General features: G+C 52.6%; 51 protein-coding genes and 1 pseudogene (2 of these 52 only partly in view). 20 read left to right on the top strand and 32 right to left on the bottom strand.

Translation table 11 applies throughout. The features are described from left to right. The 7 genes from ACKU4E_RS12770 to ACKU4E_RS12740 all read left to right on the top strand — a co-directional run. Positions 1-562, top strand: the end of a protein-coding gene (locus tag ACKU4E_RS12770; protein WP_320171460.1) for a CheR family methyltransferase. It extends 707 nt beyond the left edge of the window; 562 of the gene's 1,269 nt are visible here — the last part of the coding sequence; its start codon lies off the left edge, out of view; it ends in the stop codon at positions 560-562. 12 nt (positions 563-574) lie between these two features. Continuing rightward, the gene (locus ACKU4E_RS12765; protein WP_320171459.1) at positions 575-1,231 is read left to right on the top strand and encodes a chemotaxis protein CheW; all 657 of its coding nucleotides are present in this window, start codon (positions 575-577) and stop codon (positions 1,229-1,231) included. Between the two features lie 35 nt (positions 1,232-1,266). After that, positions 1,267-4,110, top strand: a complete 2,844-nt coding sequence (locus ACKU4E_RS12760) for a hybrid sensor histidine kinase/response regulator (protein ID WP_320171458.1) — start codon at positions 1,267-1,269, stop codon at positions 4,108-4,110. Then, on the top strand, positions 4,107-5,135 hold the full coding sequence (locus ACKU4E_RS12755) for a chemotaxis response regulator protein-glutamate methylesterase (protein WP_320171457.1): 1,029 nt from the start codon (positions 4,107-4,109) through the stop codon (positions 5,133-5,135). Before ACKU4E_RS12760 ends, ACKU4E_RS12755 begins: the two co-directional genes overlap by 4 nt. Next, complete coding sequence (locus tag ACKU4E_RS12750) at positions 5,132-6,325, top strand: SpoIIE family protein phosphatase (protein WP_320171456.1); 1,194 nt, start codon at positions 5,132-5,134, stop codon at positions 6,323-6,325. The genes ACKU4E_RS12755 and ACKU4E_RS12750 overlap by 4 nt, the downstream gene beginning before the upstream one ends. Before the next feature lie 13 nt (positions 6,326-6,338). Then, a complete protein-coding gene (locus ACKU4E_RS12745; RefSeq protein ID WP_320171455.1) occupies positions 6,339-8,180 on the top strand; it encodes a methyl-accepting chemotaxis protein in 1,842 nt (613 codons plus the stop codon). 70 nt (positions 8,181-8,250) lie between these two features. Continuing rightward, positions 8,251-8,940 carry a response regulator gene (locus tag ACKU4E_RS12740; protein ID WP_320171454.1) on the top strand — a complete coding sequence of 230 codons (690 nt, stop codon included), beginning with the start codon at positions 8,251-8,253 and terminating at the stop codon, positions 8,938-8,940. A 122-nt stretch (positions 8,941-9,062) separates the two neighbouring features. Here the strand turns inward: ACKU4E_RS12740 and ACKU4E_RS12735 are convergent, their stop codons facing one another. Both ACKU4E_RS12735 and ACKU4E_RS12730 read right to left on the bottom strand, forming a co-directional pair. Then, entirely contained in the window at positions 9,063-9,545 is a 483-nt protein-coding gene (locus tag ACKU4E_RS12735; RefSeq protein WP_320171453.1) for a YchJ family protein, read from the bottom strand. A 14-nt stretch (positions 9,546-9,559) separates the two neighbouring features. Continuing rightward, positions 9,560-9,919 (bottom strand): NifB/NifX family molybdenum-iron cluster-binding protein, encoded by a 360-nt coding sequence (locus ACKU4E_RS12730; protein ID WP_320171452.1) that lies wholly within the window; start codon positions 9,917-9,919, stop codon positions 9,560-9,562. A gap of 113 nt (positions 9,920-10,032) precedes the next feature. On the opposite strand from ACKU4E_RS12730, the gene arfB reads away from it, so the two are divergent. Beyond that, positions 10,033-10,458, top strand: coding sequence for an alternative ribosome rescue aminoacyl-tRNA hydrolase ArfB (gene arfB, locus ACKU4E_RS12725; protein ID WP_320171451.1), 426 nt, complete (start codon positions 10,033-10,035; stop codon positions 10,456-10,458). Here the strand turns inward: arfB and ACKU4E_RS12720 are convergent. The 5 genes from ACKU4E_RS12720 to ACKU4E_RS12700 all read right to left on the bottom strand — a co-directional run bounded on the left by ACKU4E_RS12720 (position 10,455) and on the right by ACKU4E_RS12700 (position 14,521). Continuing rightward, positions 10,455-11,126, bottom strand: a complete 672-nt coding sequence (locus tag ACKU4E_RS12720; RefSeq protein WP_320171450.1) for a hypothetical protein — start codon at positions 11,124-11,126, stop codon at positions 10,455-10,457. The genes arfB and ACKU4E_RS12720 overlap by 4 nt on opposite strands. Before the next feature lie 6 nt (positions 11,127-11,132). Beyond that, entirely contained in the window at positions 11,133-11,447 is a 315-nt protein-coding gene (locus ACKU4E_RS12715; RefSeq protein ID WP_320171449.1) for a hypothetical protein, read from the bottom strand. Beyond that, positions 11,434-12,387, bottom strand: coding sequence for a metallophosphoesterase (locus ACKU4E_RS12710; RefSeq protein WP_320171448.1), 954 nt, complete (start codon positions 12,385-12,387; stop codon positions 11,434-11,436). The genes ACKU4E_RS12715 and ACKU4E_RS12710 overlap by 14 nt, the downstream gene beginning before the upstream one ends. Next, a complete protein-coding gene (locus ACKU4E_RS12705; RefSeq protein WP_320171447.1) occupies positions 12,377-13,717 on the bottom strand; it encodes an AAA family ATPase in 1,341 nt (446 codons plus the stop codon). The genes ACKU4E_RS12710 and ACKU4E_RS12705 overlap by 11 nt, the downstream gene beginning before the upstream one ends. A gap of 66 nt (positions 13,718-13,783) precedes the next feature. Continuing rightward, the gene (locus tag ACKU4E_RS12700; RefSeq protein WP_320171446.1) at positions 13,784-14,521 is read right to left on the bottom strand and encodes a methyltransferase; all 738 of its coding nucleotides are present in this window, start codon (positions 14,519-14,521) and stop codon (positions 13,784-13,786) included. A gap of 251 nt (positions 14,522-14,772) precedes the next feature. On the opposite strand from ACKU4E_RS12700, the gene ACKU4E_RS12695 reads away from it, so the two are divergent. Both ACKU4E_RS12695 and asnB read left to right on the top strand, forming a co-directional pair. Beyond that, entirely contained in the window at positions 14,773-15,936 is a 1,164-nt protein-coding gene (locus ACKU4E_RS12695; protein ID WP_320171445.1) for a glycosyltransferase, read from the top strand. Beyond that, complete coding sequence (asnB, locus tag ACKU4E_RS12690; RefSeq protein ID WP_320171444.1) at positions 15,924-17,777, top strand: asparagine synthase (glutamine-hydrolyzing); 1,854 nt, start codon at positions 15,924-15,926, stop codon at positions 17,775-17,777. The genes ACKU4E_RS12695 and asnB overlap by 13 nt, the downstream gene beginning before the upstream one ends. 103 nt (positions 17,778-17,880) lie before the next feature. On the opposite strand, the gene ACKU4E_RS12685 is transcribed toward asnB, so the two are convergent. Both ACKU4E_RS12685 and ACKU4E_RS12680 read right to left on the bottom strand, forming a co-directional pair. After that, entirely contained in the window at positions 17,881-18,657 is a 777-nt protein-coding gene (locus tag ACKU4E_RS12685) for an arginine deiminase family protein (protein ID WP_320171443.1), read from the bottom strand. 19 nt (positions 18,658-18,676) lie between these two features. Beyond that, complete coding sequence (locus ACKU4E_RS12680) at positions 18,677-19,135, bottom strand: hypothetical protein (protein WP_320171442.1); 459 nt, start codon at positions 19,133-19,135, stop codon at positions 18,677-18,679. A 192-nt stretch (positions 19,136-19,327) separates the two neighbouring features. Between ACKU4E_RS12680 and ACKU4E_RS12675 the strand changes: the two genes are divergently transcribed. Further along, positions 19,328-20,158, top strand: coding sequence for a glycosyltransferase family 2 protein (locus ACKU4E_RS12675; RefSeq protein ID WP_320171441.1), 831 nt, complete (start codon positions 19,328-19,330; stop codon positions 20,156-20,158). Positions 20,159-20,355: 197 nt separating this feature from the next. Here the strand turns inward: ACKU4E_RS12675 and ACKU4E_RS12670 are convergent, their stop codons facing one another. Beyond that, on the bottom strand, positions 20,356-20,649 hold the full coding sequence (locus tag ACKU4E_RS12670) for an integration host factor subunit alpha (protein ID WP_320171440.1): 294 nt from the start codon (positions 20,647-20,649) through the stop codon (positions 20,356-20,358). Between the two features lie 134 nt (positions 20,650-20,783). Beyond that, positions 20,784-21,206 carry an HIT family protein gene (locus ACKU4E_RS12665; RefSeq protein WP_320171439.1) on the bottom strand — a complete coding sequence of 141 codons (423 nt, stop codon included), beginning with the start codon at positions 21,204-21,206 and terminating at the stop codon, positions 20,784-20,786. A gap of 179 nt (positions 21,207-21,385) precedes the next feature. Between ACKU4E_RS12665 and ACKU4E_RS12660 the strand changes: the two genes are divergently transcribed. Further along, positions 21,386-22,417: a radical SAM protein gene (locus tag ACKU4E_RS12660; protein ID WP_320171438.1), complete on the top strand. Its 1,032-nt coding sequence runs from the start codon at positions 21,386-21,388 to the stop codon at positions 22,415-22,417. 221 nt (positions 22,418-22,638) lie between these two features. Further along, complete coding sequence (locus ACKU4E_RS12655) at positions 22,639-24,306, top strand: FAD-dependent oxidoreductase (RefSeq protein ID WP_320171437.1); 1,668 nt, start codon at positions 22,639-22,641, stop codon at positions 24,304-24,306. A gap of 121 nt (positions 24,307-24,427) precedes the next feature. On the opposite strand, the gene ACKU4E_RS12650 is transcribed toward ACKU4E_RS12655, so the two are convergent. Next, a complete protein-coding gene (locus tag ACKU4E_RS12650; protein ID WP_320171436.1) occupies positions 24,428-27,313 on the bottom strand; it encodes an insulinase family protein in 2,886 nt (961 codons plus the stop codon). Between the two features lie 243 nt (positions 27,314-27,556). Between ACKU4E_RS12650 and ACKU4E_RS12645 the strand changes: the two genes are divergently transcribed. Together ACKU4E_RS12645 and ACKU4E_RS12640 are read left to right on the top strand one after the other, a co-directional pair. Next, on the top strand, positions 27,557-28,186 hold the full coding sequence (locus tag ACKU4E_RS12645; protein WP_320171435.1) for a redoxin domain-containing protein: 630 nt from the start codon (positions 27,557-27,559) through the stop codon (positions 28,184-28,186). A 213-nt stretch (positions 28,187-28,399) separates the two neighbouring features. Continuing rightward, a complete protein-coding gene (locus ACKU4E_RS12640; RefSeq protein WP_320171434.1) occupies positions 28,400-29,227 on the top strand; it encodes a methyltransferase domain-containing protein in 828 nt (275 codons plus the stop codon). Between the two features lie 115 nt (positions 29,228-29,342). Here the strand turns inward: ACKU4E_RS12640 and ACKU4E_RS12635 are convergent, their stop codons facing one another. From ACKU4E_RS12635 to ACKU4E_RS12595, 9 genes and pseudogenes are all read right to left on the bottom strand, one after another. Continuing rightward, the gene (locus ACKU4E_RS12635) at positions 29,343-29,726 is read right to left on the bottom strand and encodes a hypothetical protein (protein ID WP_320171433.1); all 384 of its coding nucleotides are present in this window, start codon (positions 29,724-29,726) and stop codon (positions 29,343-29,345) included. A gap of 21 nt (positions 29,727-29,747) precedes the next feature. Further along, positions 29,748-30,008, bottom strand: coding sequence for a helix-turn-helix domain-containing protein (locus ACKU4E_RS12630; protein WP_320171432.1), 261 nt, complete (start codon positions 30,006-30,008; stop codon positions 29,748-29,750). Positions 30,009-30,283: 275 nt separating this feature from the next. Continuing rightward, positions 30,284-31,876 carry a glycosyltransferase family 39 protein gene (locus tag ACKU4E_RS12625; RefSeq protein ID WP_320171431.1) on the bottom strand — a complete coding sequence of 531 codons (1,593 nt, stop codon included), beginning with the start codon at positions 31,874-31,876 and terminating at the stop codon, positions 30,284-30,286. Positions 31,877-32,210: 334 nt separating this feature from the next. After that, a pseudogene (gene fliN / locus ACKU4E_RS12620) lies at positions 32,211-32,456 on the bottom strand (flagellar motor switch protein FliN); the annotation flags it as partial. A 132-nt stretch (positions 32,457-32,588) separates the two neighbouring features. Beyond that, positions 32,589-33,554: a hypothetical protein gene (locus ACKU4E_RS12615; protein WP_320171430.1), complete on the bottom strand. Its 966-nt coding sequence runs from the start codon at positions 33,552-33,554 to the stop codon at positions 32,589-32,591. Beyond that, on the bottom strand, positions 33,555-33,830 hold the full coding sequence (locus ACKU4E_RS12610) for a hypothetical protein (RefSeq protein WP_320171429.1): 276 nt from the start codon (positions 33,828-33,830) through the stop codon (positions 33,555-33,557). It lies immediately after the preceding gene. 159 nt (positions 33,831-33,989) lie between these two features. Further along, positions 33,990-35,147, bottom strand: coding sequence for a hypothetical protein (locus ACKU4E_RS12605; protein ID WP_320171428.1), 1,158 nt, complete (start codon positions 35,145-35,147; stop codon positions 33,990-33,992). Positions 35,148-35,203: 56 nt separating this feature from the next. Beyond that, positions 35,204-35,800: a 3'-5' exonuclease gene (locus tag ACKU4E_RS12600; protein ID WP_320171427.1), complete on the bottom strand. Its 597-nt coding sequence runs from the start codon at positions 35,798-35,800 to the stop codon at positions 35,204-35,206. Between the two features lie 398 nt (positions 35,801-36,198). Beyond that, a complete protein-coding gene (locus ACKU4E_RS12595) occupies positions 36,199-37,785 on the bottom strand; it encodes a peptide chain release factor 3 (protein WP_320172638.1) in 1,587 nt (528 codons plus the stop codon). A gap of 420 nt (positions 37,786-38,205) precedes the next feature. On the opposite strand from ACKU4E_RS12595, the gene ACKU4E_RS12590 reads away from it, so the two are divergent. Continuing rightward, positions 38,206-39,180: a hypothetical protein gene (locus tag ACKU4E_RS12590; RefSeq protein WP_320171426.1), complete on the top strand. Its 975-nt coding sequence runs from the start codon at positions 38,206-38,208 to the stop codon at positions 39,178-39,180. 7 nt (positions 39,181-39,187) lie between these two features. On the opposite strand, the gene ACKU4E_RS12585 is transcribed toward ACKU4E_RS12590, so the two are convergent. The 8 genes from ACKU4E_RS12585 to ACKU4E_RS12550 all read right to left on the bottom strand — a co-directional run bounded on the left by ACKU4E_RS12585 (position 39,188) and on the right by ACKU4E_RS12550 (position 50,430). Beyond that, on the bottom strand, positions 39,188-45,604 hold the full coding sequence (locus tag ACKU4E_RS12585; protein ID WP_320171425.1) for an AAA family ATPase: 6,417 nt from the start codon (positions 45,602-45,604) through the stop codon (positions 39,188-39,190). Between the two features lie 207 nt (positions 45,605-45,811). Beyond that, a complete protein-coding gene (locus ACKU4E_RS12580; protein ID WP_320171424.1) occupies positions 45,812-46,723 on the bottom strand; it encodes a nickel ABC transporter permease in 912 nt (303 codons plus the stop codon). Beyond that, positions 46,723-47,433 (bottom strand): DUF1007 family protein, encoded by a 711-nt coding sequence (locus tag ACKU4E_RS12575; RefSeq protein ID WP_320171423.1) that lies wholly within the window; start codon positions 47,431-47,433, stop codon positions 46,723-46,725. Before ACKU4E_RS12575 ends, ACKU4E_RS12580 begins: the two co-directional genes overlap by 1 nt. 19 nt (positions 47,434-47,452) lie before the next feature. Then, on the bottom strand, positions 47,453-48,037 hold the full coding sequence (locus ACKU4E_RS12570; RefSeq protein WP_320171422.1) for a TetR/AcrR family transcriptional regulator: 585 nt from the start codon (positions 48,035-48,037) through the stop codon (positions 47,453-47,455). Positions 48,038-48,196: 159 nt separating this feature from the next. Beyond that, a complete protein-coding gene (locus ACKU4E_RS12565) occupies positions 48,197-48,781 on the bottom strand; it encodes a peptidylprolyl isomerase (RefSeq protein WP_407944113.1) in 585 nt (194 codons plus the stop codon). Between the two features lie 166 nt (positions 48,782-48,947). Continuing rightward, positions 48,948-49,298, bottom strand: a complete 351-nt coding sequence (locus ACKU4E_RS12560) for an Hsp20/alpha crystallin family protein (RefSeq protein WP_320171421.1) — start codon at positions 49,296-49,298, stop codon at positions 48,948-48,950. A gap of 12 nt (positions 49,299-49,310) precedes the next feature. Next, the gene (locus tag ACKU4E_RS12555; protein WP_320171420.1) at positions 49,311-49,724 is read right to left on the bottom strand and encodes an Hsp20/alpha crystallin family protein; all 414 of its coding nucleotides are present in this window, start codon (positions 49,722-49,724) and stop codon (positions 49,311-49,313) included. Between the two features lie 229 nt (positions 49,725-49,953). Then, positions 49,954-50,430, bottom strand: a complete 477-nt coding sequence (locus tag ACKU4E_RS12550; protein WP_320171419.1) for a hypothetical protein — start codon at positions 50,428-50,430, stop codon at positions 49,954-49,956. A gap of 286 nt (positions 50,431-50,716) precedes the next feature. Here ACKU4E_RS12550 and ACKU4E_RS12545 point away from each other — a divergent pair, with 286 nt between their 5' ends. The 4 genes from ACKU4E_RS12545 (at position 50,717) to ACKU4E_RS12530 (ending at position 55,119) form a co-directional block, all read left to right on the top strand. Continuing rightward, positions 50,717-51,157: a universal stress protein gene (locus tag ACKU4E_RS12545; protein WP_320171418.1), complete on the top strand. Its 441-nt coding sequence runs from the start codon at positions 50,717-50,719 to the stop codon at positions 51,155-51,157. 430 nt (positions 51,158-51,587) lie between these two features. Beyond that, a complete protein-coding gene (hisC, locus tag ACKU4E_RS12540; RefSeq protein ID WP_320171417.1) occupies positions 51,588-52,682 on the top strand; it encodes a histidinol-phosphate transaminase in 1,095 nt (364 codons plus the stop codon). Then, a complete protein-coding gene (gene cmk / locus ACKU4E_RS12535; protein ID WP_320171416.1) occupies positions 52,682-53,353 on the top strand; it encodes a (d)CMP kinase in 672 nt (223 codons plus the stop codon). The genes hisC and cmk overlap by 1 nt, the downstream gene beginning before the upstream one ends. A gap of 290 nt (positions 53,354-53,643) precedes the next feature. Then, the gene (locus ACKU4E_RS12530; protein WP_320171415.1) at positions 53,644-55,119 is read left to right on the top strand and encodes an HAD-IIB family hydrolase; all 1,476 of its coding nucleotides are present in this window, start codon (positions 53,644-53,646) and stop codon (positions 55,117-55,119) included. Between the two features lie 86 nt (positions 55,120-55,205). On the opposite strand, the gene ACKU4E_RS12525 is transcribed toward ACKU4E_RS12530, so the two are convergent. The 3 genes in view from ACKU4E_RS12525 to ACKU4E_RS12515 are tightly spaced (at most 46 nt apart) and all read right to left on the bottom strand, a layout consistent with a single transcriptional unit that may run on beyond the window. Continuing rightward, positions 55,206-55,883, bottom strand: coding sequence for a DUF47 family protein (locus ACKU4E_RS12525; RefSeq protein WP_320171414.1), 678 nt, complete (start codon positions 55,881-55,883; stop codon positions 55,206-55,208). 19 nt (positions 55,884-55,902) lie between these two features. Next, entirely contained in the window at positions 55,903-57,138 is a 1,236-nt protein-coding gene (locus ACKU4E_RS12520) for an anion permease (RefSeq protein WP_320171413.1), read from the bottom strand. A 46-nt stretch (positions 57,139-57,184) separates the two neighbouring features. Then, positions 57,185-57,671: the final stretch of an ATP-binding protein gene (locus ACKU4E_RS12515; protein WP_320171412.1), read on the bottom strand. Its footprint extends 1,289 nt past the window's final position; the window shows 487 of its 1,776 coding nt (coding positions 1,290-1,776); its start codon lies beyond the right edge, outside the window; its stop codon occupies positions 57,185-57,187.

Below are 57,671 nucleotides of genomic sequence, written 5' to 3'. Positions count from 1 at the left end.
ATTCAATGACTGGTTTACTCCTCTGGGAAAGAACGGAACTTTTGCATTGAAAAAAGGGAAGCGTAAGGTTGCCGGATTGTTGAAGGAAAGAAAGCCTACCTGGGCATGCAGACCTCAACTGGCCATGGAAAGAAAGGCTAGATCCTGTGAAGTCTGCTCCTCCGTAGCGGATGGCAACGAGTTGGATCGTAAGGAGATTCAAAGCCCTGCTTCGGACAGCGCAGCCGTTGCACCGGATATGAAAACCGGGCAATCCGGTCCGGGCGGAGTCGACAGGGTCAGGGAGCTCGCTGACCGGGGATTGACCGGCAGTGCGCTTTCCATGTGCGAGGAACTGCTGCACGGCAGCGGTCCGGAACCGGAGTTGTATTATCTGTGCGGACTGCTGCACGAGGCAAACGGCAATGAAACCATGGCCGAAGATTATTACGGCAGGGCTCTGTATCTGGACCCGCACCATGTTGAATCCCTTGTGCATCTATCTTTGCTGCTTGAAAACAGGGGGGAGGTCCGCAAGGCGGAGCTTCTCAGAAACAGGGTCCGGCGGGCCGAAAAACTTTGATGAGGCCGGAGAATGACTGCATCATGCTGGAATACCATAGGCTACGCCGGTGACAGAACCTGTACCGAACTTGTGAAATGGAATCACTGCTACAGCTGTCCGCAGTTCACCAGTGCCGGACTTTCCCTGCTGGACCGCGAACCTCCGGTCGGATATCTGGAGGAGAATACCGTTGCGGTCTCCATGCGCAAGGAGGAAGAGAGTGTTGAAACTGAAGGGGCGGTTGTTTTCCGCATAGCCATGGAGTGGCTGGCTTTGTCCTCGCATGTTTTCGTAGCCGTGCTGGAGCGCAGGAGCGTGCGTCCGGTTCCGCACCGCAACAGCCATATTTTTCGAGGTCTGACCAGCATACAGGGCCAGATTGTTCCCGTGGTTTCGGTGCGTGATCTTTTGGGGCTTGATCCGGAACACCTGACCGATGAGGAAAAGGGATTCAGGGTTTACGACCGTTTTATCTGTGTGGACAGCGGTCATGGCCGCTGGGTTTTCGGTGCCGACGAGGTGCAGGGGGTCCAGCGCTATTTCGCGGACGGGCTGCTTGAAGCTCCCGCAACGGTGTCCAAGGCTCCGGCCGCTTATACCAGGGGACTTTTCGATATAGGCGACAGGCGTATTTCACTGCTGGATGACGAGCTTCTGTTCGCGGCGTTCAACCGAATAATAAAGTAGGTCCGGGATCATGAGCAAGACAGGGAGAAATCAACGTGGCGCGTGACATGGCCGACCTTTCCATGCTGGAACTCTTCAAGATGGAAGCGGAGAGCAATTCCCGGTCCCTTTGCGGCGGTCTGCCGGAACTTGAGCAGAATCAGTCTCCGGACAAATTGGAGCCGCTCATGCGGGCAGCCCATTCCTTGAGGGGGGCGGCGCGTATCGTGGGGATAGACGAGGTTGTCGATCTTGCCCATGCCATGGAAGATGTGCTGGAGAGCTGTCGCAGGGGAGAAAGAAAACTTGTCCGGGCCGACATAGACCGGTTGCTGGCGGCGAATGTTTTTTTCACTGACATGGGCGGGCTGGACATGACGGACCTGTCCGAATGGCTGGACGGGAATGTTTCGGCCATTGAGGAAGCTGCGGCTGATCTTTCCGCCGATCATACAGATTCCCCGGACGAACAGGACTCCCCGGCACAGCAGGACTCCCCGGCACAACAGGATTCTCCGGAGCAGCCAGATTCGCCTGCCGAACAATCCGTTTCCGAGGTTCAAGGCACGGCAGAAGTACCCCGAAAGCCAGAACCGCAACTTGCCGATCTTTCCATGCTCGACCTGTTCCGCATGGAGGCGGAGAGCCATTCCCAGTCCTTGAACAGCGGATTGCTGGAGCTTGAAAAGGATCAGTCCCCTGACCGGGTGGAACCGCTCATGCGTGCGGCCCACTCCATGAAAGGGGCGGCCAGGATAGTGGGGCTTACAGATGCCGTGGCACTGGCGCATGCCATGGAGGACCTGCTTGTTTCCTGTCAGAAAGGGGAAACGGTACTGAAATCCTCCCAGATTGATCTTCTGCTCAGCGCCACAGATATTTACAGGGATATTTCGCTGCTCGAAACCGGGGAGATACAGGATTTTCTTACCGGAAAGAAGCCGCTGATGGACAGGATGGAAAAAGGATTGCGCGGAGATGAGTCCGCAATGCGCGAAGTCCTTGATTCCGTCTGCCCCGGAGGTCTGTCCGATTCGGTTGTGGAAGTGCGCGATGTCCCGGAAGAAACAGCTGTCCATCCGGAAAAGGCCGGTCCAGCCTTAACCGGCAGCCCCAAGCTTGAAGCCGAACCTGTAGGTCCTGCTACAGCTTCCGTAACTCCGCAGAAGGATTCCGTTGTCAGAGTTTCCGCAGGAAATCTCAACCGGCTTATGGCCCTTGCCGGGGAAAGTCTGGTCGAGTCGGGGAGGCTTTCGGGATTTGCTTCTTCCCTGCTGCGTTTGAAGTCCGGACAGCGTGAACTTATGAAGGCCCTTGAAGAAGGGTGTGAAAGGGTGATGAGCGGAGACTCTCCTGCGGGTGTGCTCAATGAACTGAAGGCGGCTGTTGCCGGTTGCCAGGAACAACTCGGCAGACACATCTCCGAATTTGATGTCTACAGACGGCGTTCGGACAATGTTTCCGGCCGGTTGTATCATGAGGTCATTGCCAGCCGCATGCGTCCTTTTTCTGACGGCGGGCGTGGTTTTCCCCGACTGGTGCGCGATCTGGCCCGTTCCCTCGGCAAGCAGGTCGATCTGGTCGTGGAAGGAGAAAGCACTTCGGTTGACCGTGATATTCTTGAGAAGCTCGAAGCTCCGCTTAACCATCTGATCAGAAATGCGGTTGATCACGGCATTGAAATGCCGGATGAACGCGTTGAGGCCGGTAAGGAACCGTGCGGGACGGTCCGACTTATTGCCGGGCATCGGGCGGGGATGCTTTTTATCGAACTGCGCGATGACGGCCGGGGCATAGACCCGGAACGTATCCGGGCCAAGGTCGTGGAAAAGAATCTGGCTCCGGCAAGGATGGCTGCGGAAATGAGCCGGGCCGAGCTTATGGAATTTCTGTTTCTGCCGGGATTTTCAACAGCCGGGAAGGTCACTGAAATTTCAGGTCGCGGAGTGGGGCTGGACGTGGTCCATGCCATGGTGCAGGAGGTGGGCGGAACCGTTAGGGCCGAGTCCGTTCCGGGCCGGGGAATGAATTTTTCCATGCAGCTGCCGCTGACCCTTTCCGTTATCCGCACTCTGCTGGTGGAAATTTCCGGTCAGCCTTATGCCGTGCCGCTCAGCCGTATCAGCAGGATCGCATCGGTTCTCCCGGAGGACCTGAAGCTGGCGGAAGACCGGCAGTACGTCTCGCTGGACGGGGCCAACGTCGGGCTTGTGCGGGCGGCGCAGATTCTGGGAACTCCTTTTGATCCGGCTGATTCCGGGCCGCTTAAGATTGTGGTCATCAGTGACCGCATGAACAGGTACGGGCTGGTGGTGGACGATTTTCAGGGAGAGCAGGACCTTGTTGTCCGGCCTCTGGACCACCGTCTTGGCAAGGTTCCGGATGTAAACTCAGTAGCCCTCATGCCGGACGGTTCTCCGGTGCTGATTCTAGATGCCGAGGACATGGTGCGTTCCATAGACAACCTGTTGTCCGGCGGAAGGCTGGGCAAGGTCGGTGTGGAATCAAAGGAAGTCGTTCAGGTTCGTAAAATTCTGGTTGTGGATGACTCCCTCACTGTCCGCGAGGTAGAGCGTAAGCTGCTGGCCAATCACGGTTATGAAGTGGACACTGCAGTCGACGGGCAGGACGGCCTGAACGCCGTGCTGGCGGGAAATTATGATCTGGTGATCACGGACGTGGACATGCCGCGTATGAACGGTCTGGAACTGACCCGCAGAATCAAGTCGGACGCTGACCTGAAATCTGTCCCGGTAATGATGGTTTCATATAAGGATCGCAAGGAAGATCGTTTAAGCGGTCTGGAAGCCGGAGCCGATTACTATCTGACCAAGAGCAGTTTTCATGACGAAACACTTCTTTCCGCTGTGGAAGATCTCATAGGTGGTGCCGCCGGATGAGGATAGGAATTGTTAATGACATGGGCGCGGCCGTTGAGGTCCTGAAAAAGGTCGTCCTTTCCGCCGGATACGAAGTGGCCTGGGTGGCTCGCAACGGCGAAAGGGGGCTTGAGAAGTGTCTTAAGGATATCCCGGACATCGTGCTCATGGATCTGGTCATGCCGGTCATGGACGGGGTTGAGGCCACCCGCAGGATAATGAATGAATGTCCCTGCCCGATACTGATTGTAACCTCCAGTATTGCGGAGAATGCCTCCAGGGTTTTCGAGGCCATGGGAGCCGGAGCCCTGGACGTGGTGACTACTCCATCTCTCGGCCCGACCGGGAGTCTTGAAGGCGATGACGGGCTTATTTCCAAGATTTCGGTCATCAGCAAGCTGCAGGGTAACGGCAGGTCTGCTTCTTCAAGAGTACGTCCGGCTCCTGCAAAAAGAACCATCCCGCCGGTTCTGGCTATAGGAAGTTCCACCGGCGGACCCACGGCGCTTGCTTCCATACTCGGAGCTTTGCCGGACGATTTTCCGGCCGCAGTGGCTATTGTGCAGCACGTGGACGGAAGTTTTTCCAGCAATCTGGCCCAGTGGCTGGACAGCCAGACCGGATTGAAGGTGTCCATTGCGGCCAGCGGAGACATGCTCAGGGCGGGAGAAGTGAAACTTGCACCGGGTGACAGGCACATGTTGATGGGACCGGGTGGAACTGTCCAGATCACTTCCGATCATGGCGGGGCCATTTACGTTCCTTCGGTCGACATGTTTTTTGACAGCCTTGTCCATGCCGGTTTTCCTTCGGGATCGGCAGCCGTGCTTCTGACCGGCATGGGGGCGGACGGAGCCAGGGGAATGCTGGCACTCAGAAATTCCGGCTGGCTGACCATAGCACAGGATGAACAGTCCAGTGTGGTCTGGGGCATGCCGGGTGCTGCGGTGAAGATGGGCGCAGCCCGTGAAATATGCTCGCTCGGGGACATCCCGAGGGTACTCGTAAGGCATTTCAGGAAAAAAATTCAGGAGAACGGATTATGAGCGATACGGCTTCCAGACCGGACCTGCTTACTCAGCACAAGATCAATGTACTGCTTATCGATGATCAGCCCATGGTGGGCGAGGCCGTACGGCGCATGCTTGCAGGCGAGGAGGATATTGATTTCCATTTTGTGAGCGATCCCACCAAGGCCATTCCGGAGGCCGAAAAGCTGCAGCCGACCGTGATTCTTCAGGATCTGGTGATGCCGGAGATTGACGGCATGACCATGGTCAAATTCATGCGGGTCAACTCCAAGCTGAAAGATATCCCGCTGATTGTCCTTTCCACCAAGGAAGAACCGGCCACCAAGGCAGAAGCTTTCGCCCTCGGTGCCAATGATTATCTGGTCAAACTGCCTGACCGCATTGAACTGCTGGCCCGCATCCGCTACCACTCCAGAGGTTATATCAACCTGCTCCAGAGAAACGAGGCTTACAAGCAGCTTCTGGAAAGCCGGGACGAACTGCGCAAGGAACTTGCCGTTGCCGCAGATTACGTTACTTCGCTGCTTCCGGAACCGGTCAGGGAAGGCGATATCCTTGCCGACTGGCGCTTTATTCCCTCGGCTTCACTGGGGGGGGATTCCTTCGGTTACCACTGGCTGGATGATGATCACTTTGCCATGTATCTGCTTGATGTCTGCGACCACGGGGTGGGGTCGGCCCTGCTTTCGGTTTCGGCCATGAACGTGCTGCGCTCCCAGACACTGCCGGATACGGACTTCCTCAAGCCGGAAAAGGTGCTCGAAGCCCTGAACAACTCTTTTCAGATGGAGCAGCAGAACAACCTGTATTTCACCATGTGGTACGGGGTTTACTGCAAATCTTCGCGAACCCTTACTTTTTCCAGCGGCGGCCATCCTCCGGCCCTGCTCATGTCCGGCGGCGAACCGCTCAAGCTGCGCACGGTGGGCATGATAGTCGGGGGTATGCCGGATATGACCTATACCAGCGAAAGTGTGGAAGTTGAGCCGGGAGCAAGATTTTTCCTCTACAGTGACGGTGTCTACGAGTTGCGGCTGGCTTCCGACGGTTCCATGTGGGATTTTGAGGAATTCGCCTCTTTCATGGCCGGAACAGGAGGGGCGCTGGGTGAGCCTATCGACCGGCTCATTGAATATACCAGAGAGCTTCAGGGGTTTGAAACCTATGAAGACGATTTTTCCATGGTTGAATTCGTATTCAATTAACGAGGACTGATAGATGACAATCCGCAAGCAGTTCATGATCGGGTGTGTGCTTTTCTGCATAGCCCTTACCGTGTCCATCATGTGGCTTATTTCCAGCTATACCCGCGATACCCTTGTGGACGAATATCGCGGAAAGGTGGAAATAATGCTCCACACAATGAAGGCCGTGCGCAAGCACACCGGGGCGGTAATTCGTCCGAAGGCTACGGAACTGCTTCCGGAGGATCAGTTCGTTCCCGAACTGCAGTCAACTTCCTTTACCGCCAACGGCGTTTTCGGCCGTATTCCCGATCAGTACAAGCACGATCTGACCTTTAAGACCGCCTCTACAAAACCGCGTAACCGGGACAATATGGCTACCGGTGATGAAGCAAAGGTCATTGAACTGCTCGATGCCATGGCTCAGGCCGGGAAAAAACCGTTTCTCACCCAGATTCGCAAGATAAACGGTGTGGAGAGCTTTATTGCTGCCGAAGGAGAGGTGAACAAGCCGGATTGCATGGTCTGCCACGGCGACCCCAAGGATGCCCCTCAGTCCATGAAAGACAGATATCCGGTTGAGAAGGACGCCGGATACTACCGCAAACCCGGACGCATAGAATGCGCCATGATTTCATCTATTCCGCTGGCAGCCATGAATAAGGCCGCCAATCAGACCATGGGCGCGGTGGTGTTTGTCGGGTGCGTGTTTATTGCCGTCACCCTGTTTTTCCTGATTTTCGGTTTGAACCTGATTTTCAGACCTGTTTCGCGCATTACCGAAATAGCCAAATCCATTGCCGAAGGCGACCTGCAGAGTGCGCATGTTTCCATACGCAAGATGCGTCACCGGGCAGAAGACAGTTTTTTTGCCAGCCGGTTCATGCACCCCGGCAGCGAAATAGGCAATCTGGTGTCTTCATTCGAAACCATGACTTCCGGGCTTTCCCAGATCATCGGTGAGGTCCAGTCCTCAGGGGATAAGGTTTCAGTTGCCGGTAACAAGATCAAGGATACGGCAGAACAGATTGACGCCGCAGTTAACCGTCAAGCGGCTTCCACCAACGAGGTCACGGCCACAAGCAGGCTTATCAGCCGCACATCGAAAGATCTGGTCAAGGTTATGGGCGATGTTGCCGGGAGCGCAGGGGAATCCGCCAAGATGGCTGAGAATCTGCAGGCCAATATTGCCAACCGGGAGCAGTCGCTGATCAGGCTGGTCAATTCAACAGACAATGTCTCCAACCGTCTTGGCGCGATCAATGAAAAGGCAACCAAGATCAACAACATTGTTACCACGATCGCTCGCATAGCCGACCAGACCAACCTCCTTTCGCTCAATGCCGCCATCGAGGCTGAAAAGGCCGGGCAGTTCGGGCAGGGATTTTCCGTGGTCGCCCGTGAAATCCGCAGACTGGCCGACCAGACCGTCATAGCTGCCGAAGACATCGAACTCATGGTGCGCGACATGCAGTCCGCCGTAAGTTCCGGGGTCATGGAAATGGACAAGTTCAACAGCGAAGTCCGCTCAAGCGTGGATGAAGTGGAGAAGATGAGTTCGGACCTCGGGCAGATAGTGGAACAGGTCCGGGTGCTCGGTCCCCGTTTTGCCGAGGTGTCCCGCTCCATGGGCGACCAGTCCGACAGCGCCGAGCAGATAAGTGAAGCCATGTCCGATCTCAGTGAGACAGCGGCTGGTACAACCGAGTTCATAGAAGAGTTCAAACGCACTGTGGCCAGCCTCAACTATACCGTCCAATCCCTTACCGGGGCTGTGGACGGGTTCAGGATGGTGGAGGACGGCGACATGTATGTTCGAGATGAAGTGCGTACGGGTGATTCCGGTGAACAGGATGATGACGGAACGGACAATTAACACAGTTGTAACTGATTTGTCTTAATCAGTTCCATTGTTACGGGTAAGGTCCGTCCAAAAGGAGAACGATGTGTCAGTCGAAAAAATACTGGTTGTTGAAGACCATAACGATACCATAGAACTTTTGAAATATAATCTGACTTCTTCAGGCTATGAAGTCGTCACCGCCATGGACGGTCACAAGGCCCTTGATCAGGCCAGAGCCGAACATCCGGACCTCATCCTGCTGGACCTCATGCTGCCGGGCATTGACGGACTGGAAGTCTGCCGCAGGTTGAAACAGGAAAGCGTCACCCAGCATATTCCGGTGATCATGCTTACCGCCAAGGGGGAAGAAGTGGACCGGGTTGTAGGTTTGGAGCTCGGTGTGGACGATTATATCGTCAAACCGTTCAGCCCGCGTGAACTGGTGTTGCGGGTCAAGGCTGTGCTGCGCCGCAGTGTGGAAGTGGAAACCAAGCGTCCCGGCAAGTGGAGCAGGGAAGGGCTGGAAGTTGATTTCGAAGCCCATACAGTGACAAGTGACGGTGAAATAGTGGCCCTGACCGCAACGGAATTCAAATTGTTTTCGGAACTGCTGCAGCACGAGGGCAAGGTGCGTACCCGCGATCACCTGCTTGATACGGTCTGGGATACCCATTTCGAAGGCTACTCCAGAACCGTGGACACGCACATTCGCAGACTGCGCCAGAAACTCGGCCCCTACGCCGATTATATCGAGACAGTGCGCGGCGTGGGCTACCGCTTCAAGCATAACTGATCCGGTCAGACCGTTTTCTTTTTTTTTGGAAACTGTTTCGCGTTTATTCATCCGATATAAAAAATAAAACCCCCGCCGGGAATTCCTGACGGGGGTTTTGAACATCCTGTAATTGATCAGGATCAGCCGCAGCACTTCTTGTATTTTTTGCCGCTGCCGCAGGGGCAGGGATCGTTGCGGCCGACCTTCTTTTCTTTTCTGATGGGCTGCTGGGGTACGATTTCACCGTCCACGTAGAGCCATCTGCCTTCACGCTTTTCGAAAACGCTGGCTTCGTGGTGGGTATGAACAGCGCCTTTCTGCTTGAATTTGGCTATGAACTCAACTTCGCCTTTTTCATCTTCGGGGGTTCCCTTGGAAGTTGAAACAATGGTCAGGCCGAGCCATGTGGATGTTTCCGCCCAGTTTTTTACCTGAGCCTCATCGTAATCATCCTTGCTTTCCGGAGCCAGAGTCTCGCCGAGGTAGTCGATGCGATTTACCACGAAAGCCGAGTAGCGGGAGCGCATCAGCGCTTCTGCGGTCGGGGCGGGTTCTTTGCCTGTGATGTAAGGTTCGCAGCAGCTTTCGTAAGCCTTGCCGGAACCGCAGGGACATTCTGTCATGTGTACTGGTCTCCTTAGTGGTCGCCGCAGGATTCGTGATCGGCGCAGACGATTTCGGAGTCGGTTACATTACCGGCACTCCACTGGGCGACAACTTCCTTGAGCTCGCCGCTGCAACCGCGGATAACCTGGATGCCGCTTTTTTCAAGAAGGTTTACTGCTCCCTGACCCATGTTTCCGGCCAGCAGGAGCTTGATGCCCTTTTCTGCCAGAACAGGTACGATGTTGGATTTGCATCCGCAGCCCGGAGGGGGGGTGAGTTTTTCTTCTTCGACAATGTTTTTGGAGTCGTCCAGAGTAAAGATGGTGAAGGCTTCACAATGTCCGAAATGTTCATCGATAAGTCCGTTTCTTGAGGGAAGGGCGATTTTCATGATAAATTCTCCTTGAAAAAATTGTAATAACGATGCAGATCAGAATGCATCGAATTAAGCGAGGTTAATTGAGACCTTGTATACAAAAAAACAGAAGCATCCGGCCGATAGCTATGATAATTATCACTTCCGCATTGTCCATACCCGAAAATGAAATAAATTTCATCACCAGCAGAAGCTCCGGACCCGGCGGCCAGCACGTGAACACTACCTCTTCGCGCGTTACGCTTGTCTTTGAACTTGAGGATTCACAGGCTCTTACGGATTCCCAGAAGGAGATCCTCCGTTCCCGTCTGGGGAACAGGATAAACTCTAGGGGCCAATTGCTCATTTCCTGCGATACGCACCGCAGCCAGTTCCGAAACCGGGAGGAAGTGCTGGACCGTTTCCGCAGGATAATTGCCGAAGCACTGCGGCCGGTCAGGAAACGCAGGCAGACGGCGGTTCCTTTTTCCTCAAAGCGCAAACGGCTAGATGGCAAGAAAAAACGTTCCGATATCAAAAAGAATCGGAGCAGGCCCGGTTATCCGCAGGATTAAGCTGTTTCGTCCCGACTTTCCTTGACGATTTTTATTTTCACTCCGTTTTCCCGGTCCGGCTCAAGGGCGAGAATCCTGTCCGCGCTTTCAGCGAAAAGTTCAAGCGGGTGGTGACTGATGACCAGCACCTGAAAATCGAGTTTGCGGGCAATGGTTCCGATCAGGTCCATGAAACGGGGAACGAGACCGGGGCGCAGCCAGCAGTCCTGCTCGTCCAGAACCAGAAAGGGCCTGTGCTCCTCAGGATTCAGCCGAGAAAGCGCGATAAGCCGTAGCCCCACGGAAAGGATGTTGCAGACCGAACCGCCCTGTCCGACCATGATGTCTTCCTCGCCGCCCTGATTCAGAATCTGGAAATCCACCTGAAGTTTTTTGTCCCTGATGGAGGGCACGGCCCGCACTTCGCGATCCTGCCCCAGAATTTCCCGGATGGCGTGGGTGAGGTTGGTTTCCAGTTCGCGCAGCAGTTCCCCGAAAAGAGCCGTGGACAACTCCTCAAGCCTTTCCGCTGCCAGAGGTGCCAATTGCAGGAAGTCTTCCGTCCTGCGGGCTTCTTCGCGCAGGGTCTGCCAGTCGTCCATGCGTGTGGCGGCGCGGGCGGAAATAGTTCCGGCTCTTCTTTCCAGAGATTCAAGAGTCGGCAGTTCCATGTCCATGTCAATCGTCATGGCTCATCAATCCCTGCCGTCCTGTTCAAGCTTCTGCAGCCCATCCATGATCGAATTTATGTGCGCCCGGTATTCGGCTACCAGACGGGAGTTCTCGGCGCGTTTTTCCTCCAGCAGGTTTGCCAGTTCCTGCGGGTCGGCGGTCTGGTACTGAAGTCTGGCCTGCTCTTCAAGGTCGGCGAGCTGGCGGCTTATGTTGTCCAGATTCTGTTCGGTGCGGACCTTGTCCTCCCGCAGCATTTCATACTGCCGTCTGAGCTGGGCAAGCTCCCGTTCCAGACCGTTGCCGTCCGCCGTGTTCATTGTGTTACCCGTTGCCATCTGTAACCTCCGTATACAATTCCCATATCAACCCGCTTTCCGGGGTTTGCGGGTCTATATTGTCCTCAAGAAACTGTCTGAGCCCGGCTCCTTCGTGTGTGCGCTGCCAGGCAAGCCTTTCAAGTCCCTGCAGAAAGCGGGATTCGGCTTTCTCCATGTCCTCCGGTTCAGGCGGAAATTCCTGATCCGGAAATACTTCGTAAAAATCGCGGTGGGGTACTTCCCATTTTTCAAGATCAGTGCAGTCCGGGGTCCATATGGCTGCCTGCGGTCTGCGTTCCAGAGCCATGCGCGAAAAAACAAGTCTGGTGATGTTTCCGGGGTTTGCCCAGGAGGTCATACCTGCTGTGACGGTCTCCCTCGGTCTGTGAATGTGGCCGTTTATTATCCAGTCTATGCCGGTTTTTTCCTTGATGTCGTAATGCTGCTTGGCACACTCGGGAAAGGATATGTTGTGATGGGCGGTCCAGATCACTTTCAGGTAGCGGCCGTCGCTGCGATCGAATTTTGCCGGTAGCGGGGTGCCGTCCGGGGATGCTCCGACAAGCACCGTACCCTGCGGTGTTTCAAGCTCAAAGGCCGGTCCGTATTCACTCATCAGGCGGATTACTCCGGCTGCTTCAAGGACAGCAAGCGAAACATCGCGGGTGAACCTTGCCTGATACTTGTCGTGATTGCCGACCAGAACGAATGGCCTGTAAGCCCCGAACAGGGCGATCATGTCCACCAGAAGGGAGTTGCCGTTGTCCCTCGGCCAATGGAAAAGGTCACCGAGAATGAGCGGGACGGTGTCCAGTTCTTTAGCCTGTCTGAAGCATGCTTCAAGCTTGTCCAGTACGTTCTGGGCGAAGTCCCCGATTCGCTGGCCCGGAGCGGTGGAGGCAATGTGCGGGTCGCCGATGAGAAAGAGTCCCCGGCCGTGTACTTTCTCAAGCTCCATGTCCGTCCTCCCCGATCAGTTTATCCGCATCAAGTTCACCGCCGCACAGGGGGCAGTTGCCGATTTCGGTCAGCCGTGCGCTGATGCGTTCCTTCATGCGTTCTTCCGCCTGTTTGAGGTCCGCAATCCTCTTTCTGGTGTTGGTCATCTCCTGCGAAAGGGAGGATATGCGGTCCAGCAACTGGCCGAGCTGCGAGATATCGAACAGTTCCGGCGGGGCCGCAAGAGTTCCAAGAATCTGACTGCGACCGGCTATCCGGTCCCTGAAAACACGGTTGCGGGAAATGTTGGAGATGGTTGCGGAGATTGCGGAAAGATCCTCCGGTTCCGGGGGAGGTGAGAGTTGTTTCAGCACATCCCGGCGGGCGGATTGAATTGACCCGGCATTGCGCAGTCGGTGCTGCCGGGCAAGGCTCTCTGCTAGTTGCGCGGCGGGAAACAGATCCGGCGGGAGTCTCAGTCCTTCCAGCGCGGTGGATTTCCTTTCCAGAGCCGAGCGCGTGCTGCTCAATCCGTTCATGCGCGCAACTGTATTTTCAAGCTGTGCGGAAGGAAACAGTTCCGGGGCAGGGAGCAGTCCGTTCAGACTCTTTTCTCGCTCTGCCAGCTTTCTTTTATTTGTTTCCAGTTCATTTTTGCGCTGCAGTAGTGCTTCAATGGCCGGAATTTCCTTTTCGATTGTTTCGGTGCGTGTTTTCAGTTCGCGGGCGGATTCAAGTTCAAGGCAGACATCCGGCAATTCCTGCATCCGGTCCAGTTCTGCGCGTATCGATTCCATTTTTTTCTGTTGATAGCTCTGGTCCCTTTTGGCGTTGCGCACTCTGTTTTTGAGTTCCGTCTGCATGGCCAGCAGGTGCGATGCCTCGGAGGATGAAGCGAAAAACTGCGCGGCCACGGAAGGGGGTTGATCGAGCAGGAAAATAGGATTCCGCTGGTTGCCTATGTGAACATCAAGGGAGTTTCCGTTTTCCAGCGGGACATGATTCAGCCGCAGCAGGTTGAGCACGTCCTCCGGCGGTTTGCGCCCGAATTTGGCGTATACTTCGGGTTCCTCCTGACCTGGCTTCATAACCTCGTACCATGCAGTGGCTTTTTTGCGAATCCATGCAACCCGTACACCGTCGTCCATTTCCAGTTCCACGCGGGCCCTGGATGCTCCGTGGCGGATGAAATGCCGGGGCAGGGGATTGGTGGCAATACAACGCAGGGCCTCGACAACGGATGATTTACCGCTGTTGTTGAGGCCGGTCAGCACGGTCATGCCCTCGCCGAGTTCAATCTCGGTTTCGCCGTGGGCGAGGAAATCTTTCAGGATAATTTTTTTTATCATTTTATGACGCGGATGCTGTTTTGATGCGTTTCGCTTTTTTGATAATTTGACTTTGTCTCCGACAGACTAACCAACGGCCGATTTGGCGATAAACGGGCAGTATTTCACTGCCGAAGCCAAAAGTTCTTGACCATCACCGTAGAGGATTACCGGCGGTTCCACAATCAGACCGGGTTTTCCGTTTTTTACCGCCTCGACCATAACAACCTTTGCAGGAGCACCCACCCTGCCGTGGATGAACTTTATACGTTTGGGTTCCAGCCTGTGTCGTGTGAACGAATCAAGCAGTTCGGTCACCCGTTCGGCAAGAAAAACAAAAGCCACCCGTCCCCGGTTACGGATCATGCGCGCAGCCGTAGCGGTGAAGGCATCAAGGTCGCAGTCCACTTCGAATCTGGCCTTGTTCTTTGATTTGTCAGGGCATGCTCTGCCGACGTTTTCATTGCGGTACGGGGGATTTGAAAGAACCAGATCATAACTTTCGGCCGGTGCGAAATCCGGGGTACGCACATCCACGGCCAGTATTTCCAGTTCGGCCGAAAAATCAAGGAGTGCCGTATTTGCCTGAGCGGCAGCAATCATCTCCGGGTTGACGTCTATTCCGGTTGCCGCAAGCCTGTTTTCCGGATGGCGCAGCAGAACACCGAGAGGAATGACTCCGCAGCCGGTTCCGAGATCAAGAATCCTGCCCTGCGGGGGGACGGAGGCGAAACAGGCCAGCAGCAGGGAGTCCGTTGAAAAGCGGAAGCCTGTGCTCGGCTGCGTAAGCCCTCTTGGAAAGTATGATCTGGGGTCGTTTTTCATTATTGTTTCTCTGCCTGATCGTTAAAGCCGTGGCGGACCGTGCGGCAAAATGAGAGGCATTTAAACACGGATGTGCTCAGGTGAGCAAGAGGCGTGACGACCGGCAGTTTTATCCGGAATGTTTCAGCATGGACTAATTTTGCCCTTAAGTGAGAAGTTGCTGTAAACCATGATTTAATCTAGGGTGAATCGGCATGCGTAGGCGCATGTTGAGAATTGTGCTGCTGTGAGAAGGACGGAATTTAGTATAGATGAAAATAGCTTATGTGATCGGCGGACTGCCTTTCGGCGGGGTGGAGAACTGGCTTCTCGACCTTACCCTGCGTTTCAGGGATCGTGAAGACGTTGAGGCCGTGGTCGTCAATGTTTCCGGCACCGGCATAAAGGGGCCGGAGTACGTCCAGAAGGGAATTCGGGTGATAGATGTCTGCGACTCGAAAAAGGGCCTGAAAACATTCAAGTTCGGCACGGCCTTAAAGCTCAGGAAAGTGCTTGTGGACGAGGCCCCGGATGTTATCCATACCCTGCATTTTTCCGGAGATTATTTCGGCCGGATAGCTGCCGTGGGCTTGGGTATTCCCGTGGTTACCCACATCAGGAACATCAAGCGCCAGACCAAGAAGTACCGCCGGTTTGCCAATAAATTTCTCTGCCGTTTCACAGATGTGTTTCTGTCGGTATCCGCTCAGGCCGAAAGGGAGTGCGTGGCTTTGGATCATAACGTCTGCGGCAAGCCGTCCCTTGTTTTTTACAATGCCGCGGACCCGGAAAAACTGCGGGTTGGCGGCGTAGACCTCAAGGCCGAATACGGGGCCGGGGATTTTATCATTTCCGGCATCGGCCGTTTTGTTCCGCAGAAAAATTTTGACCTCCTCATAAAAGCGTTTGCCCTGATTGCCGCAAGATATCCGCAGGCTTCACTTGTCCTGCTGGGTGACGGCGGGGAGATGGACAGTCTCAGGGAACTGGTCCGGTCCCTTGAGCTGGAAAAGCGGGTTGTTTTTCCCGGCTACCGCAGCGATGTGCCGCGCTTCATGCGCTCAACGGACATTCTGGTCATGCCCTCGGATTACGAAGGGCTGCCCATAACTCACATCGAGGCCCTTTTCTGCGGTGTTCCTGCTGTGGTGTCCCGGTTTGTGCCCTCCCTTGAAATTGCGGCCGAGGCTTCACTGGTCTGCCGTAGGGAGCCGGAGCACATTGCGGAACAGATTTCACGCCTGATAGAGGATGACGGTCTTCGTGACCGCTTGTCGCACAAGGCGTTGGAGATTGCCCCGGAATATTCAATGGATAATTACGTGCGCAGACTCGTGGATTTCTACGGCGCATTGATCAAGAACGGCAAAAACGGTTCTGACGATTTCAAACGTTTCGACCAGGCCAAGGGCGGCGTGCAAGCATGTGCGGAATAATCGGCGCGGTAAATTCCGCCTTTGATACAAATTTCGATCTCTCCAGCCTTCGTCACCGTGGGCCGGACGGTCAGGGCGAGTGGCGCGACGGCAATTTCTGTCATCTGGGCCATACCCGGCTTTCCATTATCGATCTGGACCACAGGTCCTCCCAGCCCATGATCAGCCGCAGCGGACGGCATGTTATTGTTTTCAACGGTGAAATATACAACTACCGCGAACTGCAAAGGGAATTCCTCGCTGATTTCGATTTCAGGACCACCTCGGATACGGAAGTGCTTCTGGAAATGTGGGAATCCATGGGGCCGGAATGCCTCAACCACCTGCGGGGAATGTTCGCTTTTGCGGTCTGGGATGTCAGGGAAAAGGAACTCTTCCTTGCAAGGGACAGGATGGGCAAAAAGCCCATTGTATTTCATTGCGGAAACGGGACGCTCAGCTTTGCTTCCGAATTGGATGCTCTGCTCGGACTGCTGCCGCAACGACCGGAAATAAGCATCCGGGCCATGGACCTTTTTCTGGCCTACCAGTTCATCCCTTATCCTTTCACCATTTACGAGGGCTGTGAAAAGCTGCCCCCGGCCCATTACGCCCGTTTCAAAGATGGCCGTATGGAGCTGAAACGATATTGGGCAATAGATTTCGAACCGGATTATTCCATAAGTGAAGACGCCGCGCTGGAGCAGCTTGAAGAGATGGTCCGTGAATCCGTGCGGCTGCGCATGCGTTCCGATGTGGAGGTCGGCGTGCTGCTCAGCGGCGGGGTGGATTCCAGCCTTGTGGCAGCTGTGGCCGCAAGGGAATCCGGCATGCGGCTGAAGACTTTTTCCGTTGGTTTCGATTACGGCAAGAGTGAACTGGAGTACGCACAGAAGGCTGCGGACACCTGCAATTCAATCCACAAACCTGCCTCACTTGATGAAACCACCGCCTGCGGACTTTTCGACAGCATGGTCAATGCCTACGGAGAACCGTACGGGGACAATTCGGCTCTGCCCAGCCTGTTCGTCTGCGCCCACGCGGCTTCCGAAGTCAAGGTTGCCCTGAACGGAGACGGCGGTGATGAACTGATGGGGGGGTACGGCAAGTACAATCCCAAGAAACTGCGCCGGATGATGACACCGCTGGCCGCAGCCGGATACCGCGCCGGTTGTTTTCTGGAAGGAGTTGCAAACAGGCTCTGTTCAGGCCCGGCCATGCTGAAATTCGCGGACCGAAGCTGTTCCGCGCTTTCTCCGTACATGAAGGTGGTCCGCTTCAATCACTTTTTTTCCTCGCAGTACCGCAAGGGACTCTATAGGCCGGAAATGTTCGGGCAGGTTCTTGATAACCGCTGCGAGTATGAGCAAAGGCTTATTTCCGAACTTCCTCTTTCAGGTCCGCTCATGTGCAGGCTGCAGAATATCGACTACAGGCATTACTTTGCCTGCGACCTGCTGGTGAAAATGGACATCGCCGGGATGCACAATTCTCTTGAGACCCGTTCGCCATTGATGGATCACCGGCTTTTCGAATTCGCGGCAACCCTGCCACCGGAACTAAAGATCAGAAACGGCGAAACGAAATATCTGCTCAAGAAGCTGGCCGCAAAATACCTGCCCCGCGAAATAATCTACCGGCCCAAAACAGGTTTTTCCGTGCCGGTAGGAGATTGGGCCGGGACAATATTCCGGCAGAGAGTGGAAAAGGCCGTAACCGATGGGAACCATCCGCTGTGGAATTATCTTGAACGCGGCTATGTGAAGAAAATGATTTCTGGAAATCCGCGCAGGATTCGTCGGGACGGGCATCGTCTCTGGCTGCTGGCCGTACTCTGCCGCTGGATGGAAACCCATTCCTGATGTGCCGGAATTGTCCGTATTTCTGAATTTTTCAATGAGCCTTTTGATGCGCTTCGCGTTTTTTATAAACGGAGTTCGCCTCTGGCTGCCTAAGGCTTTCTTGTTACCAGCGCAGGGACAGGCAGGTGAGTCCTCCGTCCATTTTGCGGAATTCGGACATCTCGATGAAGTCCGGGGTGAATCCGTTCTTATCAAGCATTTCCGCTGTGGCTGGAAAACCGGCCGGGGCAAGCAGTTTTTCGCCCAGATAAAGGCAGTTGGCCGAGTATGATTCCCCTTCTGGAATAATTATTTTCCTGAAGCCGGCGAATTCTTCCCTTTCTGCAAAACGTCGACTCATAATCAGTGTCTCGGCATCAAGGGCGGAAAGTTCCGTTTTCAGGTGCGGCATTCCCCGGTCAAAGGGTACTGGTACGGCCGTGAGCCCGAACCGTTTTGCGGCGCTGGCAAACTGCTCATAACCGGAGCGGTTGGTTCTGGTGTCTATGCCCACATAAAACGTCCGTCCCATGAGCAGCACATCTCCGCCTTCCATCAGACCGTCACCTTCCATACGGATTGTTTCCTCTGTGTATGCACTGACTGCCGCGCTGATGGCTTCCACTTCTCCGCGTCTGGGGGCGGCTCCCGGACAGGTCAGAAATACCGCTGTTCCACCGCTGAAGGGGATCATGACCGCAGTGTCCTCCACGAAAACCGAATCCGGGTATTCCTCTACCGGCGCAAGCTCGGTTACATGGATTCCCGCATTTTTAAGGTAGTTCGTGTAGTTTTTATGCTGGGCAAGGGCCATGTCCATATTAGGACAGCCGAGTCCTGCCTCGGTTATTCCCCGGCCCATACTGCGTGAAGGCGTTCTGACAATGGCTTTACTGAACATCCGTATTTTCCTGTCCCGCTTATTGGAGTGTAGAGTTTTTTGCTTTCTGCTGTTCGGCGATTATCGTGAGCTTGGAGCGGATGTAATCGCTGGCGATGTTGCCTGCTTCATCGTTCTGGGTCGGAGCGTAGGCGGCGATGTCCTGTTCTATCTGCTTTTCCATGCGTTCCGATTCCATGAACATGATGTAAACGAGCACCAGTGCGGAATCGTTTTCCGCGGTGCCGCTGCAGAGTTCGTCGATCTGGTTGCCGGGAACGGTTTCAAGGAGTCTGTCTATAAACATTTCGGTCCATTTCTCATAGAGCTCGGAAATGGGCGGAATCATGGATTTGATGTTTCTGACCGCGCCTTCATCGATGTTGGGCATGGTCATGGCTATGTATTCGCCGAGGGCGTCCTGTCTGGCCTGTTCGTCCTCGGTGCATTTGTCCATTATGATTTTGCGGATATATTTCCTGATAGCAGATTCATGCATTTTCGCTGATCCCCTGTGGTTCCGGTAATTGATCGAAATTGATGGGGACTGATTACTAAAAAGCCGGGCGGCAGGCAACCGGCTTGATTGCCTGGGTGCTTTGGTGATAACTGACCGTTTGAAATAGTGGGAGCCCCGTGTTTTGGACGCAGTAATACTGATTTTCTTGTGCGTGACGGGAGTTCATGGCTTTTGTCTCTGCAAATAGGCTGCCGCGCAAAACATGTTAACGTCTGCAACGGTATGGAGAAATATAAACAGATGGTGAACGGTAAAAAAGTTGTCATGGTCATGCCTGCATACAATGCGGCATCCACGCTCAAGAAAACAATAGATGAACTCCCGCCTGATGTTGTTGATGATATTTTACTTGTGGATGATTGCAGTCGAGATGACACAGTGGCTCAGGCCGAACGATTGGGGCTGCGGACCGTTGTGCATGACTGCAATACCGGGTACGGCGGCAACCAGAAGACCTGCTACCGAACCGCTCTTGAAATGGGCGCGGATGTTGTGGTCATGGTTCATCCGGACTACCAGTACACTCCGCTGATTATTTCGGCCATGGTTTCCCCTATTGCCAATGGTGTGTTCGACTGCATGCTGGGTTCCCGTATTCTGGGCACCGGAGCGCTCAAGGGCGGAATGCCCCGTTATAAATATATCGCCAACCGGGCGCTTACTATGTTTCAGAACATGATGGTCGGCTATCATCTTTCCGAATACCACACCGGCTACCGGGCTTTTTCCGGAAAACTGCTGGAGGCCATACCTTTCGAATCAAACAGTGATGATTTTGTTTTTGATAACCAGATGCTCTGTCAGATAATCTATGCCGGATACGACATCGGGGAAGTGACCTGCCCGACCCGCTACATGGATGATTCTTCTTCAATCAGTTTCAGCCGTTCCGTGAAGTACGGACTCGGAGTGCTCCGTTGTTCTTCCGAGACCCTGCTGCACCGTCTTGGCTGGCTGGAAAGTCCTTTCCTGAAAAATATCAGTCGAGTAAAAAGACAGTAGGTTTTGTGAAGCTGTAAAAATCATTGTAGAATGAACAGGGCGGTTCCGCATGACCTGCGGAACCGCCCTGGTTTTTACGGTTGCAAAATATTAACGGTACGCAAAACCAACTACAGGACCCAATGGTTATGCATCGGGCCCGTATTGTTGATAACTTCAGCCGGTTTTCCCGGCCGGGCAGAAACTTTTGCGTCAGTCTAGCCGTTAAGCTCCGACCTGAATTTGCGGGAGAGCCTGAAGACCACAACCTTGCGTGCAGGCAGTGTAATGGCTTCATTGGTCTGGGGATTGCGGCCCTTGCGTGCGTTCTTGTCGTAGGCTTCGAATTTGCCGAAACCACTGACCAGCATGGCATGATCGCTTTTGATCGCCTTTTTCATGATGTCCAGAATGGATTCCACCAGCTCTTTGATTTCAGCTCTGTTCCGGTCGGTTTTTTCGTAGATGTAATCAACAACGCTGGCTTTAGTAAGGGTGTTTCCGGTAGCCATTTCCTTTCCTCCGTTGTCCCCGGCCCTGAGGTCAGGGGCGGCGGGTTTAATGTTATCCGCTGCAGGATGCTACAGACGGTGATGCAGGCAAGGCGTTATCGTTAGAAGCAAGTTGTTAACACGTTATTAACAAGTTATCTCTTTATCATCTTTTCTATCTTTAATGCAAGGTCCTGGGCCTCATCCATGCTTTCATAGCTGCTTTGGTCCCAGTGCCTTAGGCCGTCCTCCCTGAAGCGGGGGATCATGTGCATGTGGGCATGGAAAACAAGTTGCCCGGCAGCTTCATTGTTGTTCATTATAAGATTAAGCCCGTCTGCGCCGGTAGCTTTTACTATGGCATCACCGGCAATCTTGGTTGCAGTAATGATTTCACTGCCGAGATCTGCCGGGAGGTCCCATATGTCACGGTAATGCTCTTTGGGTATTACAAGAGCATGTCCCTTGTGTACCGGGCCTATGTCCAGAAAGCTCAACAGCCGGTCCGTTTCGTATATTTTGAAACACGGTATTTCTCCGGCTACTATCTTGCAGAATATGCAGTCCTGATTACTCATGGTATATTCGGTCGTAATTCTTTTGTTGCATGTTATGACAATTCTTCTTAAACGGATCACAGATGACCGCAAAAGATATTTTAACGTTATATTTAACCGACCATTTTTTTTTAATCAAGCTAATTTATTAAATAAAGATTTAAATCTATCGTCTTTTTCCGCATATGAGCCATCCCATAATGAGCCAGACAACCTTCAAACACCCTGAGCCGAAGCATGTAAAAAAGCGTATCTGGCCGGTATTCATGCCTTTTTTAGGATGTCCGTCCCGGTGTGTCTATTGTTCACAGGAGAGGCAGACCGGTACCGGTCTGCGCTCTTTAAACGATATATATCAAGATATTGAAAGAGAAATTCCAGAGTTTTTCAAGACCGGTGAACGCGACCCCATGGAGCTGGCTTTTTTTGGAGGAACTTTTACCGCACTGCCTTTTGAATGGCAGATGAGATTCATCGGACTGGCCGAGAGATTCAAGCGGGAAGGGTTTATCACTGCGGTGCGTTTTTCAACCCGGCCGGACTGCATTGATGCGAACCGGCTTGAGAAGCTCAAGGAAGCCGGGCTGGACATTGTCGAACTGGGCATCCAGAGCTTTTCCGCGCTGACCCTTAGGCGCTCGGCCAGAAATTATACCCCCGAAACTGCTATAGCCGCCTGCCGTACTGTTAAAACTGCGGGGCTGTCTCTGGTCATCCAACTGCTTCCGGGGCTTCCGGGATCGCAGGAAGGGGAGTTCCAGAGGGATGTGGCGCAAACAGTGAAACTCGGTCCGGACGCGGTAAGGCTTTATCCCTGTCTGACCGTTGCCGGGACTGTTTTGGAGCGTCTCTACAGGGCGGGGAAATACCGTCCATGGACCCTGGAGCAGACGGAGATTGAACTTGCGCATGGACTTATGCAGCTCTGGCCGGCCGGAATTCATGTTATCCGCATCGGCGTTGCGCATGAAGAGGGGCTTGCTGAAAGCATTGTGGCCGGTCCGTTCCATCCCGCCCTTGGACAGGCGGCCCGTTCAAGGGCCTTGTATCTTTTTCTCGGCTCAAAGCTCGCGCAATACAAATCCGGCCCTGCCCGTCTCAGCGTTCCGGCCAGGTATTCCGGAGAATTCTGGGGTCATAAGGGAAATCTCAGGGAATTGTATGCCGGTCTGGGATTATCCCCGGAGAACGTGGTCTTCAAAAATACTGATGAGTTTATTTTGGAATTTTAAACACCAATTTATACAACGAATTGTGTTTCTTTTAGTAAATATTCCTGATAATACTTGGTGTCTGTGAAAAACATCTGCCGTTTATGCCGGGGTCCCTTCCCGGAACAGGCAAAATAGGTCATATTGATAACAGCACCATATAGATTAATCAGCCCTGCCACGGTTTTTAAGCCGCTGTATTCCCGAAAGCGGTGCGGCAGGCGACCAAGGAGACCAGTCGTATGAGTTCACTCAGTGCAGAAGATCGGTATCGCAATTTCATCCCGGACGAGAGTCGGCAGTATCTTGAAAAAATGTTCGCCGGTTTCAAGCGCAATGTCGCCATTGAGATTTATACCAAAGAAGGGTTGCACAACGAATATAATGAATTTTCCCTTAAGCTCTGTCGGGCCCTGAATGTCATGAGTGACAAAATCGAGCTCAGGGAGTTTGCGATGGATAGCGAGGAGGGGCGTGAGCGCAAAATAATTGCTTCCCCGACAATCCTCATTGCGCCGGACAAGTACGATATACGTTTTCTGGGTGCTCCTGCCGGTGAAGAAGGCCGTGCTCTGGTCGAGGCCTTGAACCTTGCTTCCAAGGGTGAGGAGGGGATTTCCGAAAGCGCAATGGAAATTCTCGGCAAACTCAAGGGAAACAGGCTGGTAAAGATTTTTTCCAGCCCGTCCTGCCCGTATTGCCCCGGCCAGGCCATCAACGCTTTCAAGGCTGCTGTGGGCAGGCCGGATAAGGTTTCGGCCTGGTGCATTTCAACTCTCGATAATGAGAATATGGCCCGCCAGTATAACGTAGGATCAGTTCCGCATACCGATATAAATGATACCGCCACGTTCAAGGGGCTGGAGCCGGAAGACCAGTTCATGATCCAGCTTCTGTACATGAAGCCGCTCAAGGAGATTATGGAAGAGAATCGCAAGGAACCGGAGCAGCAGGAAGAAAAGGAATACGAAGATGTCGATCTGGTGATCATCGGCGGAGGACCCGCCGGTATGAGTGCCGGAATATATGCGAAGCGCAGCGGCCTTAGTTGCGTTATTCTTGAAAAGCAGGGTGTCGGTGGTCAGGTGGCCCTGACTCCGAAGGTGGAGAATTATCCGGGGTTCACGCACATTCAGGGTTTTGAACTCGTGGAAATTTTAGGTGCCCATGCCCGTGAATATACCCGGATCAATCAATTCGTAGAGGTCCGGGACATCAAGGCGGGAGAGCGTTTCGAGATTGCGACTGATGACACGGTCTACCGGGCCAAGGGGATTCTGCTGGCAACCGGTGTGAATGTGCGCATGCTGGGCGTGCCGGGTGAAGATAAATTCTACGGCCACGGGGTAAGCTACTGCGCCACCTGTGACGGCAATTTCTACCGAGGCGGTAAGGCTGTGGTGGTCGGCGGTGGAAACACGGCCCTGACCGATGCCCTGCACTTGAAGCATCTTGGAGTGGAAACGACCATCATCCATCGCCGCGACAGATTCAGGGCTGAGAAGGTGCTGCAGGATTCAGTTGAGCGCGAAGGAATCAAGGTGATCTGGAATAGCGAGGTTACCGAGATAATCGGTGATAAGCAGGTTGAGTCCGTGCGGGTGAAGAATAATGAAGACGGAAGTGAAACAACGCTTGATACCGACGTTGTCTTTGTCGCCATCGGACATACCGCCAACACATCCCTTGCGCAAAAACTTGGGGTGGAACTGCGTGAAGACGGTTTCATCAAGGTTGATGCCGGACAGCGTACCAGCGTCGAACGGGTTTACGCTGCCGGAGATGTCACCGGCGGAGTGCGGCAGATCATAATCGCCACCGGGCAGGGGGCCGCTGCGGCGCTCACCGCGTTCGATGATTTTGCCCGGACTTTTTCGGAAGAAAAGAAAATGCCCGTAAATATCTGGTGAGCCTGTTGAGGCATCAGACGGATTTTCAGGCCTGTATTCAAGATAATAAAGACCTCTCGCCAAATGCCGCCGGGCAGTTGGCGAGAGGTCTTTTCTTTATTACTGTTGTTCTGGCTCCCGGCTAGAGCACATCCTTCAGTTCAAGGGCGAGCCCTGAATCCTGCATGGCTTTTTTGCCTCCGAGCACAACTACATCTCCGTGTTCGGCCACGGCTTTGGCGGCTTTGGCAAAATTACGGAAATCCTGCGCACTGCATCCCAGCACCTGTTCGCGTATGGACTGCCTGAAGGCTGCGTCTTCGCGGCAGAGATGGCGGACCATGGAGGTATAGCCCTTGGCATCCGGCAGCATGTAGTTGTCTATTTCGCCTATGCCGCCGAGCACTGCTTTTTCCAGCTCATCGCTGTTCAGCTTGAGGTCGGACAGATAGTCGGCCACGGCATCATAGGTGTCGAGGGTGCGGGTCAGGTTCGGGTCGCGGTATGAGACAAAGCTCAGGCTGCCGGAAGTGCGGTCGAGCATGGAGAAGGAGCCGTAAGCTCCGCCCTGCACACGCACTTTGTCCCAGAGATAACCGGTGCGCAGATAGCGGCTGACAACATGGGCCGCTCCCGTATATTCATAGCCGTACTCGGATACTTTGGCTCCCTTGGCAACATAGTTGACCTGAGCGGGAATGCACAGTCCTTCCGCTGCGGGAAATTTCAGCATAGTCCGTTGTGCTTTGGTGCTGTTTCCTGCGGGAAGCTGTCCGACCATGGAGGCAATATCAGCTTCAACATCTTTGAATGATTTCCCATCCATGGTGATGTTGGACAGCAGGGTGCTCTTGCTGATGATTGCGGTCCGTACAGCTTCGAGGTCTGCGGCCACGGAATCGAAATCGTTTTCAACCCGTTCTGCCAGTTTGCGCAGAAATTCCAGCCCGGAGATGCCGTTCATAAGCTCGTTGATCAGGCCTGCTTCATTGAAACGGGCTTTCATGCGGGTCGCGGCCATGATGTGTCCGGAGGGCACAAGGGATTGTTCCTTACGGGCCTTGGATTCAAGCACTATCTGGCGGATGCGGTCCCGGTTATCAAGGGATGCTTCGCGCAGCAGTTCCGAGAGGATTTCCAGCAGATCATCAGTCCGCTCTGTCGTGGCCTTTGCCCGCAGTACAAAGCGGGAGCAGGTATCATCGGTCATGTGAATGGGGGTCACGATGGCGGCGTGATGTATGCCCCCGGTCTTGGCGGCCATGCGTCTGGTCATGGTTACAAAATCGGTGGATCTGGTTCCAGTCTGGAGCAGAGCCCGACCGAAAATCGGGAGGTAAGGGACAAGCCTGTCTTCCAGTCCGGAAAAATCAAAGGCCAGATCGAGGTACATGATCCCGTTGGTGTCCAGATCGTGAAAGAGGGTGTCGCCCTTTTGGTCGCAGACGATTTCCCGGCCTTCCTTTTCAATATCGGCAATGGTGAGTCTGGGGATTGTCGCCAGAGCTTCGGGAGAGTCCTCGGCTTCCTGTTCCGCCTGCAGTTCCGCGGCCTTCTTGAGCACGGACTGGTATTCGCTTTCATCCATGGCTGAGCGAGCCTTGTCCAGCCTTGCTTTTTCATCGGCTTCCCGTTTCGGGCCGACTTCGCTGTCCGGTATCATGAGAACGCTGGAACGATAGCTGTTGTTGAGAAAAATCTCGCTGATCAGCGGCTCGAAAACGTTTTCGCCATTTTCCAGACGTGCTTTCAGTTCCGCCAGCGGCTGTTCGTAGCGGACGTATTCAAGCGGGTGTCCATCGTAGAGCCAGGAAGTCATGGCGGTGATCATGACCGACAGTCCGCGGGGGTAGGAGCCGGTATTGTTTTCGCGCAACTGAAATTCAATGGTGTTGAGCGCCGCTTCTATGTCGTCCTTTTCAACTCCGTTTTTCACAATGTCCCGGAGCGTTGCGAAGATTATTTCTTCGACCTTCGGTCCGTCTTCGGCCTTGATGCCTTTGAGACCGGTAGAAAAATAAAGCTGCCGCAGTTCGTTTTCAAGCCCCGCCCCGGCGAGATCTTCGCCAAGACCGGAATCATTGAGGGCCTTGCGCAGAGGCGAGGAGGGGAGACCGATGAGGATTTCCTCCAGCACGCTCAATTCAAGATCAGCCATTGCCTCGCGTCCGCGTGAAATACCGAAGTTCATGGTGAACATGGCTTTCTGGGCATCATCGTCGGAAGCGGCGTATTTTTTTACAACCGAGACCGGTTCCTTGAAAGGAGTCTGCATGCTGATTTCGGAATGGGGATCAATCCGATCATAGCGGGAAAAGTATTCTTCCAGCATCACCAGACGGTGTTCCGGGTCGTCGTCACCGTAGAAAAAGGCGTATGCGTTGGAAGGATGATAGTATTTGCCGTGAAATTCGATAAATTCCTCAAAGGTCAGTTCCGGGATGACTTCCGGATCGCCGCCGGAATCAAGTCCGTAGGTGGTGTCCGGAAACAGGGAATGCTGCGAGTGTTCATAGAGCAGACTGTCCGGTGAGGAGTACGCCCCTTTCATTTCATTGAAAACAACTCCCTTGTAGCTTAAGGAACCGTCTTTTTCAGGAACGTAGTGCCAGCCTTCCTGCATGAGGGTGTTGGGTGTCAGGTTCGGGAAGAAGACCGCGTCCAGATATACCCCCACAAGGTTTCGGAAATCCTGTTCATTGGGACTTGCGACCGGATATACGGTCTTGTCCGGATAGGTCATGGCGTTCAGGAATGTCTGCAGCGAGCACTTGAGCAGCTCGACGAACGGTTCCTTGACCGGGTATTTTTCCGATCCGCAAAGTACGGAATGTTCAAGAATATGCGGCAGGCCGGTGCTGTTGGCAGGCGGGGTGCGGAAGCTTATTCCGAACGTTTTGTTCTCGTCATTGTTGATTACCGACAGAACTCTTCCGCCGGTCTTCTCATGTTCATATATAACGGCCTCGCCGTTCAGTTCGGCTACGTATTCGCGTGATATTTCTTTAAAGCCATGCGTTTTGCTCATTCAGGAACTCCATTATGTTTGTGATCAAAGCAAATTAACCAAATAAAACATCAAAGGCAATATTCTCTTTATATGCTCTCTTTATAATAAAGTTTAAAATATTAAATATTTAAAAAATTATCGAGAAAGATTACGATTATCGTTGACACGGGAATCAAATTTGCCTAGTGTCAAATCAACGAATGAGAAGCATTACTATTAAGAAAATTGAAATAAAGATTTCAAACCTACAGGAGATAAAAAATGAGTTGTGAAAATTATGAAGAAGTTATTACACAGGCTGCTATCGGAGAAAAAGTTCCCGATTTCACAGTAGAAGCATACGACCCTGAAGATTGCGGCTTCTGCGAAGTCAGCTTTGAAGAAATCAGGAAAGCCGGAAAGTGGCTGGTCCTGTTCTTCTACCCCGCAGACTTCACCTTTGTCTGCCCGACGGAACTGGCCGACCTTGCAAATAAGCATGCCGAACTGCAGAAACTCGGTTGCGAAGTGGTTTCCGTATCCACGGATACCAAGTTCGTACATCTCGCCTGGAAGAACGACGAGCGGTTGCTCAAGGACGTAAAGTTCAAGATGGCTGCTGACCCCACTGGCGAAGTTTCCGACTTCTTCAGTGTCTACGACCACACCACAGGGCAGGCTCTCAGAGGAACCTTTATCGTGAATCCTGACGGGGTTCTGGTGTCATCCGAAGTCAACTACTACAATGTCGGCCGCAATGCCGAAGAACTCGTTCGCAAGGTAGAAGCAAATGTCTACCTCAAGGATCACCCGGCAGAAGCCTGCCCGGCACGCTGGACCCCCGGCGACAAGACTCTGACCCCCAGCGAAAAGCTGGTCGGAAAGGTATACGAAGAACTTAACGGAGATTAACTCCTTAAAAGCGTTGACCATTACAGTCTACCCCACAGTCGGCGCGTTAGATAACTACACCTCCTCTCCTCGTTAACCCCAGCAGCCCGCCCGGAACATCCCGATGTTCCGGGCGGACTTGTTTTTTGTCGACAGTTACATTCCGTTTCACGCGGTTAGTGTTTGACCGGTCGCCATATGCTGATTATCTACAAGGATAGGGCTTTGCTCTGCGTGTCTGATTTAACATATGCAAAGGTGGAAGTTATGGTCTGGAACGGCGTGGACGCTGAAAAATTCGATACCTGGTTCAAGACTCCCGAGGGCGGTTTTGCTCTGGAGCAGGAAGTCCTGATCATGGACAGCCTTATTTCCGCATGGCCCCGGCGCAAGCGTAAGCTTCTTGAAATCGGCTGCGGTACGGGGCTTTTCCTCGACCATCTTTATCGGTGCGGTTTTGATATCACCGGTGTTGATCGTTCTCCCGTAATGCTTGAGGCTGCGCGGAAAAGACTTGGCAACCGGGCCTCCCTGCACCTGTGCAACGGCGAGAGCCTGCCTTTCGACGACAATGAATTCGATTTTACCCTGCTCTGGACCGTTCTGGAATTCTGCTCCGATCCCGTGGCAATGCTTTCGGAAGCAGCGAGGGTTTCCGCCGGGGGGCTGCTTGTGGGGTTCCTGAACAGGCATTCCATCTATTTTTTCACTCACGGCAGGATGTGGGCATGGGCATCTCCCAGCACACTTCGTTCGGCACACTGGTATTCTCCATCTGAAATGCGCAGGATGATCAAGGACGGCAGCGGCTACAGTCCGGCTGCAATCCGCTCGGTACTGCCCGGACCGATGTGGAGCTGGAAAGACAGAACTCCCTGGAAACAGTTGAACGGGATAATCTATCCCCCGTATTTCGGAGCATTCACCGCCTGCCGGGTTGATTTCAGCAACCGCAGGCCCATGAATCCTTTGCACGCCTGGAAGCATATCCCTCCGGTAGCAACCATGGCAAAAAGCAAGCAGCTGAAGCCTGAATGCTTTCACGATTCGGAACAGGGTTGAGCTATTCCTCCATGGTTACCCATAGTAGCTGCAAGACATGCAAAAGCCCCGAGATTCGGAAGAATCTCGGGGCCTTCTTGTGTACCGACGCTTTGTACTTCGTGTAAAAAGAAAATTATTCGTTTACCGCGTCCAGATGTTTCTGGAGGGTCTCCATTTCATCTTCGGAGTAGAGTTCCGCCTCTTCCGCCAGTGCCTGAGCAAAGAAAGTAAGCATGTTTTCAGTTTCCAGCCCAAGCAGGATGGAGCCGTTTGAAACCATGCAGACTTCACCCTGATCTTCCAGCAGGTAGGCCCTTCTTTCCCTCTTGATGCCGTCTCCGTTAACTACGCTGTAGCCGGTTCTTCCCTGCTCTGTGCTGTAGATTTTTTCCGAGACAAGTTCTCCTGTATTTTCATTGAAATGCAGGGATTCATTTTCCAATTTCCCGGTAAAGGAAATTGCTCCTCCGAAATCATTTTCCAGAGTCACCCTACGCAGGGCAGCCTTCTTTTTCATGATTTTGTCCACCGATGTTTCTCAAATGGGCAGTTTCAGTTGTTCAGGGCCTTTCTTGTCATCTCCAGACTTTTTCTTCTTCGGTACCGTGAGTCCGTTTTCTATGTATTCCAGCAACGAACTTTCCGGAACACGCCACTGGCTGCCGACCTTGATACCTCGAATCCGTCCCTCCTGAATCAGCCGGTAGGCGGTTCTGGGATGGATTCTCAGCGTGTCAGCGATCTCACGCACCGTGTAGAGTGTAGGCGAGGGAGTCAAAGACTTGTCCTGATTTTTCAAAATTACACTACGATGTACTCCTTATGACATTATTTGTCAAAAAATGTCAAAGAATGACATCCCTGCGCACAACTTTCTGCCACAATACTACAACAAGCATCAAATTATGTGGAATCATAATGAAAATAGGCCCGCACCACCCCGAAAGCCGGTACGGACTGCAAGGGCGGTGCAGAAAAAAAATTAAAAAAAATGGATTTTTGATGAACCGTGAAAGGAAAACACGGCATTCTTATCCGGTAATGGATGAGAACGCCGTGTTTATTATGGATGTCTTAAAAACGAAGTTTGTGGTCTTTGGGCCAGTATCCGTTGTAACCGTAACACAGATAGATTGTGAACTTGCGGGCCGGTTTTCCGCGGAAGGTGGTCTGGATGTGTATTGGCGGGCTTATGCGCTTGAACATCTTTACCAACTCCCGGTCCGGTTCTCCCTTGAAGTTCTTGAGCACGTACACGCAGTCCCAGCCTGTTTTGTCTACTGGGCCGGGCCAGAGGTCGTACTGGTTCATGCGCCGGTCTATCCATGCGCAGTAGGTACGCGGCTGACCGGGTACATAGAAAGCCAGAGCGGCGGTCATGTCGTATAATTCGCTCATTACAAAGACTTTGTCCGGATCCTTGAACTGGCTTTTTTCCAGCTCCGCGACCTGCTGTCCCAGATCGGTCCAGCCCTTGAGTCTGTGAGTGGGATTCAGGTTGTCCGGCAACGGCACCAGATTCTGGAAATGCAGAATCAGGAAGATCAAGACACTGAGGAAGACCCACAGGGAACGGAACCTGCCCCGTGCTGTCCAGAAGTGTTCAAAGGCTATGCCTGCCAGCATGACTCCGCCGACATAAGAGATTACCGCCCAGTTGCCCAGAACCTTGGCGTGAAAACTCCAGACAAAGAAGAACGCCCAGACCGGCAGGAAAAAAACCGCCAGCAGTGCGGATTGCCTGTTGTTCAGCCCCAGTCTGTTGTCATTCCTGCTGCCGAGTATGAAGCGCAGGGCCGTAATCCCGCCGATGAACATGAAGACCATCCACCACGGTGAAGCCATTCCGATCTGCTCCCCGAGGAAGGGCAGAAAGCGGTCAAAGCGGATCAGTTGCGAAGCTTCCTTTCCGGATGCGCCGATCAGGTAGAGGACATGTTTGTAGCCGACAAATCCGTTTTGTATATTCCAGATCAGGGTCGGTAGAAATCCAAGGAAAACACCGGCTGCGAGGGCCGCGAAAAGTTTGAACCAGAATCCTTTGGGAAGCTTTTCCCGGCGCATCAGCAGCAGACCGTACATCACTGAGAGGCCGATGAATCCGAGCATGGTATATTTTGCAAGAATTCCCAGGGCCAGAAAGAACGAAATCAGCAGAAACGGTCTGGTTCGCGATTGATTGGAGTCGCGGTCTATGCCCGGAGGGTAGGGGATGGAAGCATCATACAGCGCAAAAAGAGCGCATGACCAGCAGAGAATGAACGGGTTGTCGGTGGTCATCATTATCCCGAGGGCAAGGAAGACCGGCATGGAATTGTAGATGATCAGTGTCCAGATTGCTGCCGCAGGTTTTTTCCACATCTTCGCCATGCCGAAGAAAAGTACAAACTGGGTTATGAATGACCCTACGACGGACCCGAAGCGCACTCCGAATTCGGTGTTGCCGAAAATGGATGTAAACGTTGAAATAATTACGGCAATGAGCGGACCTTTGGAATAATAGGTCAACTGCATGTGCCGGGTCCAGTCCCAGTACTGGGCTTCGTCCTGTACCAGATTGAGCTGCCCGGTTGCCAGAAACCATATTCTGGCGAAGGTTGTGAAAAAGATTATGCCCACAGCCCACAATACCGGCTTTCGGGAAAATGATTCGGATAGGGATGACACTTTGACGCAACCTCCTGCGCTGCAAACAACGGCCTGCATACTTCTCATGTATGCCTTTTCCGTGACGGTTGTATATAAATTTGAAGTTAAGCTGATTAAAATGCGGCACCGGTTTCGAAAAAGAAATCGGCCTGCCGAAGAAGAATGCGTTTACCAGAAAGAATCCGGGGCATCAAATTCTACAGTGCTGCAAAATTTCTATAGCACGACATCGGCAGCGATGATCAGGTATGTGTTGAACCTGTCAGAAACATCCGGCCTAGAAAGTGCGGCTCCTTGCCAAAAAGAAACCCCCGTAATGCGGGGGTCTGATAACTTCAGTCTGCAGCGGTTCTTATAGTCCCAGACTTTTGATCCGGTCCTCCGGCTTGATTATTTCCGTGACCCGGAATCCGAAATTTTCGTTGATGACAACAAGTTCACCCCGCGCAACGAGGCGTCCCTCAACGTACATGTCCAGAGGTTCTCCGGCCAGTTTGTGCAGTTCGATAACCGTTCCCTGTCCAAACTGTATTATTTCGTTGACCAGGAGTTTGGTGCGGCCCATCTCGACCTTGATTTCAAGGGGGATGTCCAGAATCCGTTTCAAACTGTTGTCGGCTGCCATGAATTTCTCCGCTATCAAATTGTTTACTTATGCGCAGATTAGCCCAAAAAGGAGTAAACAACCAGTAAAACAAAACAGGTTGGCCCGACCGGGCAGCGACAGAGTTTAAAAGGTGAGAATGTAATACACAATCCCGATAAGAAGCAGACTTGTCGTGCGCAGCAGCTGGTTGCAGAGGATTAGTTTGAGGGCGATTTTTCCCCTGAATATGCCGGCGTAATAAGGCAACTGGTGACGCAGGGCCCGCATGGGAGTCGAGAGGATATTACCGGCCATCAGGGCAAGGACGATGCTGTGCGGTTCAAGTGTGCCTGCGCTTAGCAGTGAACCTGCTGCGGCCAGTCCGGCCGTAAATTCAGCAGCAAGGCTGAAAGCGATTATCCCGAAGATCTGCGGATTGAGCCAGGACAGGAAAGACAGGTGGCCGCTCAGCCAGGATTGGAAGTCGGTGAACACTCCGTAGCGGCGCAGAAAGAAGAAAGCGACATAGATGGGAACTGTGATGAATACAACGCGAGGCAGTCTTTTTTTGAGTCTTTTGACAGCCTTTGTGATGATTGCGGAAAATGAGCCCGGTTCCTGTTCCTTGAGCCTGCCCATCACATCGGAGCAGCATTCTATCGGGGGCAGGGTCATCCTGCCCCAGAGAACAATGGCCCCGGTGCGTAGGATTGCCGCGATGAAGGTCAGTCCCACATAAACAAAGGCCACGCTGCCGATGAAAGGGGCGGCGATGAAGAAAACAGTGGGCATGTGCAGGAAGTATGTAGGCAGGCTGTTGAAAAGGTTGGAGATCAATAGTTCCCGGTCGGAGATATCCCCCTTTTCGTATGCCTCGGACAACATGGAGTTGGCCGCGACTCCGGAAAAGAAGGCCATGGCGAAACTCGCTCCGCTGATGTCCTTGAGTCTTCCTGCGTGGATAAGTGGAGTAGCCAGACGGCCCATGGCCCTTGTCCAGCGCAATCCTTCAACAATATTACCTACCAGCAGTCCCAGGCTTATGAACAGGATCAGCCGTATAAGCGGCCATCCCAGCCCGTTCCAGAGAATTTCGGGGGAAAGAGTCAACTAAACCTGCTTTGTTTTCCATGTATCCGCTTTGGTTATACTCAGTTGCGAATGCTCGTTTTTAAGTGCGCCGATAGCGGTCAGTTCGGTAAGTGCGGCCTTGAAGTCCGCTTCGCCGCCACTCCATTTGGCAAGGCAGCTTTCAACAGTAATGGGCTGGGGTCTGGCTGTGCAGTTTTTGTCCGGGTCTATCCTGTTTCCTTCCAGCCCCTCGATGAGCAGAAAAAGGGAAACGGCTTCAACTGAAAGTCCGAGATCAAATATGGTAGTGGGCATTTGGTCCTCCGTATTTTTTCAGGCTGCAGAAAGATATACCCGAACAGTTGCGAGTACCAGCTAAAAATACCTTCAAAGGTTTAAGCTGTTGCTTTTCAAAATGCTCGTATTCAGTCAGTCCACAGGTATACCTGAAGCTGCAGGATGTATTGCCCGGCTTTACCTGAAGGAACAGCCGTTCTTTCCGCAGTGAATTGTTCCCAGAGTGTTTCCTGCAGGATCTTTGAGCACACATTTTGAAAGCGGGCTGCCGCAGTGCTGGAAATAATCGGCGAGGGTTTTGTACAGCTGCATATTGGCTGATTGTGAGCGGCCTTTGATCGCAGCCGGGTTTACCGTGGCAAAAAAGGTGTCCCCACGGGATGATGTCCGGGTAAAGAGACTGCTTCCTGTCGCGGTGTTCAGGTTGCCGAATTTTTCAAGGCCGTCCCTTTTGGCCGAGTAAAAAGCATGCTTCTGGGCGTAGAACTTAAAAGTCGGGTTGAGTTTCTGCAGTGCCGCATAGCCGTTGACGTTCTTCAGGATCATGTATCCGGGCAGATGGCGGACATGGCTGATGAGCAGTTCTTCCTCCATTCCTGCGAGAGCCGCGGAGTACTCTGCCGGACAAGCGCTTTCCCTTTTATCCATATCGGAATTATAAGCGATCACACATACTTTCTTGTCCGGTCTCGGTGTGGTTTTTGCCACTTTTTCGAGAAATTGTTCGGCCGTGGCCAGCGGGGTTTCCGTGGAGGTGATGAACAGGTAGAAATCTCTGTTTATTTTCAGGTCCAGAATTTTTTTGTCCGCACGGGCCATTTTTTGGCATGCGGCTATGAATTCACTTCGGTCCTTTATAAGCCGGACCCTCTTGCCGTAGTGTTCCCTGCGGGCTGCATAGTAGGCATTGGCCGGTGCAAGTTCGCAGAGTTTTTCATAGCCTCTCAGGTTTTCCTCGGCTTCAGCGGGGTTCAGTGCATATACGTATTTGTAGAGGAGCCCGGCAATATCTTTTCTTTTCAGGCCGGAGTCCATACCGCCTTTGATCATGTTGAAATCTTTATCCATCATACAGACCGAAGTTCCTGAAAAATCGCATTTTCCGGAGTCTTTTTTTCTTAAGGCCTTGATTTGCGAGATTATTTTTATGCTTGTTGTCCGGCTATCTGAGTCCAGTATGGCGAGGAAGCCCGTATCACTTTGTTCCACAGCCTTGATCCCTGAAATTTTTTCGAGTCGTTCCGAAAAAACAGCGGGACAGTCCTGCTGTGCAAAGAGAGGCTGTGCGGTTGAAAGAATAGCGAGAATTGCTAACAGGATCAGTCTGGTTTTCATGGGGTCCTCTTTTATATCTGCGGGTGGTGGGTTCCGGATTACGTTCCGGCAGCAGGTCAAAGTACGCCGAGTTCCTTGAATTTGAGATATATCTCCCTGCTGACCCATGCGTCTGTGGCCGCGTAGGTAATCTGCTGCGGGGTCAATTCCTTGCGTCCCCAGTTTGAACACTGCACCCCTTTGGATATGCGGAATCCAAGCAGGTTGGCAGCCAGATTGCGCAGGCCGTTGGTCTGCATTTCAAGTGATCTGGCAAGGTCTCCGAGGTCTACAAAGCCTCTGCCTTCGAAAGAAGAAACTTCCCGCAGTTCTTTGACATCGTTTATGACCGCCACACCGGTTTTTATTATATCTGCTGAGGAAAGCAGCGTTTTTATGCATTCCGACAGGGGGATGTGGTTGAGATGCAGCAGGTATACGCAGCTGTCTGTGGCAAGCTGTATGAGTGAAGGAGGGTAGGATACTCCCTTCCTGAAAACCGGCCTTGTTTCGGTATCGAAGCCCAGCAGTCCACAGCGGCTTATTTCCTCTATTGCCGCAGGAACATCCTCTTCGGAGTCAATCAGCCTGATGGGGCCGTCATATTGCTGCAGGGGCAGTTCGTTTATTTCGTCTTTACTGAATTTTCTTTTATATTTTTCAGGTATCTGCATAAAAATTGAAATCTGTTCCGGTATTAATTGAAAATATTCGGACGCAATGCGTGCCGAATCCTTCCTACCGGCCCGTGATGTCTCAGATAAATCTGAAAAATCACGGGCGGGCAGGATGCTGGTCTGGCTTTTCACCCGTACAACAAAAGGCACAGCCCTTGAAGAATAACCGCGGCGCAGGAAATTTATATTTCGAGAGACCGTACCGTAAAGTTGTAACTGTCCTGCTTTTGGATATTAAGCTATCAGGAGTTCGTCAACCCCCCGTCTGCTCGTAACGTCCTCTCTGTTTTCATGTGCAACAGACCACAAAGCAGCACAACCGGCTTATGTCGTGTGAAATAAGCCGGTTGCACAGTTTTATCAGGAGTTCGTCTCCGAGAAGACTGTGGAGATGTTTACTGATGTTCTCTGGTTTTATGAAATGTTATTTTAGGCCATTCTTCTTCAGCCTGCTGCAGACGCCACTGGCTGGGAGCGAGAAAGGTCAGGTTTTCATCTCCGTCCAGAGCCACAAAGCGGGGATAGCGTTTTTTGATCCCGTCAAGTTCCCGGCTGTCTTCACTGCTTATCCAGCGGGCAGTGTGGTATTCAACCGGTTCGTATAGTGCGGAGACACCATACTCGTTCTTAAGGCGGGACATGATGACATCGAACTGGAGCAGCCCGACTGCACCGAGGATATTGTCGTTGTTGCCGAGGGGCTTGAAGAGCTGCACCGCACCTTCTTCGGCCAGTTGGTGCAGTCCCTTGTTAAGCTGTTTGCTCTTGAGCGGGTCCTTGAGGATGACCCTGCGGAAGTGTTCGGGGGCAAAGTTCGGAATTCCGGTAAATTTGAGTTCTTCCTTCGAGGTGAAGGTGTCGCCGATTTTTATTGTTCCGTGGTTGTGGACCCCTATGATGTCGCCGGGAAAAGCCTCCTCGACGCCGGTACGGTCCTGAGCCATGAAAATTGTGGCATTGGCGATCTGAACTTCCTTACCGATGCGGTGGTGCCTTACCTTCATGCCGCGGGTGAATTTTCCGGAACAGATGCGCATGAAGGCAATGCGGTCCCGGTGTGCCGGGTCCATGTTTGCCTGGATTTTGAATGCTACTGCGGAAAATTCATTTTCAAATGGAGAAACTTCGCGGGTGGTTGTTGCACGAGGCCGGGGATGCGGAGCAAGTTCCACAAACGAGTCGAGCATTTCCTGCACCCCGAAGTTGTTGATGGCACTGCCGAAAAAGACGGGGGTCTGTTTTCCTGCCAGGTAGCGCTCCTTGTCAAAGGGGTATCCGGCTCCTTCAAGCAGTTCCAGCTCTTCGCGCAACTGGTCGGCCTGATCTCCCAGAAGTTCGTCCAGCCGGGGGCTGGACAGGTCCTTGATGACTTCGCCTTTCTGGATTCCTCCGCCGTGTACGGCAGAAAAAAGGTGCAGTTCGCCTTTGTGGATATTGTATGTTCCCTTGAAGTCGGAACCCATTCCGATGGGCCAGCTTAAGGGGGCGCATTCAATTTTGAGCGTGTCCTCGATATCCTGGAGCAGGTCGAAGGGGTCTATGCCTTCACGGTCCATCTTGTTGATGAAGGTGATGATCGGGGTATCGCGCATGCGGCAGACTTCCATGAGCTTCTTGGTCTGCATTTCGACCCCTTTGGCGCAGTCGATGACCATCAGCGCGGAGTCCACAGCGGTGAGCACCCGGTAGGTGTCTTCGGAAAAGTCCTGGTGACCGGGAGTGTCCAGCAGGTTTATTTCGTAGTCGCGGTAGTTGAATTTCATAACCGAGGTGGTTACGGAGATTCCGCGCTCCTGCTCCATGGCCATCCAGTCGGATGTGGCATGGCGGTTGGCCTTGCGGGACTTGACCGTTCCCGCCATCTGGATTGCTCCCCCGTAGAGGAGAAGTTTTTCGGTCAGTGTGGTTTTACCGGCGTCAGGGTGGCTGATGATGCCGAAGGTTCTTCTGCGTTCAACTTCCTTTTTCAGTGCGGTATCTATATTCCGGGACATGATATATTTCCTGTATCTTGATTTTTATCGGGCCGGGTGAACTGTTGTAGTATCCTGACGCGCATCGGCTCGGTCGGCCGTGCGTTGCGAATTTCATATTCAGGGTCGTTCACCGCAAGTGCTGGATTGTCCGTATCAGGATTGGCGCAAAGGTCAAGAGCTAGTTTTGCATGGATGTGGATTGCGGGTGTGCTTTTGTGGAAATGGATCGGAAAAAAAGGTATGCTTTTTCTTCGGCGGCTGTTTGATTAATTTTCGGCAGGGCATATCTGTATTGTATACACAGACGGACCGGATGTTTCAGGTCGGATTGCAACTTTCGGAGTCCTGCACACTTAAGAGATACCGCATAAAAAGTAAATTTTCCGGAATATTATGCACGTTGAAAGAATAAAGGCGGGTATATAAATGATAAAGAAAGCCAGTTTAAGGCTGTTGCAGCGTCCGGCCATGCCGGAGAATATTTTGGCGGAGACTGTATACCGCAGGACTTCTCTGGCCGAGGATATTGATGAGGCGGGCAGGCCGGGCAGTGAGCTTGACGGTTCGCTGCTCATGAACATCCTGGTTAAGTTCTTTCACGCCTATGTTTATCCCGGATCGCATGAAAATGTTCTCGACCTCGGAGAGGTTTCTCTGCTTTTCGATCGTTTTGTGCACCGCAGGCTCGGAAGTGACGTGCTTGAGAACTGTCTTCCATTGCGCCGGGAACTGCTGTCTTACGGGTTTGCCCTGTGCATGCTGGCTGATCTGCCTAAAAGCGCGCATATTTTCAAGGCCATTGCAGAAGCCGATCCGGTGCTGGAAGGAGACGTTTTTACCGGGCTGGACATCGGTTCGGGAACCGGGGTGCTTATGCTGGCCATGAGTGTGCAGGCCCGCAGAAACGGTTTTGCAGGGGTTTCTCTTGTAGGTATGGAGCGCAATCAGATTGTGGCCGAGCGCACCAACGAGGTTCTGGGCCGTCTGGGGCTGGGCAACGTGATTGTGGCTGATGCAAAAAAGGTTGAGAGCTATGGCTTTCTTGGAGACCGCCGACTGCATTTTATCAGCAATGAAACACTGCCGAGCGTGAACCGCAGCCTCTGGAAAGAGGACTTCATTTTCATAAACAGGACCTTGTTCGATGCTTTCCCGGAACAGGTTGCGCAGGCCGGTTTTTTCCCGGAAGCCGTGCTTGTGGGCCGCAGTCCTTCAGAGATGCTGACCGTTCTGGACAGTTCCGGGGGGTTCCAGCTTAGTGCTGAGGGCTACCCGCTCAGGCTTATGAAGCCTTACGCAATCAGTCTTTCCGGTTTTATGGTCCCGATGGATGAAGTCGGCAGTTCATATCTGGAATTTATTCCGGATAGTTGGAAGACCGTGCTTACCCGCCGCTGGTGACAGGAGGTTATTCGGCCGGTCCGAGGAGATCTTCCAGAAACCGGAGCAGTTCCTTCTTTTTGACCGGTTTTCCCATGTGGGCTGTGCATCCGCAGTCCAGACATCTCTGCTCATCTTCGCGGAAGGCGTTTGCGGTCAGGGCCAGAATGGGGGTCTGCGCCAGTCCGTTGTCCCTTTCGTATGCTCGTATGGCCTTTGTGGCTTCGTAGCCGTCCATAACCGGCATCTGGATATCCATGAGAACAATGTCGAAGTTTCCATTCATGTATTCTTCAACCCCTTCCTGTCCGTTTACGGCATATGTTATCGTGTAGGGTGTTTTTTGCAGGAAAAGATCAATAACCATCCTGTTGTCTTCCGAGTCTTCGACCAGAAGGATGGAATTCGTTTTGTGCAGTTCCGTCATTTCGCCTTTTGTATCCTGTTTAGCGTGGTGTGCGGCAGTCTGCGAGGGCTGTCCGTCATCCGTTTCTCCGGGGAGCATGCAGTATGCGTTGGAGAATTTTATGTCATCCACCACCGCTGCCGGATGTGCCGGCCGATGAATCCAGCCTGCTCCGAGTTGTCTTGCTCTGGAAGTTTCTCTGGATTGCGGTTTTGAATCCATGATTATGATAAGTTTCCAGTCCCTGCAAGGCCCGTTCTTAAGTGTCCTGGCTATGGCGAAACGGTCATCCGTCCAATCCGGGTGACCGATGATAATGACCTTTTCCTCGAATCTGGAAAGGGAGATTTCCGCAGCCTTTGACGAGATTTCGCCCAGACTGTCTGCTGTGACGGTTTCCGCTCCGATATCAGTAAGGCCCCGGCAGAGAAATTCCCTGCAGGCCGAGTTTTTGTCCACCACAAGTATGATGGTGTCTGCGAGAGGCGGCGGTATTTCCGGCTGAACCGGGAATCCCACCGGAATTACGAACGCGAAGGTGGACCCTTTTCCCTCTTCGCTGCTGACAAAAAGTCCTCCGTGCATGCTTTCCACCATGCGGGTGCAGATAGACAACCCCAGCCCGGTGCCGCCGAAGTTGCGGGTGGTGGATGAGTCCGCCTGGGAGAATGTTTCGAATATGAAATGCAGCTTGTCCTGCGGTATACCTATTCCGGAGTCGGTGATGAGAACGCGCAGCAGTCCTTCATATGTAATTGACGCTTCGAAGGTTATGATTCCGTTTTCGGTGAATTTAAGAGCATTCCCCACAAGGTTTACGATTATCTGCCTGATCCGTGTCGGGTCCCCGGTGATTATTCTCGGTACGTCCGGATGAATGTACCAGCAGAAATCAATCTCTTTGGCCTGGGCACGCAGTCCGAAAATGGAGCCTATGTCCTCGAACATTTCTTCAATGTTGAAATCTATTTCTTCGAGATTGATCTGGCCCGCTTCAATTTTAGAGAGGTCAAGGATGTCGTTTATAAGCAGGAGCAGGTTTTCCCCTGCGTTCCTGAAAATTTTCACGTAATTACGCTGAATCTTGTTCAGTCGGGATTCCCAGAGCATGTCGGCCATGCCCAGAATGGCGTTCATGGGTGTGCGTATCTCGTGGCTCATGCTGGCCAGAAAGTCGCTCTTGGCCTTGTTTGCCGCATCGGCGGCTACCTTTTCCTTTTCCAGTTCCCGCGCTTTTCTTTTTTCGGTGATGTCCTCCAGCACTCCCTCGATGCAGTTTTCCATGTTTTTACCGTTTCGGTGCAGCGTTACGGTCATGTTTATCCATACGGGAGTGCCGTCCTTGCGGCGCATGTTCACTTCCCTGTCCCGGACAATCATTTCGTCCAGCAGTTCTTCTAGTATCCTGTCGTGCATTTGCGGATCGATGAAAAACGATCTCAGGGGGATTCTCCGGAATTCCGTCCAGTCCCGGTATCCGAATATTTCTGAAAGAGCCCTGTTAGCCTTCACAAGTCTGCCTTCCCGGACAGCTTCCGCGCGAAAAGCACCCACGTTGATGCTTTCCAGAAGGGTCCGGTGCTGAGTCTCGGATTCGCGCAGTTCGGAGTACAGCCGGGCGTTCTGAATGGCTATGGCTGCCTGTGAACAAAGCAGATTCAGCACTTGCAGCCGGTCTTCGGTAAATACCCCGGAGGTCAGATTGTTTTCCAGGTACAGCACTCCGCGCATAATGCGCTGGTTGAGCACGGGCATGGCCAGTATGGATTTCGGTCTTGTGCGGATGACGTAACTGTCTATGGTAAACGGTCCCTGAGCTCCGGCATCACGCAGGACAATGTTGTCCCTTGAGCGCAGGACGTAATTTACTATGCTTTTGCAATAAAGTTCCCTGTCCTGATCAGGATTGATTATGGTGGTGATGCCTGTTTCAGAGACAAAAGCATGGGCTGCAAGTTCGAGGTTGTTGTTATTGATCAGCAGCAGAGAGGCTTTCTGCGCTCCGGCGTTTTCCGTAACGATGCGGATCAGTTTATCCAGCAGCCTGTCCAGTACGATTTCGCCGGAAATGGCCTGTGATGCCCTGATAACTGCCGAAATATCAACTGAATGGGGCTGCTGAATTTTGTCCTGCAACTGGTTCTCCATCAACAACTGACCCGGCGAATTCAGGAGCTGTCTGTTGTCCCGCAGGAGAGTCTTTACTTTGGCCGTTGCGCCCCATTTCCCGTAGTGTCCGCATGCCTCGGAGAGCAGCGCCAGCCCGGATATTTTTCCTCCTATGGAAAAATGGAAGTAGGCTGCGCGTTCACAGGCCAGACCTGAAAAACCGTTTGCCCCTGTTTTCTGGGCGCTTAGAATCGCCTCTTCATAAAACCGCAGAGCTTTGCTGTTTTCGCCCTTAAGTCTGGATTGTTCGGCCCTGGCCAGACTGTACATAGGCCTGAAATTGTCCGGGCAGGACTTCTCCCATCGTCCTAGTCTGTCCACGGATTTGCCGATTCTGCCGAGGTATTTTCTGCTGATGTCCGGGGGAGAGTCCCGGTGGACTTCGGCCATGTTGATTATGCTGAACAGATGGAAAACCGGCACGATGAACATACCGAACATGGTCTGTTCAACCCTGTCGTACATACGTTCAATGTACTCCAGAGCCTTGGAGTGACAACCGAAAAAGGTGAGGGTTATGATTTTGGAGATGCCGGTCCAGTGTTCGGTAACTTCCGAACCGCTGCTTCTGGACATGTTGATAAGCATGACTTCCCTGAATCCCTCGTCATCCAGGTAGCCGGGGGTGAAGGTCCTGCCCTGCAGGCTTTTGCCCATCTGTATGGCCAGGTCTAGTACGCCGTTGCCCAGGGAGTTGTTGTTTTTGCGTATAAACGGCGAGTATTTCATTGAGGAGTTGTAAACATCGTCTATGGATTCCCAAAGCAGGAATCTGTAATACACAATAAAGTAAGCGCAGTAGCGGGCATAGGCATTGTCTCCGTGGCGCAGTCCGCTCTGATACGCGCTTTCAAGTGTACTGATGCTCAAGGACAGGGGAGCAAGCCAATGATCGTGCATGGCACCGCGAAGCATGGCTATCTTGGCTTCCAGTTCGGTATTGTCGAATCGTTTGTTCAGTTTTTCGGCCAGTTCGGCAAATTTACCGGATCGGTTGAAATCAGAAAATCTTGCTGCAATGAACATGGCATAAAACATATAGCCATAGGCGGAGGAGGGGGCGTTGCCATGTCTGAGCGAAAGGCGGACCATTCTGAGCACAATGAACAGTACCAGTTTTTTGTTGAACATGAATGCCGGGGCAACTGTGTACATCAGAAGCCGCATGGTCTGCCGTTTTTCACGGTCTTTCATTTCCGGCATGTTCAGGATTGATTCTGCCGAGCGTTTGCGCAGGCACATTCTGGTTTTGAACAGTTCCAGAGCCAGATCAGTTTTTCCGGGCTTGGACGGTATTCTGATCCCGTACAGCTCAAGCATTTCCAGTCCGATGCCGACTGCTTCCTGATAGCGGCTTTTATCGAAGTACAGTTGTATTTTGGCGATGTTCGCCTTCGCCAGATCTTCCTTGGCGGCGGAATGCTCCAGGATTGTACGGAATATTTTTTCGGCCTGTTTAGCGGCTCCGCCAAGGAAAACACATTCGAACCAGTCAAGATACATGTCGAATGTATCCCGGTAGTTGTTTTCCCAGCCATCTGCACCAAACAGCCTTACAGCGGTGGAAATATATTCGGCCGCAGGTTCAAAGGCGGAACTGTGCATGGCCTTGCTGCCGGAGAGAAGAAATATGCGTGCAACATCCGCCTGCTCATCTTTTGAAGTCACTCCATGCAGGCACAGACTGAACTGTGCGGCTGTTTCAAAGACATCGTCCGGCATGGATGATTCCTTGAACCTTTTAAGCATGATTCTTCCTATTTTCAGGTGCAGGTCTGTCTTTTCCCGGCTGTCCAGCATGGAATAGGCCGCCTGTTGCACTCTGTCGTGCATGAATGAAAAAAAACGCGGAGGTTCTGTTTTGCCGGGGATGGGGTGTGTGATAAGTCGGTCTTCCTCGGGGACAATCAGACCTTCCCGGATGGCGATGGCAAGATAATCGGAGATTACATCTTCAGGAGTATCCAGAACCGAGGTGAGCGTATCCAGATCAAAAAGCTCTCCGATACATGCGGCCGTTTTCAGGATTTCCTGTCCTTCCGGAGGGTGGGATTTGATCTTGTCGATCATCATTTCCACTATATTGCCGTCCATGGACAGGTTCCGTATGCCCTGCAGGTCCCATTCCCATTTGTTTTCCAGCTTGTTGAACTCGATCATGCCCCCCCGGTGGAGATTGCGCATGTATTCATGGACAAAGAGCGGGTTGCCTCCGGTGCGGTTGAAGACGAGTCTGGCAAGACCATCTGTCTGATCCTTATCGGCACACAGGGTGCGGCATATGAATGCCTGCACGTGGCGCAGGCCCAGCCGTTCAAGGGTTATGGTTTCAACGTTCGGGTCAAGTTCTTCAAGCCCGGTCAGTTCCGTCAGTATGTTTTCATTGAGCGGCAGGCCGGTGCGGTATGCTCCCACGATTATAAGGTAGGATGTTTCCTCGTCATCAAGCAGTTTTCTGATCAGTTGCAGAGAAGAGGTGTCCGCCCACTGCAGATCATCCAGAAAAAGTAACAGAGGTGTCTCCATGCTTGGAAAGACCCTGATGAAATCCTTGAACGTCCTGTTGAACCTGTTGCGGTCCTCCGCGGAAGGCAGTTCCGGAGGCAACGGCTGTTTGCCGATCAGCTGTTCCAGTTCGGGGATGACATCCGTTATGGCTCCTGCATTGGCTCCCAGCACACCGGTAATGCGTTTTTTCCAGGCCTCCATAACCGGGGCGGGGCTGTTCAGTTTTTTACGGAGCAGATTCTGGAATGCCCGGACTATCGCGCTGTATGGACGATTTCCGCGGAACTGGTCGAATTTGCCGCGTATATATTCGCCTCTTTCTTTCAGGACGTGTCGCTTGAGAGATTTGATAAGGGCTGTTTTGCCGCATCCCGGCTCACCGCGTACAATCACCAGTTCAGAACTGCCTAGTGCGGCCCTGCTGTATGCAGCGAGAAGCTGTTTTGTTTCTTCCGTCCGCCCGAAAAGTCTTTCGGGCAGCATGAATGTGTCGGAGATATCCTGGCTGCCGACAGCAAAAAAGTCGTATGAATCCCGGTCGCGAAGTATCCTGAGGCAGGCTTTGAGGTCCTGAATGATGCCGTGGTCCGACTGGTAACGGTCATCGGGACTTTTGGCCATGAGCTTGAGAATAATTTCGGAAACCGGTTCCGGAATTTCTGGATTTATTACAGCGGGTGACTGCGGCATTTTGGCCAGATGACTGTGGATCAGTTCAAGCGGGTCCGCGGATGTGAAAGGTCTGGTCCCGGTAAACAGTTCATAAAGAGTTGCACCCAGAGAGTAAAAGTCCGAACGGCGATCCAGACCGTTTCTGATTCTTCCGGTCTGCTCCGGGGAAATGTACGGCAGGTTTTCATCCGGTATAATTCCCGTAGCTGGGCCATGAGAGTTGTCGGAAATTCTTATTCCGTACTGCAGGTTGAGCAAAAGCGAGTCACTCAAATCATCGGCAACCGCTATGCTTGAAGGTTGAATGTTCCTGTGCAGAAATCCCTTTGAGTGAATCTTGCTTACCGCCTTCGCCGCATTCAATGCGATTTTAACCCTGTCCGCAACGCCGATCCGGTTCTCGCTGATCAGAGTGTCGAGCATCGTGTATCCCCGGTCTTCCAGCACCAGGGCGAGAGAATTGTCGGTGGTGAAAAGTGTTACAGTCGGAAATACTCCCGAAAAACCGATTTCCTCCATGATGGAGTATTCATTTTTAAGCCCGGCCAGAATTCTGGGGGAGGGGGTGTCCGAGCTGGGTGATTTTATCAGCACAGGATGTCCGTCATCCTCCCGCACGGCGCGCCAGAGGCTGATGTCTGTCCCTTCCAGCATGAGACTGATGTTTTCGTAGCCGGTCAGATTGATCATGCGCGGCTTTCCTCTTTGCTGCTTTGGCGTATCGTGACGCCGTCCACCGCCGGGGAGACCGGCCCCGGCGGTTTTACGATGAGATAACGGAACTTATAGGAATAATATCAGCAAAGAGAGGATCTGTCATGAAAAGAGTTGGCAAGAGAGGGCCGTTCCGGGCTTATCCTAGGCGGGCTGCCAGCATCATGGTGCCGAAGCCCAGTATCACCAGTCCGCCGAACAGGGACAGGATCGAATAAGAGTTTTTGATTTTACCGGAAAAGTCTGCTCGCTCCATTGTCCGGCGGGTGCCGGTTGCCGCGATGGCAAAAAGGGATGTGGTAATGCCCATCCCGGCTGCCATGCAGACCATTGCCGCAAGTCCGGCCGGAGTATCCCTGCGGAGAGTGTATACACGAGGATGATAGCCGCGCCGGGACAAGGGATGATGCCGGTCACGAAAGCCACTGCGGCTGTTTCTTTCAGAGTTGCCCCGCGAGCATTCGAGCAGTTGCAATTCCGTCCCCGGAAGGAAAACACGGCTTCTACGGTCATCCAGAGACCGATGGCGGCAATCAGGAGGAAACTTGCCGTCTGCATGTGGTTGTTGAAATTCTCAAACCCGGACATGCCGTTTTTCAGCAGGAGATAGGCCAGACAGACTGTGACCGTTGCCGATCCCACATGAACAACGGAGATAAGCCAGGACATGAACGCGGCAGTGAGAATGGAACCGGGGCGGGAAATGAAATAAGCACAGACTACCGATTTGCCGTGGCCGGGCCCCAGCGCGTGCACCGCTCCGTATGCAAAGGTAAAGGCCAGAAACAGCCAGAATGATTTGCCGAAATGGTTTTTCCTTATTTCAGTCGAGAATCCTGTCAACCGGTCCCTGATTTCTTTCTGGGCCATGGTGATCCGGGTCATGAGTGCGGTATAGAATGATCCGGCCGTTTCTGTCCGGATATTTACCCGTATTTCGGAATTACCGGCTCTGTCACCGGTTCCGGCTGAAGCCGAGGTCTCTTTTTTGGGCGTCAGGAAAGGGTTGGAGTCGCCCCCGGCGTACGCCAAACCCGATAAAAGAAGGAGCAGTACAGCCACAGACAGCAGGATGGAGGGTAAGATTTTATTCATCAGCGGGCAACGATTGTAAGGACTGCGGCATCAGGCACCATCTGCCCGTAAAAATAAGCCATTTCCGGTTCCTGTTCCAAAGTAAGATTAACCTGCATGTTCGAAGGAGTGGAGCTGATTTTGTTTTGGGGATCCATCTGTATGGCGGTATAAAAACTTTCGTCATACACAGCGACTTTTACGGTATGCGCTGAATCAGCAGCAAGATGCAAAGGGACGAAAAAGGTATAGACAAGCGTGGAGTCTTCCACAAGTGGTTTGAACTCGGTCGCAGTTATCGAGGAGACGCGGTTCCCGTCAACGGATATGCTGGTGAAGTAATTGAAATTCCGGAGGTTGATAAAGGCCCCGGATTCTATTTCTTTTGCCTCTTCTTCGCTGATTATGTTGTTGCGGTCCTTGTCGTAGTCTCCGAGAATCATGGCCGCGAACATTTTGTCGAACCACCATTTCTGGCGGATACCTTTAAGGCCGCTTTCATCGAATTCAAACGTCAGTGAACAATCCACAAATACATGCGGATGGGCATCTACCCTGTTTGGGGCGGCAAAAACAGAGATCAGAAAAAATGCAGCCAGCAGCATTAGCGGTCTGCATTCTTTGATAATCCTGTGGGGCGCAGCTTTATTTATCATGCGCAGACCATGAAAGAGGTCCTTGCTGCTGTCAAGCCCGGCATGGATGAAATGCCGTTTCTGCCTGCACGGCATTTCATCCTGCGAAATGTGATCAGTCCCTTGATTTCATGCTGCGGACAACAAATTCGGTTGTTTCTTCATACAGGTTCGGCAGGTCGTACGGAGACAGAAATCTGGTTCTGACCGTGCCGACGATGTTTGAGTAGACTATTGTAGTGGTATCATCAACGGACAGGGACCTGATTGATCCGTCCTCCATGCCCCGCTCCACGCATTCCCTGATTAAGTTCAGAAGCTGCTGAAACTTGATGGAAATGCGGGTTCTGTCCATATCTATCTGGACATCGGAAAAGGGAGAGCAGCGCAGCAGCACAGGGAAGGTGTTGCGGTGCTGCAATGTGTAGCTCAGGTAGCTGTTCATGAAAAGCTGTATGCCTTCTATGCCGGACCGGGCCTTGCGCATTTCACTTGTAAGGTACTCCATAAGGTCTTCTACAAGCGCTACTCCGGCCGTAACAAAGAGCTCCTCCTTTGTTCCGAAGTAGTGGGATACAAGCCCGAAGGCCACTCCCGCGCGTTCGGAAATCATTTTTACTGTTGTTCCTGCGTAACCGTATCTCCCGAATGTTTCCTGCGCGGCGTATAAGATCGCGTCTTTTTTGTTTTTACCTTTCATGGCCCCTCGCTGGCACAGTTTAAGGTTATATGTTTGCTCGCTTGGGCTTGTTTTAGTCTTCTTTACCAATGGGGTCAAATCTCCCGGGGTTTGGATGTGCAACAAAAAACCCCGGAACCGGGGTTCCGGGGCTTGAAGAAAACAGGGTTGGATCAGGCGTTACTGGTCCAGCACTTCAGCCTTGATAATCGTTACGGGTTTAACCGGAACATCATCGTAGTGGCCCTTGCTGTAGGTAACGACGCCTGCAATTTTATCGACCACTTTTTTTCCACCTAAAACTTTGCCGAAGACCGCATAGCCCCAGCCGGAACCGCTGGCGGATTTGAAGTTTAGGAAGTTGTTGTCGGCAACGTTGATAAAGAACTGGGCTGTTGCCGAATGCGGGTCGTTGGTTCTGGCCATGGCCACGGTATACTTGTCGTTGTAAAGGCCGTTGCGGGCCTCGTTTTCAATGGGAGCGTGGGTGGGGCGCTCTTCCATATTCTTATCCATACCGCCGCCCTGAATCATGAATCCCGAAATAACGCGGTGAAAAATGGTTCCGTCGTAATGTCCTTCCTTCACGTATCTGAGAAAGTTTTCAACGGTCTTCGGTGCCTTGTCCCGGTCAAGCTCAAGAACAATGTTGCCCATGCTGGTCTGCAACTGGACAAATACTTTGGAACCGGCGGCAAAGGCATGTCCGGACATCAGAAGCAGGCTGAAAAGAACGGATATCAATAAAATTCTGACAAGCTTCATTATAAATGCTCCTTCTCTGTAAGGGTTTCCTGCCGTTTACCAGAAAGCAAAGTGGCGGGCAAACCAGATTTATCGGGTGTGGGGACTCGGGTGTGGGGGCATGGAGGCTTTCGATCGGCTAAAAAAAAGGACCCGGTTTTCCGGGCCCTTTACTTTTGGTTGGTCTTTATTCAGCCGATATCTGAATCTTGCGGGGCTGAACTTCAGGGATTTTCGGCAGGAAGAGTTCAAGCACCCCGTTTTTGAGGTTGGCCTTGATGTTCTTGCGGTCCACAATATCCGCAACCGTGAATCTGCGGACGTATTCTCCGCCGGAGAATTCGCGGTCCAGGAATTTTTCATTTTCAGCGGTTGCGTATGCCGTCCTGCCTGTAACTACCAGCGAATTCTCTTCAAGGTCTATTTCGAGATTCTCGCGGCTTACGCCGGGCAGGTCCATATACATGTAAAAACCCTGTTCACTTTCCACAATGTCCGTTGCCGGGCTGAATTTTTCAATCTTTGCTTCTGTGCTCATAACAAACCTCCCTTATTCCACTGCGATGTCGACCTTGCGCGGTGCGGAAGCAGTTGCCTTGGGCAGCGCAATGTTCAGAATTCCGTCCTTCATGGATGCCGATACGTTATCCGTATCTATGTTCGTATTTATGGAAACTATCCGCTGAAAGACTCCGGAAGGCCTTTCCTGACGAAAGTATCTTCCTTCAGGCAGCTTGCGCTCTCCCTTGATCACAAGATCCTTGGCTGTAACTGTTATTTCGACGTCTTCAATTGCAACGCCGGGTACTTCCGCATGAACGTATATGTTGTTTTCATCCTCGGTAATGTTCAAAGGAGGGTATGAAGCTCTTCTCCTTCTGTAATGGTGAGGATTTAAGACGTCATTGAATATTTTGTCGAACTCATACGGAAAATTATAGAATGAACCAAAGTCGATAACCATATGAAACCTCCTGTAATTGTCGCTTGTTCAAGAAATATACACTCAAATGTTCTTGTCAACAACGCACAGTGCATTTTTTTGATGAAAATTATCCGGGAGATTTAACGGTTCGAATTCATGGATTGGAACGCCAGGAAACAGGCGCTGAAAAAAGAAACCGCGCCACCCGTAAAGGATGTCGCGGTTTTCTCACGCAGCCCGGCTGCGCAGGAGACAGTGCGGCCAGGGGCTACACGTAATCTCCTCGGTTAAATTTGATCTGTTCGGTTGCGGTCATTACTTCCAGTTCGGAGACAATGGAACCGAGTTCGGGGTTTTCGCTGGCAACTCCGGGCCAGTCCTTCTTGAGCGATTCAACTCCACCCTGAATCCCTTCAAGAGTACTGTAAGCCTGCTTCAGCCCGTCTTCAGACCCGAGCTGCTGCGCATAGTTTTCCAGCTTGCCGAAAAGTTCTTCCACCTTGCCCACGAATTCCCCTTCACTTACCTGTGAAGATTCTACAGGGGCTGTCTGCTGCACCTGCAGAAGAGGATTCATGGCTTGAAGACCCGGCACTGTGGGAATAGTTGCAGTCTGGCGGGTTTCGCCCTGCTGCACTTCCTGATTCAGGAATTCCCCGAAAGCCGCCCCGTCCACCTTCTTGGCCTTATTGGTCTGCTGCTGTTGCTGCTGTAAGGCTTCAATCTGTTCAGGACTTATCTTCATAATTTTCTACTCCTCAGCCTTTGGTTTCGTTTTTTACTATGCAATGAGCTTGCCAAAGTCTAGAGTTTTGACAAGATATTGATTTTATTAGATTTGATATTTGTATGTCTCGGCAAAAATTTCCTGAGACAAGTTTATAAAAGTTTAGGCAAGACATTTTTTCCATCTAAATTGTAAATCACAAGAAAATGCTTGTCCATGTCTTGTCATTTCCGTTAATCTTTAGGTAGGAAATTTTGTATTGCACTTTTTTCCATTTCCCAAATGAATAACAGGGAGGATTAATATGGTAACTATCAAGAAGATTTTGTGCGCAGTGGACTTTTCCGAACACAGCCCTGTTGTAGCTGACTACGCGAGCACCTTGGCAAAGACTATGGGCGCGGAAATCCTGTGCCTGTACGTGGCTCCTTCGCTGGACCAGTACGTGGGCTTCCATGTTCCGCCGAGTTCCATCGAGAACTTTGTCGGAGAAATCGTCACCGGGGCGGATTCCACCATGGAAACTTTTATCGAGGAAAACTTCAAGGATGTAACCGTTAACGGCAAGGTTGTAACCGGTTACGCCGCTGAAGAAATTCTGAGTTTCGCAGCGAGCGAAGCTGCCGACCTCGTTGTCATGGGTACCCATGGTCGGGCCGGTATTGATCGCATCCTGTTCGGTTCCGTGGCTGAAAAGGTCGTTAAGTCCTCAAAGTGCCCGGTGCTGACCGTAAGGCCTGCATAACCATTACTTGATAGAGTTCTATTGACATCGGTAGGTTGAGGATTAACTTTAGGTTATAGACAATCTCAATCAGATCGGGGGCGGATTTGCCCCGTTTTCCTCGGTCTGGCCTCCTAACCCCAAAGTCCCCTGCCCGGTTTTCGGACAGGGGGCTTCCGCTTTTTTCTGCTCGAATTCCGGCGCAGCTTTTTTTGACAAATCAGGCGTTCCAAACTACTAAAGTCCCATCAACCCCGATCTTGCCGAGGCAACCCGGCCTGTGCCTGCAAAGGGCCTTGTCCCTGCGTTGAAGAAACGGCTTCAGCCATGTCCTGTTATGATCGTTTTGTCAGTGTCTGCCGGGCCGGTTCATATGCGGCAACCGGTACGAAGAACGCGCCGTTTTTTTCGCTTCTTTCGGGGAAATTTACCATCTTGAGAGGATTCCTGCATGTCCACCATTCAAGTCCGTCCAGATATGATGGATTCAAAAGCCTATGCTCCAGGTCTGACCATTGAGGAAATCAAGGAAAAATACGGTCTGGATACAGTCATCAAACTCGCCAGCAACGAAAATCCGCTGGGTGCTTCTCCCATAGCGCAGAAGAGCATTATAAAACATGCCCCTTATGTTTTCAGATATCCGCATAACGGCAACCCCCGGCTGAACCGGGCCATTGCGGAACGGGTCGGTGTGCGTGAAGATCTGATTCTGAGCGGTAACGGGTCCGACGAGGTCATCGACCTGCTGGTGCGCATCAAGGCCCGTCCGGGTCAGGATGAAGTGCTTACCTATGAATCCTGTTTCAGCATGTACAGGCTCATGTCCAAACTCTGCGGCATAAAATTTCGTCAGATTCCGCGCGCCGCAGGACACAAGCAGCCCCTTAAGGAGCTTGCTGCGGCCGTTACCGAAAGAACGGCAGTCGTGTTCATTACCAGCCCGGACAATCCCACAGGCCTGGCCGTGACCGTGCAGGAAATGAGTGAAGTAGCCGAATCCATACCGGAGGAAACTCTTCTTGTAGTTGATGAAGCCTACGTGGATTTTGCAACTCCGGCAGAGACCTACGACATGCGCGGCCTGCTTGAACGGTTTCCGAATGTGGTCCTGACCAGAACTTTCTCCAAGGCTTACGGCCTTGCCGGCTTGCGGGTCGGGTTCGGCATAATGAGTTCGCAACTGGCCGATTTCATCAATCGCGCCCGTGCTCCTTTCACCGTGAATCTTCTGGCCGAGGAAGCTGCAATCGCCGTTCTTGGAGACAACGCTTTCTATCAGACCACCTTGGACGTGGTTCACCGGGGCAGGAAACTGTTTACCGAGGAATTGCGGGCCATGGGCTGTGAGGTGCTTGATTCACAGGCCAATTTTGTCATGTTCAAACCCACGCGTGATGCCGGGGAGGTCTTTGAGGAACTTCTCAAGCGCGGAATAATTGTGCGCCCTCTGAAGAGCTTCGGTCTGCCGGAATATATCCGGGTGAACATGGGCACTGATCATGAAAACGCCGTTTTTCTCAAAACCCTGAAGGAGATTCTTTAATGACGGGACCGTTCATCATCACACTCGACGGTCCTGCCGGGGTAGGGAAATCGTCTCTTGCCAAGCGCCTTGCCGACCGGTTCGGCATCGCCTATCTGGATACCGGAGCCATGTTCCGGGCTACGGCCTGGAAGCTGGGCGAAGGGGCCTGGGAATGGGAGGCGTTGAGAATGGAGACCGCCCTGAAAGAATTGGAATTCTCTCTCTCCGGATGCGGTGCAGGCTCCGTACTGAGCCTGAACGGAGTGCCCCTGACTGATGAAATCCGTACTGAAACAGTAGGCATGTGGGCCTCCAACATGGCCAGAATTCCGGCTGTACGGACCTGCCAGAAGGATGCCCAGCGCAGCATCGGGGCCACGACTTCCCTCATTGCCGAAGGGCGCGACATGGGAACGGTTATTTTCCCGCAGGCTCCCTGCAAGTTTTTTCTTGATGCCGATCTTCGTGAAAGAGCCCGCAGACGTTTTCTGCAACTGCAGGAAATGGGGCGTCCGGCGGATATGGAAGAACTCGTTGAACAGATCGGCGCTCGCGATGATCAGGACCGCAACCGCAAGGTAGCACCGTTGAAACCGGCGGAAGACGCAATTCTTGTCGACACCACCAGTCTCGATATTGAGGGCGTGTTCGAAAGATTGGTCGCGGAAGTTGAAAAAAGGAAATCCTGATTCGGTCTGAGCTGCCGCACTAAAAAATATTGCGGATACACTAACGGGGTGTATGAAAGTCGTTTGTGACGAAATATCCTGATATATGAACCGGGCGGGGTATGAACTTTATTTTGGCAAAGGCAAGGATCGATTCTCTGTAACACAACGGTTGCCGGACGGTCCTTGCCAAGTAAGATTCCCGCCTTATTTTTCTGAGGGCAGATTTTTTCATGCTTAATGGCCGCGCTGTGCGGATGTTTCTGTCCAGAGTTCACTCCAGCCCCGCCGGATAACATGCCGGATTTAAAATGAATAAAAAAATAGTCCAGACGGGTAGCTCCGTTAAATCGTCCGATATACTTAAGGAAATATTTCCCGATCCTCTGGCTCCCACAGCCGGAACTCTTGATGATGCCCTTGCCGCATCATTCTATCCCGAAGATTCAACCCGGCTGGCCCATATGCGCCAGGCCTGCAGCACTGCGCAGAGGATTGTTTCCCAGACAGGCTGCGAAGGAGAACTGGCCGGGAAGATCACCACGGCAGCCCTGTTTCACGACATCGGCTATTCCGAGAAGCTCAGCAGAACCGGATTTCATCCGTTGGACGGAGCTGTCTATCTTGCGCATTGCGATGCGCCGGAAGATATTGTCGAAGCGGTTCTCTGGCATTCCAGTACTCCGGTGGATATTGAATACAAGCCGGAAATAAAGGAAATATATGACCGGCTGCCGCGCCCGGACCTGCGTGGTCCGGTTCATTCCGCTGTGCGGTATTGCGATTTCAGGACTTCCCCGGTGGGGGAACCTTTTTCCTTCGGGCAGCGTATTGTGGAGCTTGAGGGCCGGTTCGGACTCGGTTCCATTCCTCCGCAGACCGCACGCAGGCTTCTTCCCGAAGCCCGCAGGGTGCAGAACATGTACTCCAGGGAAATTGCCGGACAGCAGCACAGAAATCTCCCATGGATTTTCTGCGACATTGACGGGACTCTCATTGAACCGGGTCAGTCTCTGGACCGGCGGTCGCTTGCCGCGATCAACCGCTACACAACTGCGGGCGGCAGGTTTTCCCTTGTTACCGGCAAGCATATGATCAGCGTGCCGGAGCTCATACAAAGCGTGGGCAGCCATAACCCCCATGCCGGGGTCAACGGGTCCGTCATCATCCGTGACGGCAGGATAAGCCTGTTCGGGGAAACCGTGGAGCCCTGCGAAGAGATCGAAAATATTCTGCTCCGGGAAAACATAAACTACGCAACGTACGTAACCGACGGCATCTGGAGCCGTTCCGACCTCAGCGCCGAGCAGATCAATGCTTTTGCCATGGTCGGCGAGGTTCTGCCGCAATCCGGTCCCACCCCGTTGGCGAACGGGGTCATCAAGATTCTGACTTTTTCCCATCGCAGCCAGCGCAAACAATGCGAGTTCGTCCGTGCGCTTGCCGCTGAATTCGGTCTGAACTGCGTGCGCACCGGTGAGGAGTTTCTGGAAATAGGGCCTGCCGGGCACGGCAAGCATTCCGCCGCTATGCAGATCATGAAGGAAGCAGGGTGGCCGGATCTCAACTCAATCGCAATCGGTGACAGCGAGAATGATCTCTCTCTGTTCGCCCGTGCCGGGCTGAGCGCTGCGGTGGCAAATGCCGCTCCCGAAGTGCTGCCCGCTGCGGACCTGCATATTCCGTCCTGCCGCGAATGCGGGGTCGCCAGACTGCTGGACGCACTGCTTGATTCCGCAAAGGACGGACAGTGGTCCATCCCCGCGAACTGGCTTGTTGATTATTAATTTGTTCTGTCTGTTCAAGACCGAAAAACCTCCGCAGATCAGCTGATCTGCGGAGGTTTTTCTTTTTTATATATGGTCAGCTATGGCTAGCGGGCAACCATGGCTCTGAGAATATCGGCGCATCCTTCTGCCTGATGAGCCATTTCGTTCAGGCAGTCGACAAAGTGCATGAGCTGGTAAATATCCTTGAAATCCATATCGGAATTGTAGATGCGGTTGGTCAGGGCCTTGCGCAGTTCAACTGCCCGTGCGCAGTGTTTGCGCACTCTGCGGAATTTGTTCTTGGTGCTTTCGCGGTCTATCGATTTGCCGTCCACCAGTTCTATAGTGGCCTTAAGCGCAGGGCCGAGGCTTGTTGTGGTATCGTTGACTTCCGAAAGCAGCAGGATCAGGTCCTTCTGATATTCCGACGGGATGGCCACCTTGCGCATTGCCAGCCAGTGCAGAGCTTCCTGTGCATTGTCCAGAACGTTATCCTGGCTGCGTGTGTAGTTGAAGAACAGGGTCTTATCCACGGACATGAACATTGAATGCGGCAGATGGTTGCGTATGGAGCGTTTTATTTTGTCAGCCTGTCCCTCGACCGTGTCTATCTGCTGGATGAGTTCATCAAAGTCGCGGCAGGTGTCGTTCCCGGCGACATAGCATTCCACCGAGTCATTTATGATATGAATGCACTCGGCGATTTTTTTGTAATGCTTGACCAGCCCGTCCATAGGGTTCTTGTTGACGATAATACCTAAGAAAGGAAGACGAAAGTGCATAGTGTTCTCCTTGTGTTATCTAGATGAAAGCCCATTTCAACAGGCTGAATATCGTTATGCTTGTAATTGCGGCAATAGGTACTGTCAGCACCCAGTACAGAACTATCCTGCCGAGAATGCTGAAGTTGACCGCCGAAAATCCTCTGGCCAGCCCTACTCCTACAACTGCGCCGACTGCCGCATGGGTGGAAGAAACCGGGAGCCCCATATTGGAAGCGGCCAATACTGTGGAAGCCGCTCCGAAGTCAACCGCAAATCCTCTTGTGTTGGTCAGCACAGTTATTTTGCTGCCCACGGTTGCCATAACCTTGTGACCCAGCAGTGCAATACCGATGGCAATTCCAAGTCCACCCATAACAAGCAATCCCACGGGAACATCCGCTTTGGCAAGCAGAACATGCTCCTTTGCGATCAGGTAGATGGCGGCAACCGGTCCGATTGCGTTGGCAACATCGTTTGCGCCCTGCGAAAGGGCCACGTAACAGGATGTCCCGACCTGAAGTCTGCGAAATGTGGATTCCACTGCTTCGGCACCTTCTTCCGGGTCTCCGACAAGTTTATTTACGGTAAGTCTGCCGGCAAACCAGACAACGGCGGCAATGGCAAAAGCCAGTGCCAGCGAGCCCAGGAACGGGAGTTTGAGTCCTTTGCCGACCGGTGTTTTGTAGAGGAACGAAAGCGCAATGAGCAGAACCGTCAGCCCCATCCAGATGGGAGCCCATTTTTTGGCCTGGTGGATGAAGTCTTTTTTGAAGAGAATGGTTTTCCTGATGTGGGTGAAAATGGCGTAGGCAATGGTCGCGGCAAAAAATGGTGAAATAATCCACGACATGACAATGCCGCCCATTTTAAGCCAGTTGACTACGTCCGGGCCGCCTGCAACCAGACCGAAGCCCAGAATACTGCCGACAATGGAGTGGGTCGAAGAGACCGGCAGAGCCGTCATTGTAGATATGAGCACCCATACTCCGGCAGCAATCAGGGATGAGAACATGCCGATCATGATTATTTTGGGATCGGCGATGGCAGCAGGGTTTATTATGCCCTTGCTTACTGTTGCGGTAACGTGGGAGCCCAGAAATACCGCTCCCACAAAGTTCAGTGTTCCTGCTATAAGCACGGCCTGTTTGATGGATATTGCCTTGGCGCCCACAGCCGAGGCCATGGAGTTGGCCACGTCGTTTGCGCCGAGGTTGAATGCCATCATGAACCCTGCAAACAGGGACATGTAAAAGAACAGATCATAGATATCCATGAGAGATATTCCCCTTGTTGAGAACCATGTGATGATTCACGGCCTTTCAGCCGTCAGTTACCGGGAGCTTCACACAGAATGAAGAGCCGGTCCCTGTTTTGGCGTCAACCGGGCTTTCCACCCATATGTCGCCGTTGAAATTGCGAACCAGGCTGCGGCAGAGGGCCAGTCCCAGTCCGGAACTGCCGTTGCCCACAGCGTTTTCATCCAATTTGAAGAATCGTTCGAAAATTTTTTCGCGGTGGTCCGAAGCTATTCCCGGACCTTCATCAACAACCCTGCAGATCACATATCCCTCTTCCACCCGGGCTTCGACGCGGATGCGGCTGTCTGCCGGGGCGTATTTGACGCCGTTTTCGATCAGATTGTCGAAAATCTGGACCAGTCCCTCGTCCGTGCCGCAGACATGGACATCGGGAATCTCGCCTTTTTCGATGGTGATATTCTTGCCCGCAGCAAGGGGGATCAGGTTGTTCACGCTGTGCTCAATGCTTCCGGGAAGGTCAGTCGGTCTGGTACGCAGCTTTTTGCCC

The organism is Maridesulfovibrio sp. (genome assembly GCF_963677005.1).
Lineage (GTDB): Bacteria > Desulfobacterota > Desulfovibrionia > Desulfovibrionales > Desulfovibrionaceae > Maridesulfovibrio.
Note: the sequence above shows the minus strand (reverse complement) of the source record. Positions and strands in the feature narration are given on the sequence as shown.

What these genes read in the sequence shown, in the direction of transcription:
- ACKU4E_RS12660 (WP_320171438.1), top strand. Translation starts at nt 21,386, where the DNA reads ATGAGCCAGACAACCTTCAAACACCCTGAGCCGAAGCATGTAAAAAAG.
- ACKU4E_RS12755 (WP_320171457.1), top strand. Translation starts at nt 4,107, where the DNA reads ATGAGGATAGGAATTGTTAATGACATGGGCGCGGCCGTTGAGGTCCTG.
- ACKU4E_RS12730 (WP_320171452.1), bottom strand. Translation starts at nt 9,919, where the DNA reads ATGAAAATCGCCCTTCCCTCAAGAAACGGACTTATCGATGAACATTTC.
- ACKU4E_RS12765 (WP_320171459.1), top strand. Translation starts at nt 575, where the DNA reads ATGACTGCATCATGCTGGAATACCATAGGCTACGCCGGTGACAGAACC.
- ACKU4E_RS12750 (WP_320171456.1), top strand. Translation starts at nt 5,132, where the DNA reads ATGAGCGATACGGCTTCCAGACCGGACCTGCTTACTCAGCACAAGATC.
- ACKU4E_RS12695 (WP_320171445.1), top strand. Translation starts at nt 14,773, where the DNA reads ATGAAAATAGCTTATGTGATCGGCGGACTGCCTTTCGGCGGGGTGGAG.
- ACKU4E_RS12650 (WP_320171436.1), bottom strand. Translation starts at nt 27,313, where the DNA reads ATGAGCAAAACGCATGGCTTTAAAGAAATATCACGCGAATACGTAGCC.
- ACKU4E_RS12555 (WP_320171420.1), bottom strand. Translation starts at nt 49,724, where the DNA reads ATGGTTATCGACTTTGGTTCATTCTATAATTTTCCGTATGAGTTCGAC.
- ACKU4E_RS12570 (WP_320171422.1), bottom strand. Translation starts at nt 48,037, where the DNA reads ATGAAAGGTAAAAACAAAAAAGACGCGATCTTATACGCCGCGCAGGAA.
- ACKU4E_RS12665 (WP_320171439.1), bottom strand. Translation starts at nt 21,206, where the DNA reads ATGAGTAATCAGGACTGCATATTCTGCAAGATAGTAGCCGGAGAAATA.
- ACKU4E_RS12560 (WP_320171421.1), bottom strand. Translation starts at nt 49,298, where the DNA reads ATGAGCACAGAAGCAAAGATTGAAAAATTCAGCCCGGCAACGGACATT.
- ACKU4E_RS12645 (WP_320171435.1), top strand. Translation starts at nt 27,557, where the DNA reads ATGAGTTGTGAAAATTATGAAGAAGTTATTACACAGGCTGCTATCGGA.
- ACKU4E_RS12605 (WP_320171428.1), bottom strand. Translation starts at nt 35,147, where the DNA reads ATGAAAACCAGACTGATCCTGTTAGCAATTCTCGCTATTCTTTCAACC.
- arfB (WP_320171451.1), top strand. Translation starts at nt 10,033, where the DNA reads ATGATAATTATCACTTCCGCATTGTCCATACCCGAAAATGAAATAAAT.
- ACKU4E_RS12710 (WP_320171448.1), bottom strand. Translation starts at nt 12,387, where the DNA reads ATGGAGCTTGAGAAAGTACACGGCCGGGGACTCTTTCTCATCGGCGAC.
- cmk (WP_320171416.1), top strand. Translation starts at nt 52,682, where the DNA reads ATGACGGGACCGTTCATCATCACACTCGACGGTCCTGCCGGGGTAGGG.
- ACKU4E_RS12705 (WP_320171447.1), bottom strand. Translation starts at nt 13,717, where the DNA reads ATGATAAAAAAAATTATCCTGAAAGATTTCCTCGCCCACGGCGAAACC.
- ACKU4E_RS12530 (WP_320171415.1), top strand. Translation starts at nt 53,644, where the DNA reads ATGAATAAAAAAATAGTCCAGACGGGTAGCTCCGTTAAATCGTCCGAT.
- ACKU4E_RS12580 (WP_320171424.1), bottom strand. Translation starts at nt 46,723, where the DNA reads ATGAATAAAATCTTACCCTCCATCCTGCTGTCTGTGGCTGTACTGCTC.
- ACKU4E_RS12720 (WP_320171450.1), bottom strand. Translation starts at nt 11,126, where the DNA reads ATGACGATTGACATGGACATGGAACTGCCGACTCTTGAATCTCTGGAA.
- ACKU4E_RS12680 (WP_320171442.1), bottom strand. Translation starts at nt 19,135, where the DNA reads ATGCATGAATCTGCTATCAGGAAATATATCCGCAAAATCATAATGGAC.
- hisC (WP_320171417.1), top strand. Translation starts at nt 51,588, where the DNA reads ATGTCCACCATTCAAGTCCGTCCAGATATGATGGATTCAAAAGCCTAT.
- ACKU4E_RS12735 (WP_320171453.1), bottom strand. Translation starts at nt 9,545, where the DNA reads ATGACAGAATGTCCCTGCGGTTCCGGCAAGGCTTACGAAAGCTGCTGC.
- ACKU4E_RS12715 (WP_320171449.1), bottom strand. Translation starts at nt 11,447, where the DNA reads ATGGCAACGGGTAACACAATGAACACGGCGGACGGCAACGGTCTGGAA.
- ACKU4E_RS12565 (WP_407944113.1), bottom strand. Translation starts at nt 48,781, where the DNA reads ATGAAGCTTGTCAGAATTTTATTGATATCCGTTCTTTTCAGCCTGCTT.
- asnB (WP_320171444.1), top strand. Translation starts at nt 15,924, where the DNA reads ATGTGCGGAATAATCGGCGCGGTAAATTCCGCCTTTGATACAAATTTC.
- ACKU4E_RS12550 (WP_320171419.1), bottom strand. Translation starts at nt 50,430, where the DNA reads ATGAAGATAAGTCCTGAACAGATTGAAGCCTTACAGCAGCAACAGCAG.
- ACKU4E_RS12700 (WP_320171446.1), bottom strand. Translation starts at nt 14,521, where the DNA reads ATGAAAAACGACCCCAGATCATACTTTCCAAGAGGGCTTACGCAGCCG.
- ACKU4E_RS12685 (WP_320171443.1), bottom strand. Translation starts at nt 18,657, where the DNA reads ATGTTCAGTAAAGCCATTGTCAGAACGCCTTCACGCAGTATGGGCCGG.
- ACKU4E_RS12545 (WP_320171418.1), top strand. Translation starts at nt 50,717, where the DNA reads ATGGTAACTATCAAGAAGATTTTGTGCGCAGTGGACTTTTCCGAACAC.
- ACKU4E_RS12525 (WP_320171414.1), bottom strand. Translation starts at nt 55,883, where the DNA reads ATGCACTTTCGTCTTCCTTTCTTAGGTATTATCGTCAACAAGAACCCT.
- ACKU4E_RS12520 (WP_320171413.1), bottom strand. Translation starts at nt 57,138, where the DNA reads ATGGATATCTATGATCTGTTCTTTTACATGTCCCTGTTTGCAGGGTTC.
- ACKU4E_RS12600 (WP_320171427.1), bottom strand. Translation starts at nt 35,800, where the DNA reads ATGCAGATACCTGAAAAATATAAAAGAAAATTCAGTAAAGACGAAATA.
- ACKU4E_RS12745 (WP_320171455.1), top strand. Translation starts at nt 6,339, where the DNA reads ATGACAATCCGCAAGCAGTTCATGATCGGGTGTGTGCTTTTCTGCATA.
- ACKU4E_RS12590 (WP_320171426.1), top strand. Translation starts at nt 38,206, where the DNA reads ATGATAAAGAAAGCCAGTTTAAGGCTGTTGCAGCGTCCGGCCATGCCG.
- ACKU4E_RS12655 (WP_320171437.1), top strand. Translation starts at nt 22,639, where the DNA reads ATGAGTTCACTCAGTGCAGAAGATCGGTATCGCAATTTCATCCCGGAC.
- ACKU4E_RS12610 (WP_320171429.1), bottom strand. Translation starts at nt 33,830, where the DNA reads ATGCCCACTACCATATTTGATCTCGGACTTTCAGTTGAAGCCGTTTCC.
- ACKU4E_RS12585 (WP_320171425.1), bottom strand. Translation starts at nt 45,604, where the DNA reads ATGATCAATCTGACCGGCTACGAAAACATCAGTCTCATGCTGGAAGGG.
- ACKU4E_RS12670 (WP_320171440.1), bottom strand. Translation starts at nt 20,649, where the DNA reads ATGGCTACCGGAAACACCCTTACTAAAGCCAGCGTTGTTGATTACATC.
- ACKU4E_RS12635 (WP_320171433.1), bottom strand. Translation starts at nt 29,726, where the DNA reads ATGAAAAAGAAGGCTGCCCTGCGTAGGGTGACTCTGGAAAATGATTTC.
- ACKU4E_RS12575 (WP_320171423.1), bottom strand. Translation starts at nt 47,433, where the DNA reads ATGCCGTGCAGGCAGAAACGGCATTTCATCCATGCCGGGCTTGACAGC.